Origin of the sequence: Arthrobacter sp. HS15c, from assembly GCF_040812005.1 — a bacterium.
In the GTDB taxonomy this organism is placed as follows: Bacteria; Actinomycetota; Actinomycetes; order Actinomycetales; family Micrococcaceae; genus Arthrobacter.
This window is the reverse complement of record NZ_JBFOHM010000005.1, coordinates 1-57671: the sequence shown is the minus strand read 5'-3', so window position 1 is coordinate 57671 and position 57671 is coordinate 1. Positions and strand designations below refer to the sequence as shown.

Annotated in this window: 48 protein-coding genes (1 of these 48 running past the window's edge); 25 read left to right on the top strand and 23 right to left on the bottom strand. The window is 66.6% G+C overall.

Going from position 1 to position 57671, the window contains the following annotated elements; all coding sequences use genetic code 11:
* On the top strand, positions 1–535 hold the 3' end of the coding sequence (locus ABV518_RS09110) for an MFS transporter (RefSeq protein ID WP_367766644.1). The gene continues 965 nt to the left of window position 1, outside the view; 535 of the gene's 1500 nt are visible here — the last part of the coding sequence; its start codon lies off the left edge, out of view; it ends in the stop codon at positions 533–535.
* Between the two features lie 116 nt (positions 536–651).
* Here ABV518_RS09110 and ABV518_RS09105 read toward each other — a convergent pair whose 3' ends face one another.
* Positions 652–1275, bottom strand: coding sequence for a TetR/AcrR family transcriptional regulator (locus tag ABV518_RS09105; RefSeq protein WP_367766643.1), 624 nt, complete (start codon positions 1273–1275; stop codon positions 652–654).
* A gap of 189 nt (positions 1276–1464) precedes the next feature.
* On the opposite strand from ABV518_RS09105, the gene ABV518_RS09100 reads away from it, so the two are divergent.
* On the top strand, positions 1465–2136 hold the full coding sequence (locus ABV518_RS09100) for a hypothetical protein (RefSeq protein WP_367766642.1): 672 nt from the start codon (positions 1465–1467) through the stop codon (positions 2134–2136).
* On the opposite strand, the gene ABV518_RS09095 is transcribed toward ABV518_RS09100, so the two are convergent.
* The 4 genes from ABV518_RS09095 to ABV518_RS09080 form a co-directional block, all read right to left on the bottom strand.
* The gene (locus tag ABV518_RS09095) at positions 2130–3884 is read right to left on the bottom strand and encodes a thiamine pyrophosphate-dependent enzyme (RefSeq protein ID WP_367766640.1); all 1755 of its coding nucleotides are present in this window, start codon (positions 3882–3884) and stop codon (positions 2130–2132) included. The genes ABV518_RS09100 and ABV518_RS09095 overlap by 7 nt on opposite strands.
* 54 nt (positions 3885–3938) lie before the next feature.
* The gene (locus tag ABV518_RS09090; protein WP_367766638.1) at positions 3939–5453 is read right to left on the bottom strand and encodes an amino acid permease; all 1515 of its coding nucleotides are present in this window, start codon (positions 5451–5453) and stop codon (positions 3939–3941) included.
* 70 nt (positions 5454–5523) lie between these two features.
* Positions 5524–6456, bottom strand: coding sequence for a glutaminase (locus ABV518_RS09085; RefSeq protein ID WP_367766637.1), 933 nt, complete (start codon positions 6454–6456; stop codon positions 5524–5526).
* On the bottom strand, positions 6453–8048 hold the full coding sequence (locus ABV518_RS09080; RefSeq protein ID WP_367766636.1) for a PucR family transcriptional regulator: 1596 nt from the start codon (positions 8046–8048) through the stop codon (positions 6453–6455). The genes ABV518_RS09085 and ABV518_RS09080 overlap by 4 nt, the downstream gene beginning before the upstream one ends.
* Positions 8049–8335: 287 nt before the next feature.
* On the opposite strand from ABV518_RS09080, the gene ABV518_RS09075 reads away from it, so the two are divergent.
* Entirely contained in the window at positions 8336–9334 is a 999-nt protein-coding gene (locus ABV518_RS09075; protein WP_367766635.1) for an aldo/keto reductase, read from the top strand.
* A gap of 243 nt (positions 9335–9577) precedes the next feature.
* Here the strand turns inward: ABV518_RS09075 and ABV518_RS09070 are convergent, their stop codons facing one another.
* Positions 9578–10321 carry a hypothetical protein gene (locus tag ABV518_RS09070; RefSeq protein ID WP_367766634.1) on the bottom strand — a complete coding sequence of 248 codons (744 nt, stop codon included), beginning with the start codon at positions 10319–10321 and terminating at the stop codon, positions 9578–9580.
* 553 nt (positions 10322–10874) lie between these two features.
* Here ABV518_RS09070 and ABV518_RS09065 point away from each other — a divergent pair.
* The 7 genes from ABV518_RS09065 (at position 10875) to ABV518_RS09035 (ending at position 18521) form a co-directional block, all read left to right on the top strand.
* Positions 10875–11990, top strand: a complete 1116-nt coding sequence (locus ABV518_RS09065; protein ID WP_367766633.1) for an ABC transporter substrate-binding protein — start codon at positions 10875–10877, stop codon at positions 11988–11990.
* A complete protein-coding gene (locus ABV518_RS09060) occupies positions 11987–12850 on the top strand; it encodes an ABC transporter permease (protein WP_367766632.1) in 864 nt (287 codons plus the stop codon). Before ABV518_RS09065 ends, ABV518_RS09060 begins: the two co-directional genes overlap by 4 nt.
* Complete coding sequence (locus ABV518_RS09055) at positions 12826–13617, top strand: ABC transporter ATP-binding protein (RefSeq protein WP_367766631.1); 792 nt, start codon at positions 12826–12828, stop codon at positions 13615–13617. The genes ABV518_RS09060 and ABV518_RS09055 overlap by 25 nt, the downstream gene beginning before the upstream one ends.
* A gap of 26 nt (positions 13618–13643) precedes the next feature.
* Positions 13644–15041, top strand: coding sequence for an LLM class flavin-dependent oxidoreductase (locus ABV518_RS09050; protein WP_367766630.1), 1398 nt, complete (start codon positions 13644–13646; stop codon positions 15039–15041).
* Positions 15041–16393 carry an LLM class flavin-dependent oxidoreductase gene (locus ABV518_RS09045; protein ID WP_367766628.1) on the top strand — a complete coding sequence of 451 codons (1353 nt, stop codon included), beginning with the start codon at positions 15041–15043 and terminating at the stop codon, positions 16391–16393. The genes ABV518_RS09050 and ABV518_RS09045 overlap by 1 nt, the downstream gene beginning before the upstream one ends.
* Positions 16390–17421, top strand: a complete 1032-nt coding sequence (locus ABV518_RS09040) for an aldo/keto reductase (protein ID WP_367766625.1) — start codon at positions 16390–16392, stop codon at positions 17419–17421. The genes ABV518_RS09045 and ABV518_RS09040 overlap by 4 nt, the downstream gene beginning before the upstream one ends.
* Before the next feature lie 173 nt (positions 17422–17594).
* A complete protein-coding gene (locus tag ABV518_RS09035) occupies positions 17595–18521 on the top strand; it encodes an aldo/keto reductase (RefSeq protein WP_367766623.1) in 927 nt (308 codons plus the stop codon).
* A gap of 15 nt (positions 18522–18536) precedes the next feature.
* Here the strand turns inward: ABV518_RS09035 and ABV518_RS09030 are convergent, their stop codons facing one another.
* Together ABV518_RS09030 and ABV518_RS09025 are read right to left on the bottom strand one after the other, a co-directional pair.
* Positions 18537–19526 (bottom strand): hypothetical protein, encoded by a 990-nt coding sequence (locus ABV518_RS09030; RefSeq protein WP_367766622.1) that lies wholly within the window; start codon positions 19524–19526, stop codon positions 18537–18539.
* A gap of 88 nt (positions 19527–19614) precedes the next feature.
* Positions 19615–20583 carry an alpha/beta hydrolase gene (locus ABV518_RS09025; RefSeq protein ID WP_367766621.1) on the bottom strand — a complete coding sequence of 323 codons (969 nt, stop codon included), beginning with the start codon at positions 20581–20583 and terminating at the stop codon, positions 19615–19617.
* Between the two features lie 256 nt (positions 20584–20839).
* On the opposite strand from ABV518_RS09025, the gene ABV518_RS09020 reads away from it, so the two are divergent.
* On the top strand, positions 20840–22039 hold the full coding sequence (locus ABV518_RS09020) for an aminotransferase class I/II-fold pyridoxal phosphate-dependent enzyme (protein ID WP_367766620.1): 1200 nt from the start codon (positions 20840–20842) through the stop codon (positions 22037–22039).
* A 48-nt stretch (positions 22040–22087) separates the two neighbouring features.
* Here ABV518_RS09020 and ABV518_RS09015 read toward each other — a convergent pair whose 3' ends face one another.
* On the bottom strand, positions 22088–22909 hold the full coding sequence (locus ABV518_RS09015; RefSeq protein WP_367767061.1) for a response regulator transcription factor: 822 nt from the start codon (positions 22907–22909) through the stop codon (positions 22088–22090).
* Between the two features lie 440 nt (positions 22910–23349).
* Here ABV518_RS09015 and ABV518_RS09010 point away from each other — a divergent pair, with 440 nt between their 5' ends.
* Complete coding sequence (locus ABV518_RS09010) at positions 23350–24339, top strand: hypothetical protein (protein WP_367766619.1); 990 nt, start codon at positions 23350–23352, stop codon at positions 24337–24339.
* Positions 24340–24429: 90 nt separating this feature from the next.
* Here the strand turns inward: ABV518_RS09010 and ABV518_RS09005 are convergent, their stop codons facing one another.
* Positions 24430–24594 carry a hypothetical protein gene (locus ABV518_RS09005; protein ID WP_367766618.1) on the bottom strand — a complete coding sequence of 55 codons (165 nt, stop codon included), beginning with the start codon at positions 24592–24594 and terminating at the stop codon, positions 24430–24432.
* A 5-nt stretch (positions 24595–24599) separates the two neighbouring features.
* Entirely contained in the window at positions 24600–25649 is a 1050-nt protein-coding gene (locus tag ABV518_RS09000) for a glycosyltransferase family 2 protein (protein WP_367766617.1), read from the bottom strand.
* Positions 25650–26162: 513 nt separating this feature from the next.
* On the opposite strand from ABV518_RS09000, the gene ABV518_RS08995 reads away from it, so the two are divergent.
* Positions 26163–27347 carry a rhamnogalacturonan acetylesterase gene (locus ABV518_RS08995; protein ID WP_367766616.1) on the top strand — a complete coding sequence of 395 codons (1185 nt, stop codon included), beginning with the start codon at positions 26163–26165 and terminating at the stop codon, positions 27345–27347.
* A 129-nt stretch (positions 27348–27476) separates the two neighbouring features.
* Positions 27477–27950 (top strand): sensor histidine kinase, encoded by a 474-nt coding sequence (locus ABV518_RS08990; RefSeq protein WP_367766615.1) that lies wholly within the window; start codon positions 27477–27479, stop codon positions 27948–27950.
* A 128-nt stretch (positions 27951–28078) separates the two neighbouring features.
* On the opposite strand, the gene ABV518_RS08985 is transcribed toward ABV518_RS08990, so the two are convergent.
* Positions 28079–28690 carry an NADPH-dependent FMN reductase gene (locus tag ABV518_RS08985; RefSeq protein ID WP_367766614.1) on the bottom strand — a complete coding sequence of 204 codons (612 nt, stop codon included), beginning with the start codon at positions 28688–28690 and terminating at the stop codon, positions 28079–28081.
* Between the two features lie 219 nt (positions 28691–28909).
* On the opposite strand from ABV518_RS08985, the gene ABV518_RS08980 reads away from it, so the two are divergent.
* The 4 genes from ABV518_RS08980 to ABV518_RS08965 all read left to right on the top strand — a co-directional run bounded on the left by ABV518_RS08980 (position 28910) and on the right by ABV518_RS08965 (position 33765).
* Positions 28910–29053 carry a hypothetical protein gene (locus tag ABV518_RS08980; RefSeq protein WP_165478345.1) on the top strand — a complete coding sequence of 48 codons (144 nt, stop codon included), beginning with the start codon at positions 28910–28912 and terminating at the stop codon, positions 29051–29053.
* Positions 29054–29220: 167 nt separating this feature from the next.
* The gene (locus ABV518_RS08975; protein WP_367766612.1) at positions 29221–31854 is read left to right on the top strand and encodes a Tat pathway signal sequence domain protein; all 2634 of its coding nucleotides are present in this window, start codon (positions 29221–29223) and stop codon (positions 31852–31854) included.
* A gap of 194 nt (positions 31855–32048) precedes the next feature.
* Positions 32049–32951 carry an SRPBCC family protein gene (locus tag ABV518_RS08970; protein ID WP_367766611.1) on the top strand — a complete coding sequence of 301 codons (903 nt, stop codon included), beginning with the start codon at positions 32049–32051 and terminating at the stop codon, positions 32949–32951.
* 118 nt (positions 32952–33069) lie between these two features.
* Positions 33070–33765, top strand: a complete 696-nt coding sequence (locus ABV518_RS08965) for an SRPBCC family protein (RefSeq protein ID WP_367766610.1) — start codon at positions 33070–33072, stop codon at positions 33763–33765.
* Positions 33766–33872: 107 nt separating this feature from the next.
* Here ABV518_RS08965 and ABV518_RS08960 read toward each other — a convergent pair whose 3' ends face one another.
* Together ABV518_RS08960 and ABV518_RS08955 are read right to left on the bottom strand one after the other, a co-directional pair.
* The gene (locus ABV518_RS08960; protein WP_367766609.1) at positions 33873–35864 is read right to left on the bottom strand and encodes a rhamnogalacturonan lyase; all 1992 of its coding nucleotides are present in this window, start codon (positions 35862–35864) and stop codon (positions 33873–33875) included.
* Between the two features lie 173 nt (positions 35865–36037).
* Positions 36038–36511, bottom strand: coding sequence for a winged helix-turn-helix transcriptional regulator (locus ABV518_RS08955; protein WP_367766608.1), 474 nt, complete (start codon positions 36509–36511; stop codon positions 36038–36040).
* A gap of 166 nt (positions 36512–36677) precedes the next feature.
* On the opposite strand from ABV518_RS08955, the gene ABV518_RS08950 reads away from it, so the two are divergent.
* From ABV518_RS08950 to ABV518_RS08940, 3 genes are all read left to right on the top strand, one after another.
* Positions 36678–37355 carry an FMN-dependent NADH-azoreductase gene (locus ABV518_RS08950; protein WP_367766607.1) on the top strand — a complete coding sequence of 226 codons (678 nt, stop codon included), beginning with the start codon at positions 36678–36680 and terminating at the stop codon, positions 37353–37355.
* 149 nt (positions 37356–37504) lie between these two features.
* Complete coding sequence (locus tag ABV518_RS08945; RefSeq protein WP_367766605.1) at positions 37505–37762, top strand: hypothetical protein; 258 nt, start codon at positions 37505–37507, stop codon at positions 37760–37762.
* A 74-nt stretch (positions 37763–37836) separates the two neighbouring features.
* Positions 37837–38478: an NADPH-dependent F420 reductase gene (locus ABV518_RS08940; RefSeq protein WP_367766604.1), complete on the top strand. Its 642-nt coding sequence runs from the start codon at positions 37837–37839 to the stop codon at positions 38476–38478.
* A 76-nt stretch (positions 38479–38554) separates the two neighbouring features.
* On the opposite strand, the gene ABV518_RS08935 is transcribed toward ABV518_RS08940, so the two are convergent.
* The 3 genes from ABV518_RS08935 to ABV518_RS08925 all read right to left on the bottom strand — a co-directional run bounded on the left by ABV518_RS08935 (position 38555) and on the right by ABV518_RS08925 (position 43877).
* Entirely contained in the window at positions 38555–39466 is a 912-nt protein-coding gene (locus tag ABV518_RS08935) for a hypothetical protein (RefSeq protein ID WP_367766602.1), read from the bottom strand.
* Positions 39467–39642: 176 nt separating this feature from the next.
* On the bottom strand, positions 39643–41820 hold the full coding sequence (gene yicI / locus ABV518_RS08930; protein WP_367766600.1) for an alpha-xylosidase: 2178 nt from the start codon (positions 41818–41820) through the stop codon (positions 39643–39645).
* Positions 41817–43877, bottom strand: a complete 2061-nt coding sequence (locus ABV518_RS08925; protein WP_367766599.1) for a beta-galactosidase — start codon at positions 43875–43877, stop codon at positions 41817–41819. The genes yicI and ABV518_RS08925 overlap by 4 nt, the downstream gene beginning before the upstream one ends.
* 25 nt (positions 43878–43902) lie before the next feature.
* On the opposite strand from ABV518_RS08925, the gene ABV518_RS08920 reads away from it, so the two are divergent.
* A complete protein-coding gene (locus ABV518_RS08920) occupies positions 43903–44958 on the top strand; it encodes a LacI family DNA-binding transcriptional regulator (RefSeq protein ID WP_367766598.1) in 1056 nt (351 codons plus the stop codon).
* 29 nt (positions 44959–44987) lie between these two features.
* On the opposite strand, the gene ABV518_RS08915 is transcribed toward ABV518_RS08920, so the two are convergent.
* The 3 genes from ABV518_RS08915 to ABV518_RS08905 are packed head-to-tail and all read right to left on the bottom strand — an operon-like array spanning position 44988 to position 48663.
* Positions 44988–45902, bottom strand: a complete 915-nt coding sequence (locus ABV518_RS08915; protein WP_367766596.1) for a carbohydrate ABC transporter permease — start codon at positions 45900–45902, stop codon at positions 44988–44990.
* A complete protein-coding gene (locus ABV518_RS08910; protein WP_367766595.1) occupies positions 45899–46942 on the bottom strand; it encodes an ABC transporter permease in 1044 nt (347 codons plus the stop codon). Before ABV518_RS08910 ends, ABV518_RS08915 begins: the two co-directional genes overlap by 4 nt.
* A gap of 14 nt (positions 46943–46956) precedes the next feature.
* On the bottom strand, positions 46957–48663 hold the full coding sequence (locus ABV518_RS08905) for an extracellular solute-binding protein (RefSeq protein ID WP_367766594.1): 1707 nt from the start codon (positions 48661–48663) through the stop codon (positions 46957–46959).
* Positions 48664–48873: 210 nt separating this feature from the next.
* On the opposite strand from ABV518_RS08905, the gene ABV518_RS08900 reads away from it, so the two are divergent.
* Both ABV518_RS08900 and ABV518_RS08895 read left to right on the top strand, forming a co-directional pair.
* Positions 48874–51699, top strand: coding sequence for a glycoside hydrolase family 3 C-terminal domain-containing protein (locus ABV518_RS08900; protein WP_367766593.1), 2826 nt, complete (start codon positions 48874–48876; stop codon positions 51697–51699).
* Positions 51700–51732: 33 nt separating this feature from the next.
* Positions 51733–52380: a LysE family translocator gene (locus ABV518_RS08895; RefSeq protein ID WP_367766592.1), complete on the top strand. Its 648-nt coding sequence runs from the start codon at positions 51733–51735 to the stop codon at positions 52378–52380.
* A 31-nt stretch (positions 52381–52411) separates the two neighbouring features.
* Here the strand turns inward: ABV518_RS08895 and ABV518_RS08890 are convergent, their stop codons facing one another.
* The gene (locus ABV518_RS08890) at positions 52412–53344 is read right to left on the bottom strand and encodes a threonine/serine dehydratase (protein ID WP_367766591.1); all 933 of its coding nucleotides are present in this window, start codon (positions 53342–53344) and stop codon (positions 52412–52414) included.
* 214 nt (positions 53345–53558) lie between these two features.
* Entirely contained in the window at positions 53559–54443 is an 885-nt protein-coding gene (locus ABV518_RS08885) for a helix-turn-helix transcriptional regulator (RefSeq protein ID WP_367766589.1), read from the bottom strand.
* Positions 54444–54585: 142 nt separating this feature from the next.
* On the opposite strand from ABV518_RS08885, the gene ABV518_RS08880 reads away from it, so the two are divergent.
* Entirely contained in the window at positions 54586–56058 is a 1473-nt protein-coding gene (locus ABV518_RS08880) for an MFS transporter (RefSeq protein ID WP_367766588.1), read from the top strand.
* Here the strand turns inward: ABV518_RS08880 and ABV518_RS08875 are convergent.
* On the bottom strand, positions 56055–57497 hold the full coding sequence (locus ABV518_RS08875; RefSeq protein WP_367766587.1) for a cation:dicarboxylase symporter family transporter: 1443 nt from the start codon (positions 57495–57497) through the stop codon (positions 56055–56057). The two genes, ABV518_RS08880 and ABV518_RS08875, sit on opposite strands and share 4 nt — an antisense overlap.
* Positions 57498–57671 lie beyond the last annotated feature (174 nt).

The following is a 57671-nucleotide window of genomic DNA, read 5'->3' as shown; positions in this document are numbered from 1 at the left end:
CATGGCCCTGGCGCTGCTCCCGACCGGCCTGCTGGTTGCCTCGAGCGCACCCTTCGCGGACCGGCTGATTGAGAGATTTGGCGCCCCGCGGCTGATCCTGACGGGACTGGCGGCGTTGACGCTCGGATACGTGCTGTTCCTTCGCGTGGGCACCTCGCCCAATTACGTGACCGACATCCTGCCGTCCGTCCTGCTGCTGGGCGTCGGTTTCGCCCTGGCCTTCCCGTCCATCAACGTCCAGGCCACCGCAGGCATCCGGGATTCCGAACAAGGCCTGGCCGCAGGCCTGATCCAGACCAGCACGCAGGTCGGTGCCGCCCTGGTACTGGCCGTCACCACGGCAATGGTGAGCGGCCACGGCAATGCGCACGACGCAGGTGCCGCCGTCGATGCTGCCGCGATGCTGGAACAGTACCGGCCGGGCCTGATCCTCAGCGCCGCGGTGGCCGTGGCTGCCCTCCTGGTTGCCGCGACGCCCAAGTTGTCGCTGCGCACGAGGCGACAGCAGGAGGTTGAAACCGGCGGGCGTCCGTAGGATTCCTCCGGGCATCATGCCGGGCTCCTTGGGGGTCCGCCCGTCAGGTGTCCTGCTTCCATGCTGGTCTCGCAGGTGGCCGCGATGGTGGCCAGCGGTTCCGTCTCCCCGCCCGGTCAGACCGGCCCTGTTGATGCGGTGATGAGCTGGGCGACCAGGGTTGCCCCTAGCCAGTGTTCGTAGCGGTCCGCCGACCAGCCGCGTTCCCCGACGAGCTCCCGGTAGATTTCCTCATTCGAGAAGCACCACAGGAGGTCGCTTGCGGTTGATTCGTCCATCCCGGGGGCGAGATCGGTACGCAGGCCGTGGATAAACCCGGCCAAGGTTCGGGCCCGGCTGTCCAGCACCTTGCGGTAGTCGGCGGCGACGTTCGGATCTGACGCCGCCGCCTGGCGGTGGATGGATATGACGTCGTAACTCGTCTCCATCTGCTGGCGCACCAGTTGCGCCCACAGCCCAAGGCGGCGAGACGCATCGGGTTCTGCGGTGGCCTGCGCCATCAGTTCCGGAATTTTCGAGTCCCGCATCATGGTTTGGCGCATGCCTTCGAGCAAGGCGCGCTTGTTCCCGAACGCCGCATAGATGGTTTGGGCGGCGACGCCGGCCTCCGTAGCAATGGAGTCAATGGTGGTGGCTGTCCATCCGTTGGCTGCCATCAGCGCCCGCGCGGCGGCAATAACGCGGTCCTTGGTTTCCTGGGCTTGGCGTTGCCGGTGCGTCAGGGGGCGGGGAGGCATCATGATTTCAGTATAGGCAAGCCGCATTCAGTGGAGTATAACTTGGTTCATTATAGTACAACTAACGCGAGGATGCGGATGATGTCGAACTCACCAGAAATGACGGGCGAACCAAGGATTCCTGCGACCGCCCACAAGCTCCGTTTCCTCTAAGGCAGGGCGCGCCGCATGACCGGTTGGTGCGGGATCGGGATGGTCATCGCCATCCTGGTGAATGGCCCCCTGTCGCAGGCGCTGCAAAGAATACCGAGCTACTGGGACGCGGAAGCGGGCGGGAGAATCGCTTCGTACCTGCAGGACGGAGCGAACGTCGATCACATGGTGGTCTTCTTCGCCCTGTCCAACTTGATCTTCCTGTTTGGGATCGGATTCTTCGCGGGATTGCGGCGGGTCAGCAATAATTCAGACCTCTCCGATTGGGTAAGCGGGGTGGTTTCCATCGGCTCAGGGGTCTTTCTCGCCGGGGGACTGCTGTCCGAGACGATGTCGACCGGGATCGCCGTGGTGCTGCGTTCAACCCCCGGCTACCAGCTCGACGTTAACGCAGCTCTTCTCCTGCAAGGCCTGTGGTCTACCGCGATCGCTCAGGGACAGGTGGCTTTGGGCGTCGTCGTAGTCACCATCAGCGTCAGCTCCCTGCTGGCAGGCGGTCTGCCCAGGTGGCTCGCCTGGTTTGGTGTCATCGCCGGCATCGTGACCATTCTGCGGCCAGTGCTCATCACCCAGATACCGCTGTTCATCATCTCCTTCCAGCCCATGTTCCTCTGGATCGCCGCACTCTCTGTGTTCCTCCTCAGGACAGCGGACGACGGCGGGACGCCCCGCCGTCGTCCGCTGCCCTTAAAGGATTACTCGGCTCAGTAAGCCTTGACGCGCTGTTCCACGATGAGATGGATGAGGGCGAAGACGCCGTCCTCATCGATGGCGGCCAGCGCGGCGTCCAGTGCGGCGGGAACGTCCTTGTCCTCCGTGACAGTGATCCCGAAACCGCCGAAAGCCCGGGCCATCAGGCCGAAGTCCGGATTCTTCAGCTGGGTTCCCGACACGCGTGCGGGATAGTGCCGCTCCTGGTGCGTGCGGATGGTGCCGTATTCCTGGTTGTCCATGACAATCACCAGAGGCGTGGCCCCGTACTGGGCCGCGGTGGCCAGTTCCTGGCCGTTCATGAGGAACTCCCCGTCCCCGGCGATGGTGACCACCCGGCGCCGGGGTTCGGCCAGCGATGCCGCGATGGCCGAGGGGACCGAGTAGCCCATGGAGCCGTTGCGGGCGCTGATCATGGAGGCGTAGCGGCGGGTGGGGAAATAGCGGTGGGCCCAGTTCGTGTGCTCCCCCGCGCCGAACGTCACCATTGAGTCCTGCGGCAGCCTCGGCACCAGGTTGGCCATCAAGGTGTCCATCCTTGCCTGCCCCGCAGCCGGCGCCGCCGGGGGCAGCGCGGCGAACCGCTCCTGTTCACCCCGCATCCGCTCAGTCCAGGCCTTCCACTCTTCCTTCAGGGGCAGGTCGATACCCACAAGGTCGCGGACGAAGGCTTCGGGCTTGGCAAGGATCTGCCGCGAAACGGGCCCCGACCGGCCACGGAGTGATGGGTCCACGGTGACCAGGAAGTTCTTTTTGTTCCAGTCCTGGCGGCAGACGAATCCGTCCGTAATCACGTCGCCGGGCACTGTCCCCACGAACACCAGCAGGTCGGTTTCCTCCAGGAGGTCGTAGGTGGGGCGGGGACGGCCGTAGCCAATGGGGCCCACATACGAGGGGGAATCGAAGGAGACGGTTCCCTGTGTCCTCCATTCAGCTGCCGCCGGGATGTGGTGCCGTTCCAGCCATCCCGTCAGCTGGCTGGCTGCTTCCTGCGTCCAGTCGTTGCCGCCGGTGACGAAGAGCGGCTTGCGTGACTCTGCCAGAGCGGCCTCCAGGGCGGCTGCGTCGGTGCTGCTCATGCCGCCGGCCGCCACCGGAATGGCGGGGTGCAGGGCCGGGTCAATCTGCTGCCGGATGATGTCCTCCGGCAGGCCCACCACCACCGGGCCCGGCCGCCCGCTCATGGCCGCAAACATCGCCTCGGCCACGATCTCGGACGCCCGCTCCGCATGGTCCAGGACCATCACCCGCTTCGCGCCGGTGTCGAACCAGGCCTTGATGTCGAACTCCTGGAACGCCTCGCGGTCGCGGTGCGCGAACGGGATCAGGCCGACGAACAGCAGCATGGGGGTGGAGTCCTGCCATGCGGTGTGCAGCCCCACATGCGCGTTGGCTGCGCCCGGGCCGCGGGTCACCATCGCGATGCCCGGGCGCTGGTTCATTTTGCCGTCGGCCTCGGCCATGTAGGCGGCGCCGCCCTCGTGCCGGCAGACGATCGTTTCAATCTCCGAGTGGTGCAGCCCGTCCAGGACGTCCAGGAAGCTCTCGCCGGGAACCACGTAGGTGCGCTCCACCCCGTGGGCCACCAGCGAATCAACAATGACGTGCCCGGCCGATTTCAGTGCCGGGCGGCCATCGGCTTTTGGCCCGTCCAGATGGCTCGCCTGCCGGGAGCCTTGATCGGAAATTACGACGGCGGCGGGCAGGTTCTCGGATGCGGTCAGGGTTGCTTCGGTTTCCGTTGTCATGGGCTTTCTTTGGCAGTTCGGACTGGTTGGCGTTCGTAGAGGATGTTGCGGGGTTTATCTGATGGGCGTCGGGTTGGCGATGACGGGTGCTGTGCCGGTGAAGCCTTCGCGGGTTTCGGCGATTTCGCGGATGCGGGTGCGGCAGGCGTACCAGCCGACCACCATGAGGGCGCAGGCGATGGCGGTGACGAGCATGGTCAGGGGTGAGTCGATGAAGACCATGACCAGGACGCTGGCCAGGAAGAGCAGGGAGAGGTAGCCGGTGTAGGGTGCGCCGAACATCCGGAAGGAGGGGCGTGTCAGCCAGCCTTTGTCGGCCCAGCGTTTGAGCTGGATCTGGCAGAGGACGATGGTGGCCCAGGTCATGACGATGCCGACGGAGGCGACGTTGAGGACGATCTCGAAGGCCTGGGCCGGGACGAGGTAGTTCAGCGGGACCCCGAGCAGGGACACGCCGGCGGTGATGGCAATGCCGCCGTAGGGGACGCCGGCCTTGTTCATTCGGGAGGCGAACTTGGGCGCGGAGCCGTTCACTGACATGGAGCGGAGGATCCGGCCGGTGGAGTACAGGCCGGCGTTCAGGGAGGAGAGGGCGGCGGTGAGGACCACGAGGTTCATGATGACGTCCACACCCTGGATGCCGATGGAGCCGAAGAACGTTACGAAGGGGCTGACGCCCTTTTCGTAGGAGGTGTAGGGCAGCAGCAGGGCGAGCAGGATGACGGAGCCGACGTAGAACACGGCGATGCGGAAGACCACGGAGTTGATGGCCTTGGGCATGATCTTTTCGGGGTTCTCGGTCTCGCCGGCGGCGGTGCCGACGAGCTCGATCGAGGCGTAGGCGAACAGGACGCCCTGCATGAGGATGATCATCGGCAGCAGGCCGTTGGGGAAGATCCCGCCGTTATCGGAGAGGAGGCTGATGCCGACCTGCTGGCCGTCCACGGGGGTGCCGAAGATGACGAAGTAGGTGCCCACGACCAGGAAGACGACCAGGGCTGCGACCTTGATCAGGGCGAACCAGAATTCCATCTCGCCGAAGACCTTGACGGAGACGAGGTTCAGGGCCAGGACCACGATCAGGGCGATCAGGGCCCAGGCCCACTGCGGGACGGCCGCCATCCAGGGGATGTAGTGGCCGAAGAAGTTCATGTAGAGCGCGGCGGCGGTGATGTCCACGATGGTGGTGGTGGCCCAGTTGATCCAGTAGAACCAGCCCGAGACGAACGCGGCCTTCTCGCCGAAGAATTCCCGGGCGTAGGAGACGAAGGAGCCCGAGGACGGGCGGTGCAGCACCAGTTCGCCGAGTGCCCGCAGGATCAGGAACGCGAAGAACCCGCACACCGCGTAGGCGATGACCAGCGACGGGCCGGCCGCGTTAAGCCGGCCACCGGCGCCGAGGAACAGGCCGGTGCCGATCGCACCGCCGATCGCGATCATCTGGATCTGCCGCGGTTTCAGGTTTTTGTGATAACCCTTGTCCTCCGCATGCAACGCCGACTCGCTGGCATGCGCATGGCCGCCGTCGGCTTGGTTTACTACAACCGCGTCATTGGGGTTGATGGGCATGGTTGATCCTTTCGATACGGAGAAGATCCTGCTGGATGGGGGAAGAAAGTTGTGGGCGTGGCCCGGAGGGTCAGAAAACGGACCAGCCGGTGCGGTCGGAAAGGTCGGCGAGGGCCGCGGTGCCGGCAAGGGAGTTCCCCTTGGCGTCCAGCCGAGGGCTCCAGACGCAAATGGCACAAACACCTGGAACGATGACCAGGATCCCGCCGCCCACGCCGCTCTTGCCGGGAAGGCCGACCCGGTAGGCGAACTCGCCCGCGGCGTCGTACATTCCGCACGTCAGCATGATGGAGCCGATGCGTTTCGCTTCGCTGCGGGACACCACGGTTCCGTGCGTTCCCTGGCCGTCCCGGGCAAGAAAGAGGCCGGCCTTGGCGAGTTCCACGCAGGTCATCATGATGGAGCACTGGCGGACGTAGTTTTCCACCACTGATTCCGCGGTCTGCGTCAGGTTGCCGAAGTCCTTCAGGAAATGCGCCAGGGCAAGGTTGCGGCTGCTGCCGGCGAGCTCGCTGGCAGCAGCGGCCTCATCGATGAAGGGCCCTGAGCTGCCCGCCTCGGCGGTGAGGAACCGCAACAGCCGGGTGGCGGCGTCGGGCGTTTCCTCCATCAGGTGGTCGGTGACCACCAGGGCGCCGGCATTGATGAACGGGTTCCTCGGAATGCCGTGCTCAGCTTCCATCTGGACCAGGGAGTTGAACGAGGTGCCGGAGGGCTCGCGCAGCACGCGGGACCACAGAGTTCCTGAGCTGTCCCCTCCAAGCGCCATGGCCAGGGTGAACACCTTGGAGATGCTCTGGATGGAGAACGGGACATCAGCATCGCCGGATCTGAACACCTCGCCGGAAGCGGTGGCAACGGCGATACCGAAGCTGTTGAAAGGTACGGCCGCCAGAAAAGGGATGCTGGCGGGGACAGAACCGCGTTCCCGCTGCGGCCTGTGGCTGCGAACGACGTCGTCCAGTATCGGGCCCAACGGAGGCGCCTTGAGTGCCGTGGTCATTTCCTGCCCAGTTCTTTATGGGTGCCGGCCCATTCCTCGATATGGAGCAACGCCACCAGTGCGTCCCGGGGGTTGCTGAAGTCCAGGCCTGTCGCCCGCGAGGCCTTGCTGATCCGGTAGTAGACGGTGTTCTTGTGCAGCCTCATCCGGCCGGCGCACTCGGCGACATCGAGCGAGGCTTCGAAGTACGCGTGCAGGGTGTCAGCGAGTTCGGAGTCCTGCCGCAGCAGCGCTGAAAGGCTGCGGTGGCGGAACGTTGAGGACTTGAAACCCAGAACCGCCTCACGGAAGAGGATCTCCGGCTCGAAGTCGTCCACGGTGGCCACAGAGGTTTCCGGCGACGTGCCAACGCAACTCAGCAGGGCCTCGGTCATCCGGGTGGTTGAGTGCAGGGATAACAGGTCCGGGACAACCGGCCCCACGGCGGCGAACGGGCTGATGCCCAGGTGCTTGCCGGCATCCCGGACAATGGACTCGGCCAGGCTCCGCAGCCCCGGTTCCGCAGACGTTGACTGCAGGCCAGGAACAATCACGGCGGTGTCACCCTTGAACTGGCCCACGACGGCGGACGCCTTGTAGGCGGCCGCGTGGATGGACGCCAGATTGGCGAGTTCGCCGTGCTTCAGTGCTGCGTCGTCGGCCTGGGCATCGGCAGCGGACATTCCTATCAGGATCAGTGCCGCCGGGCGCTCGGCAGGGATCTTCTCACTGTGTGCACTGGCCGCGGCTTCCGCGGAACCGGACAGGATCCGCACAATGCGGTCCTCACGCATGTGCACGGACTGCTGGTTGCGGTAACGGATCAGCTCGGCGGAAGCCCGCGCAGCAGATCCGTTCAGCACATAATCAACGTCCGGGCCGAAGCCCGCCCCGGTTTCCTGAAGCCAGATGTAGCCCATGATCCGGTCCCCGGCGAACAGCGTAATGGCCACCCGTTCCCGCAGCCCGTCCTGGGGGCGGGCCGGTACCCGCACCGGCAGCCGCGTCCTGTGCAGTTCGCGGTATGCGCCCAGGTCCTTGAGCAGCAGTTCGTATTTACGCGGACCGCGCCGGGCGAGGATGGAAGCCTTCCGAAGCTCGTCGATGTCGTTCGACACCGTGGAGTACGCCAGCACCTTGTTGGCGGCGTCTTCGATGAGCACGTGGCTGGAGGTGAGCCGGGCGGTGGTCTGGGCGATGGCAAACAGGTCCTCTTCCAGCAGCGTCAGCACTTCGCTCTGGTAGGTGCGCGGCTGGATGCGGTCCTTGGCGATGGACAGCAGCCGGTCCCAGTCCGAGCCCGGATCCACCAGGAGCAGGCCCGTGCCGGCATCGCGGAGCAGCTCTTCAGCTTCGGAGAACTCCTCACGCCGTCCCTTGACGGCGACCACCGGCGGAGGGTTCTTCATCAGCCGCCGCAGGGCGGGCAAAGCCGAGCGGCCGCGGACGCCGATCAGCAGCACAAAGGCCGCGCCGCCGTCGGACGTTTCATCATCCGCATCCACGATCAGGAACCGTTCGATCGCAGAGCCTGCCGGGGCAGGCCGGAGGATGAGGCTGGCGAAACCCAGGGGGAGATCCGAGAGGATATCGTCCACCGTTACCGCTGACATGGGCTTCCTTCTGCGTCGAGCTGGCCGGACGGCTCTGTCCGGTCACCTCATGCTATCGAGGCCGGCGACCCCAAAATATGGAAGCGAATCTAAAGGCAGTGGCAGGTTTTCGGTTCGCTGACCAAGCCTGCGGGATGTATAGCCCTGTATGGGCCCCAGAGCCGGCACAAAGGGTGTACTGACAGGCCCTCCCGCCGGTTCTCCTGCGCCGTTAGCGTTGCTGGGACGGGGCAACTCCTCTGAAGGGCTGACCGCCCCTCCGTTCTTTCGACACAGGAGCATGACATATGGACAAGCGCACCCTGGGCACAAGCGGCCTGGAAGTCTCCGCCATCGGGCTGGGCTGCATGAGCATGAGCGGCGGCTACAGCGACAGGCCTGACCGGCAGGAAATGATCGCGCTGATCCGTGCCGCCGTGGACCGCGGCGTCACCTTCTTCGATACCGCCGAGATCTACGGCCCCTACGCCAACGAGGAGCTGGTCGGCGAGGCGCTTGCGCCGTACCGGGACGAAGTGGTGATTGCCACCAAGTTCGGTTGGGACATCGACCCTGCCCAACGTAAGGCGAGCGGTAAGGTCACCAGCCGTCCTGACGTCATCAAGCACGTGGTGGACGGGTCACTCCAGCGGCTCGGCGTCGACGCCATCGACCTCTACTACCAGCACCGGGTTGACCCCGATGTCCCCATCGAGGACGTGGCGGGCGCGGTCAAGGAACTGATCGACGCCGGCAAGGTCAAGCACTTCGGCATGTCCGAGGCCGCCGCAGGAACCATCCGCCGGGCCCACGCGGTGCATCCTGTGACGGCCATCCAGAGCGAATACTCGCTGTGGTGGCGGCGCCCCGAGGAGGACGTCCTCGCCACCTGCGAGGAACTCGGCATCGGGTTTGTGCCTTTCAGCCCCCTCGGCAAAGGATTCCTCACTGGGACCATCGACACGTCCACCAGCTTTGAGGCCGGCAACGACATCCGCGCCACCATCCCCCGCTTCACTCCCGAAGCCAGGGAGAGCAACCGTGCTGTGGTGGACCTGCTTACCGGGATCGCGGAGCGCAAGGGCGCCACTCCGGCCCAGGTTGCCTTGGCCTGGCTCCTGGCCCAGAAGCCGTGGATCGTCCCGATCCCGGGCACCCGCAAGCTGCACCGGCTGGACGAAAACCTCGGCGCCGCCGACGTGACCCTCTCCGTGGATGAACTCACCGGGATCGAGGACGCAGCCGCCAGGATCCAGGTCCAGGGCGGCCGGTACAACGACGCCGGGGAACGGATGACCAACCTCTAGGCGGGGCAGGCTGCCGGGCAGGCGGGGAGGCCGTCCCGCCTGCGTACGGGAGTGACCTGATAGGAAGCCCCCGCGCGAGGTGAACTCCAGCGCGGGGGCTTCCAGGCTTCGGGTTTGGGGAACTTTCGAAGCCGAATTCAATGTACTGGTCCTCAGGGAACGCCCTGACCAATCCGGGCCGGTTCCGGGAAATCTTGAGTGAACCTTGAGCCGGCCGCCCGGTGCCTGCGTCACATGACCGAATCACCCGGCCGGCCGCAGTGACGTGATCATCCGCCGGATGTCCCGGTACTCATCCGTATCCGCGTACTTCCTGGCCTGCTCCAGGTATGTCAGGGATCCAGCCCCCGGCGTGACGTTGTTGTCCGGGTTGTAGTAGGCACCGAACATGGCAGCGGTGGGCGGCCGGTTGAAGAAGTGGAAGATGCACGACGCCGAGTCCCCGGTGGGTGCCGGGACCGACGTGATGCCGTAAGCCGCGGCGGGAGTGTCGGCCGGACCGGGCGCCGCGTCGTTCCCGCGGGTCTCGTAAACGAACCGCGGTGCCGCACCGCCCTGGGCCAGCAGAGGCAACTCCTCAGATTCCAGCACCGAGTACGGGTACCGGTCCAGGCACGTGGACCCGACGGCCATGTTGGTCCGAAGCGTGGCCAGCGGCCTGCCGGCCTGGTTGGTCACCTCCGCGAAGGCACCGCCGCCCTCGGGAAGCTCCCCCGCCGGATCCTTCACGCTCCACGCGGCGGGGTGATCGAACGTCACCTGCCCGTCCGCCGTGCGGTAGCTGGTCCAGGCAGCCGACGCCGGTGCGCTGGCACTCGGCGCGCCGGTCGCCGTCGGCATGGCGGTTGGGGTTCCCGTCGCGGACGTGACGGTGGGGCTGGGACTCGACGTCGTCGTCGGACCCGCCTGCGGGCCGCAGCCCGTGAAAAGCAAGGCCAGCACAATGGCTGTGGGGAAAACCGCGCCTGACGCGGCCGGACTGCGCATCACACCCTCCTTTGGGTCTGGGTTAGGTCCTTAAAGTGTGGAGCCGGCGAGCGCGCCAGGATCCGCCCGCGGGCCGATTGGCGCCGAACTGTTGCGGCGATAACAAAACACTCGCGCCCCTCCGGCAGGCCTTCCGGCAGATGAAGTTCCGATGAAGCCGCGTTGCGAAACATGGCGCCGAGTTGCCCGGTTTGGCCTTTTACTGCGCGGTCCGTGGCGCCATAAGTAGCCGCGTTTCGTCCCGTTTAGCTTCCGTTGCGGGGTGCTGGCCAAGGCGGTGGAGGCCGTGTTTAGGTGGTTCCACGGCGCAGGCCAGGCCGGTCCCGCAACAAACGCATCACGAACAGGAGGACTCCGATGCCGTACACATCCACCCGCACTACTGGCACCCACACCTCATGTTCCTGCTGTTGCCGCCGGCGCTGATCCGCCCTCGCTGACCGGCGTCAGCGCCCCATCTTTCCCCCACAAACCGTTCCCGGGCACACCCCGGGAGCCAGCACCGCCGTGCCCTCATCCCCATGCCGCTCCCCAACACCGAAGAAAGGCCACCATGTCCTTCGCTGCATCGTCCGTGCCTCCCTCCACCAAAGGGCCCTCCACTTTCTCCCGGCGCCGTGCCCTGGGCGCCCTGCTGGCGCTGCCCGCACTCGGCGTCCTGACAGCCTGCGGCGGGAGCGCCACCGCCGGCAACGCCCAGCCAACCCAGGCAACTTCCCCCCTGGCCACCACCGTTCCCGCCGGCACCACCATCACCGTAGGCGATCCCAGCGTGAAGGTGGCACTGGAACTGTCGGGCCTGATCAAGGAACTGGACTTCAAGGTGGAGTTCGCCAACATCTCCGGGGGCCCGCAGACCACTGAAGCGTTCCGGGCCAACGCCCTGGACGTTGGCTCGGTGGCGGACATCCCGCCGATCCACGCCACCTGGACGGGACTGGACGTGCGGATCATCGCCAGCGTCTTCCGGCAGGACGCCGTGAACCACCCGCTGTACGAGCTGGGCATCGCCCCCGGGGCAGGAATCTCCTCCCTGCAGGACCTGCGCGGCAAGAAGATCGCGTACAGCCCGGGCCAGGCCCAGGGCGCCCTGGTGCTGCGGATCCTGGAAAAGGCAGGGCTCGGCCAAGGCGACGTGAAGCTGGTGGAACTGCCCAGCACAGGCGACGTCTATTCCACTGCCCTCGCCAGCAAGCAGGTGGACGCCGCACCCATCGGCGGGGTCCAGATCAAGCGCTACCTCTCCAAGTACAAGGCCGACGGCGCCTCCACGCTGCGTCACGGCCTGCGCGACGATCCGGGCCACCTGTACTCCCCCGCCAAAGTCCTGGACGACCCCGCCAAGGCCGCGGCGCTCGCCGCATACGTCGAGGTGTGGGGCAAGGCCAAGCGCTGGATCGAGGACCACCCGGCGGAATGGCTCGAGGGCTACTACGTCAAGGACCAGGGCCTCTCCCGCGAGGACGGCCAGTACCTTATCGACGCCGCAGGGAAGGCTGACCTTCCGTTGTCCTGGACCGAAGCCATCGAACGTCACCAAAAGACCATCGACCTGCTGGCCAAGGAACAGAAGAAGCCCGAACTCGTGGCCAAGGACCTCTACGACACCCGCTACGAAGCCATCGCGGGCACGGCCTTCGCCGCGGCCGCAAAGGCAGGTGCAGCATGAGCGCCGCAGCAGTGGTGCAGCGCACCGCCGTCGCACCCCACCAGGACCCGGCACTCGCCGGCCGTGACGATGTACGGCCCACCGGCCGCAGGCTGGGACCCGGACGACGACGGCGGCTCGCCTGGCTGCTGGGCCCTTCGGCGCTGCTGCTGCTCTGGACAGCCGCCTCGGCAACAGGGCTGCTGGACCCCCGCATCCTTTCCGAACCCTGGATCGTGGTGGCCACCGCCGGTGAGCTGATCGCCGACGGCCGGCTCCAGGAGAACCTCGCCATTTCCGCCCAGCGCGCGGGCCTGGGTCTCTTCTTCGGCATCGTCGTCGGGGCGCTGCTGGCCCTCGTCTCCGGGCTCAGCCGGGCAGGCGAGGCTTTCATCGACGGGCCGGTGCAGATCAAACGCGCCATCCCCGGCCTCGCCCTGATCCCGCTCCTGATCCTGTGGTTCGGGATCGACGAGACCATGAAGGTCCTCACCATCACCCTCGGCGTTTTCGTCCCCATCTACCTGCAGACCCACGCCGGCCTCCGCGGCATCGACCTGCGCTACGTCGAACTGGCCCAGACCGTGGGACTGGGCCGGGCCGGCTTCATCCGCAAAGTGGTCCTCCCCGGCGCCCTTCCCGGCTTCTTCCTGGGCCTCCGGTTCGCGGTCACCGGCGCCTGGGTGTCTCTGGTGGTGGTGGAACAGATCAACTCCACCAGCGGCATCGGCTACATGATGGAGCTCGCCCGCACCTATGGCCAGACCAACATCATCGTCCTCGGGCTCGCCGTGTACGGCATTCTCGGCCTGCTCTCCGACGGCATTGTCCGCTTTATCGAACGAAAGGCTCTCTCATGGCAGCGCACCCTGGCGGGCTGACCGCCGTCGCACCCTCCGGCCGGAGCCGCACCGGCGCCCGCACCGCCCCGGAGGCACCCACCGTGTCTGTTCGCGGCCTGATCCGCGGCTTCGGGCCCAAGGGCGTCCTGAACGGCGTGGACCTGGACATCGCCCCCGGCGAGTTCGTGGCGCTGCTGGGTCCCAGCGGCTGCGGCAAAAGCACCCTCCTGCGGGCGCTCGCCGGGCTGGACCACGATGTCAAAGGCAGCGGCGTCATCAACGTCCCGGACCGGGTATCGGTGGTCTTTCAGGACTCCCGGCTCCTGCCCTGGGACACCGTCCTGGGCAACGTCACCCTGGGGCTGCGGGATCACGACGCCGACACCAAGGCCCGCAGGGCCCTCGCCGAAGTGGGGCTCGCCGGCCGGGAAAAGTCCTGGCCGCACGAGCTGTCCGGCGGTGAGCAGCAGCGGGTTGCACTGGCCCGTTCCCTGGTCCGCGAACCGCAGCTGCTGCTGGCCGACGAACCCTTCGGAGCCCTGGACGCGCTGACCCGCATCAGGATGCACGGCCTGCTCCGCGAGCTCGTGGCCGCACACCGGCCCGCCGTCCTGCTGGTCACCCACGACGTGGACGAAGCCATCGCCCTGGCCGACCGGATCGTGGTCCTGGACAGCGGCCTCGTGGCCACCGTCCGCACCGTGGCGCCGGAGATCGGCTCGGCCGTGGACGCCGCCGGGCACGAAGCCCTGCGCCGCGACCTTCTGACAGCCCTCGGCGTCGACGTCAACGTCGCCAGCCACTAATCAATTCATCCCCTTAGGAGCACCCCATGAGTTCCCAGAACCCCGATTCCACGACATCCGATTCCACCCAGCGCACCCTCCACCTCAATGCCTTCCTGATGAGCACCGGCCACCACGAGGCGTCGTGGCGGCTGCCCGAAAGCGATCCGCGTTCCAGCACCAATGTGGAGCACTACAAGCAGCTGGCCCGCACGGCCGAGCGCGGCAAGCTGGACTCCATCTTCTTCGCCGATTCGCCCGTCCTGTTTGGCGAGGTGGGCCGCCGCCCGGCCGGGAAGCTAGAGCCCACCGTCCTGCTGACCGCCATCGCCGGCGCCACGGAACACATCGGACTGATCGCCACGGCCTCCACCACCTACAACGAGCCGTACAACCTGGCCCGCCGCTTCGCGTCCGTGGACTGGGTCAGCGGCGGCCGCGCCGGGTGGAACGTGGTCACTACCGCCGGTCCCGACGCCGCCCGCAACTTCGGCGTGGACGACCAGCCTGCCCACGCCGTCCGGTACGAGCGTGCCGCCGAGTTCATCGAGGTGGCCCAGAAGCTCTGGGACAGCTGGGAGGACGACGCCGTGCTCGCGGACAAGGCCGACGGCGTGTGGGGCGACGCGGAGAAGATCCGCACCGTCGACCACGAAGGCAAACACTTCAAGGTCCGCGGCCCGCTCAACGTTCCCCGCTCCCCGCAGGGGCACCCGCTGATTGTGCAGGCCGGCTCCTCGGAGGACGGCAAGGACCTCGCCGCCCGGTATGCGGACGCCGTCTTCACCGCGCACCAGACCCTCGCGGACGCGCAGGACTTCTACCGGGACCTCAAAGCCCGGACCGCCGCCGCCGGACGTGATCCGGAGACCATCAAGATCCTGCCCGGCATCGTCCCGGTCATCGGGGCCACGGAGGAGGAAGCCCAGGCTCTGGAACGTGAACTGGACCGGTTGATCAAGCCCGAATACGCGCGGATCCAGCTGGCCAAGACGCTGCGCGTCGCCCCCGAGGACCTGCCCCTGGACCGCCAGCTGCCGGACAACCTGCCAAGCGAGGACGAGATCGAGGGCGCCAAGAGCCGCTACACGCTGATCGTCCAGCTCGCCCGCCGGGAAAAGCTCACCGTCCGGGAACTGATCGGGCGCCTGGGCGGCGGCCGCGGCCACCGGACCTTCACCGGCACGCCGGTCCAGGTGGCGGACGCGATCCAGGAATGGTTCGACGGCGGCGCCGCGGACGGCTTCAACATCATGCCGCCGGTGCTGCCCTCGGGGCTCGAGACCTTTGTGGACCAGGTGGTGCCCATCCTGCAGGAACGCGGCCTGTTCCGCACCGAATACACCGGCCGGACGCTGCGCGAGCACTACGGCCTGGAGCGCCCGGACAACCGTTTTGCCGGTGCGGCCGCGGCTGAACTGGCGTCGATCGGTTCGGCGTTCTAGTGGCGCGGCAGCTGAAGCTTAACCTCTTCATCTACCCGGGCGGCCACCACGAAGCCGCCTGGCGGCACCCGAAGTCACAGCCGGAGCGGGTCCTGGACATCCGGTTCTACCAGGAGCTGGCCCAGCGCGCGGAGCAGGCCAAGCTGGACGCGGTGTTCTTCGCGGACGGACCCGCGCTGGAGAGCAACGTGCAGTACGCCACGAGGTTCCGGCTGGAGCCCTTCACCTGGCTGTCGGCGATCGCCGTGGCCACCGAACGGATCGGCCTCATCGGCACGGCAAGCACCACGTACCTGGAGCCGTACAACGCGGCCCGGCTGTTCGCGTCACTGGACCATCTCAGCGGCGGCCGCGCCGGTTGGAACATCGTCACCACCGGCGCGGAACGGGCGGCCCGGAACTTCGGCCTGGCTGAGCACCCGCCGCACGCCGAGCGCTACAGCCGGGCGGACGAATTCGTCCGCGTGGTGGGCAAGCTCTGGGACAGCTGGGAGGACGGGGCGGTGGTGTCCGACGCCGGCACGGGGGTTTTCGCCGATACCTCACGGATCCATCCGATCGTGCATGAGGGCGAACACTTCCGCGTGGAAGGGCCGCTGAACACCCCGCGGTCCCCGCAGGGCCGCCCAGTCTACGTGCAGGCAGGTTCCTCCGCCGACGGCAAGGCGTTCGCGGCCCAGCATGCCGAAGCCGTGTTCACCGCGCACCAGACGCTGCAGAGCGCGCAGGTCTTCTATGCCGACATCAAGGCGCAGGCGTCCGGGGCGGGCCGCGATCCGGAGAAGTTCCTGGTGCTCCCGGGCATCAGCCCGTACCTGGGTTCCACGGAGGCGGAAGCACGTGCCCTGCGGCAGGAATTCGACGAGCTGACCCAGCCCGAATACGGGCTCGGCATCCTGCGCAAGCTGCTGGGCGTGGACCTCGACGGGCTCGCCCTGGATGAGACGTTCCCGGATGAGCTGCTGGCCGCCGCGGGCCGCGAGGGCAGCCGCAGCCAGCTGCTGCTGGACACCATCCGCCGGGAACGCCTCACCGTGCGCCAGGTACTGCACCGCTTCGCCGGCGCCCGCGGCCACTACGCGGTGGCGGGCACCCCGGTGCAGGTGGCGGACGAGATCCAGCGCTGGTTCGAAAACGGCGCCGCCGACGGGTTCAACATCATGCCGCCCTGGCTGCCCGGCGGGTTCGAAGCCTTCGCCGACGAGGTGGTCCCCATCCTGCAGTCCCGCGGCCTGTTCCGCACCGAATACACGGGCCGGACCCTCCGCGAACACTTCGGCCTGGACCGTCCCGAGAGCCAGTACGCCCAGCCTCATCAACACAGCCAGCAACTTCAAGGAGCACACGCATGACCGACTACCGCAGCCTCGGCGCCACCGGCCTCAAGGTCAGCCCGCTCACCCTGGGCACCATGATGTTCGGGGCCATCGGCAACCCGGACCACGACGACTCCATCCGGGTGATCCACCGGGCGCTCGATTCCGGCATCAACGTGGTGGATACGGCGGATGTCTACTCCCAGGGCGAGTCCGAAACCATCGTGGGCAAGGCCCTGAAGGGCCGACGCGACGAGGTAGTCCTGGCCACCAAGGTCCACGGGCGCCTCGGCGAGGACGTGAACCAGGCCGGCAATTCGCGCCGCTGGATCATCCGTGCCGTGGAGGACAGCCTGCGTAGGCTGCAGACCGACTGGATCGACCTCTACCAGGTGCACCGGCCGGAGCCGGACACGGACATCGACGAGACGCTGGGGGCGTTGTCCGACCTCGTCCGGGAGGGCAAGATCCGCTACATCGGCACGTCCACCTTCGAGCCCGGGCAGATCGTGGAGGCCCAGTATGTGGCCCGCGAGCGCCACCGGGAACGGCCGGTGGCGGAGCAGCCGCCGTACTCCATCCTGGCGCGCGGCGTGGAGCGGGAAGTCCTGCCGCTGGCCCAGCGCCACCGGCTGGGTGTGCTGCCGTGGAGCCCGCTGGCGGGAGGCTGGCTGTCCGGGCGGATCAGGCCCGACGGCGGCCACGTTCCGTCCAGCCGGGCTGCCCGCCAGCCCGCGCGGCATGACCCGTCGACGGCGGAGAACGCCCGCAAGACCCAGGCGGTGCTGGAGCTGACCGAGCTCGCGGACCAGGCCGGCCTGTCGCTGATCCATCTGGCTCTGGGGTTCGTCCTGGAACACCCGGCCATCAGCTCGGCGATTATCGGCCCACGGACGCTGGAGCAGCTGGAAGGGGCACTGGGCGCGGACAAGGTGAGCCTGTCCGCCGATGTGCTGGACCGGATCGACGAAATCGTCCCGCCCGGCACCACGCTGAACGCAGCGGACAGCGGCTACCAGCCGCCGTCGCTCTTGGATCCGCTGCTGCGGCGCCGCAGCCGCTGAGCCGGCGAATCCGGGGCTTGTTCGCACAACAGAACCTCCAACGGGCTGAGCTGCGAACGAGCCCCGGATGGCGGACGTCTCGATGTGTGGGCAGTCACACCATCACCGCCGCGAAGCAGGCAGAATACATGGTGAGAAAGCCTTTTCTGGACCTCGTACCCGAAGGAACCACCATGGAATACCGCACTCTCGGTCGCACCGGCCTGTCCGTCTCCGCCGTCTGCGTCGGCACCAGCTCCCTGGGCAGCCACCCGGCACCCCAGGGTACCGACACCGCAGTCGCCACCATCCGCCGGGTCCTTGAGGGCCCGTTCAACTTCATCGACACGTCCAACGAGTACGGGCAGACGAACAGTGAGCGCCGGATCGGCCAGGCATTGGCGGAGGGCGGCGGCCTGCCCGAGGGCGTAGTGGTGGCCACCAAGGTGGACCCCATCCGCGGCGTCAGCGACTTCTCCGGTGACCGCGTCCGCCGGTCCGTGGAGGAATCTCTCGAGCGGCTCGGCCTGGACCGGCTGCAGCTGGTGTACCTCCACGACCCCGAGAAGATCACCTTTGAGGAGGGCACCGCGGCGGGCGGCCCGCTGGAAGCCCTGATCGAGCTGCGCGACCAGGGCGTCATCGGGCACCTGGGCGTGGCAGGCGGACCGATCGACCTGGAACTGAAGTATCTGGCCACGGACGTGTTCGACGTCGTCATCAGCCACAACCGCTACACGCTCGTGGACCAGACCGCCGAGCCGCTCATCCAGGACGCGATGGAGCGCGGGGTGGCGTACGTCAATGCGGCGCCGTTCGGCGGCGGCATGCTGGTGAAGGGCCCGGACGCCGCCCCCAACTACTGCTACCGTCCGGCCAGCGAGGCCATCATTGCGCGGGTCAAGCAGATGGAGGCGATCTGCAAGGAGTACGGCGTGCCGCTGGCGGCCGCCGCGCTGCAGTTCTCCACCAGGGATCCGCGGGTCAGCTCCACCATCGTGGGTATGTCCGAACCCGGCCGGGTTGAGGAAACCGTCCGGCTCGCTGAGTGGGACATCCCGGAGGACTTCTGGACCCGGATCCTGCCGCTCGCCGCGGCCGGGACCGGCGAGCTGGGCTAAGCGGGGTGTAGCCGGCTACTGGCCGAACGTCGTGGTGGAGAGCCTGAACAGCGTCAGGACAAGCGACAGGCGCACGCGCCCGGCCGCAGTGAGGATGTCGAATCCGAGTGCCTGCGAGTAGTCGGCCGTGCGGCTCTGCACGCTGGAGTGGTGCAGGCCGACCTCGTCGGCGGCCGCCCGCAGGCTGTTGGTCGCCGCAATGGCCTCAAGGAGCACCAGCGCCTTGGGCTGGGCGAGGAGCAGCCGTTTCAGCGCCGTGAGGTCGGGGGTTTCAAGCTTGGAGGAATCGGCCTGCTCCGCAAAGACGAGGAGGCCGCCCAGGTCGTCGGCGAGCTGCCGCGGATTCCGGGGACCGGTCAGCCGCAGTGCGAGGAGCGCCGAGTCCCAGGACCTGTCGAGCGCGCCTGGCACCATGGCCAGGCCCACCCCCGAGCGGGACTCGGGCTGGGCATCGGCGGCCCGGAGCACAGCTGCCCGTACCGGCCCCACCCCTGTGTAGATGACAGCACTTGGTCCCGGCAGCACCGTTGCCGCGGGGACGGCCACCACGCGGTAGGCCGTGTCACGATCAAGATGGAGCATGGCGGCCGCATCCATCCGCCGGTCCAGCGGCGCGGCACTGTCTATGACCGTCGCGACAGCCCGGCGGGTGGCGGCCACCGGGCTGGTTCGGTCGAACGAGATCCCCAGCGCGATGGCCACCCGCTCAAGGATCATTTCATCGTTGGCGAAGGCCGGGCCGGAGCGCTCAATCCATACACGCCCGCCGTCACCGAAACCGTGCCCGGGCCATGCATCCGGCGCGCCCGGCGCAGTTTTCGTACCGGTGGCGTCGACGCGGAGGGTGTTCCCGTCCGTCACGTATCCTGCCGGGCAGCCGCTCAGCACTGCAGCGCCCATCAACAGGACGTGGGCGCTGGCGTGACCGTCAACGAGCGCATCAAAGTACGCGATCACTTTAAGGCCCTCGGAGGCCTCGGGGTCGAGCGCTTTGAGGCGCCACACCAGTCCCTGCATATTTGCCGCTCGTTGAGTTAGCTTCTGATCCGAAATACTACTCCGCCCGGCGGGGGCCGGGAGCGTGCCGGGAGTGTCAGGCGCCCAGGATCCGGCGAACCCATTTCGTCCGTACATCCCGGGCCTGGATGGACATGGCGGCCTGGGGCACAATCATGTCGAAGCCGTGGAATCCTCCTGCCCAGACATGGAGGTCCGCGACGCCTCCTGCGGCCCAGATTGCCGAGGCGTAGGCTACAACCTCGTCCCGGAATACCTCGGCCGTGGCTACGTCGATGAAGGCGGGCGGCAGGTTGGACAGGTCAGATGCCCGGGCCGGGGCTGCGTAGATGGACACCTCCGCCGTCTTGCGCCGGTCACCGAGCAACGCATCCCAGCCGGTGTCGTTGCTGGTGCGGTCCCACAGCCCGAAGCCGTCGATCTGGTGGCTGGAAACTGTTTCGTTGCGGTCGTCCAGCATGGGGCAGATCAGCACCTGCGCGGCCAGGGCCGGGCCACCCCTGTCCCTTGCCATCAGGGAAACACCCGCGGCGAGCCCACCGCCCGCACTGGCGCCGGCAATCATGAGGCGCTCCGGGTCGAAGCCGAGCTCCCCGGCATGCGCGGCTGTCCAGACGAGGCCTGCATAGCAGTCCTCCACGGGCGCCGGGTCCGGGTTCTCCGGGGCGAGACGGTACTCGACGGACACCGCGACGGCGTCCATGAGTTCCACCCATTCGATGAGCATGTCCGCCCCCAGGAAGCGGTCCCCGATGACCATGCCGCCGCCATGGGTGTGATAGATCCCCGGGCCGCCGGGAACGTGATCGATCCTGGTGAAGATCGAGACAACCAGGTCGGGGGCGCCGTCGGGGCCGGGGATGGTCCGCTCGACGTGCCTCACGGCGTGACCTGCAAGCTGCTCTTCGATGGGCGATGTGAGCGGCGCGCCCCGCATTCCGGAAATCATGTCCGGGGTCAGGGTGGGGTTGAGCAGATCCCCCAGCGCAGCAAGGGTTGAGCCCAACTCAACATCGAAGGGTGGGGCTTTGTGGATCGGTTTCATGGTGTCTCCTGGTGGCTGGTCACCGCGTTGTGACCTGAATTCAGCCTAGGTTTTCCCTCCCGCGATTCTAACCGCCATCAGCACCCAAAGGGCGGTGCTCAAACCGCCACTTGGCGGTCCAGCCCCTGACGTCAGACGGCCTTTACTGGAACCGGCGGGGCGGTCCACAATGGGTCCCACCACAGCCTCCACTGGCTCAGCAGCGCGCTGCCCGTCCGGCTGCCGTCCCACGGCCGCCCTATTCAGGAGTGGTGACATGGACCATCCGACAGCCAGCTCAGCGGTATCTGCCCGTGCAGCACGGCTGGCATCGATCCCGTCCTTCCAGCGGATTGACGCCTTCCTCAACGAATCCGACTACGCCCGCCGCCACCTCATGCCGGGCGCCTGTGATTTCACGCTCGGCAACCCGCACCAGATGCCGGCGGACCGCTACGTCACTGCGCTGCGGGACGCCCTGACGCCGCAGAATGATCAGTGGTTCGCCTACCAGTCCAACGGTGAGGCCGCCCGGGAGGCCGCCGCGGAATCGCTTCAGCGGCTGCTGGAGGTACCGTTCCGGCCGGCGGATATCTACCTCACCACCGGTGGCTTCGCCGCCATCGCCCTGGCACTGAAGACCGTGGCCGATCCGGGCGATGAGGTCATCTACAGCCTGCCGCCGTGGTTCCTGTACGAGCCGCTGGTCCTTGAAGCCGGACTGGTCCCAGTGAAGGTGAAAATTAACACCACCACGTTTGACCTGGACCTCGACGCCATCGAGGCTGCCATCACGGAGCGCACCCGCGTGGTCATCGTTAATTCGCCCAACAATCCCACCGGACGGATCTACCCGCCCGAACTGCTGCGCCGGTTGGCGGATTTGCTGGACGCGGCCTCGGACAGGATCGGGCGGCGAATCTACGTCGTCTCGGATGAACCCTATAACCGGATCGTGTTCGACGGCCTACGCTTCCACAGTCCGGCGGAGTTCTACCCTTACACGCTGCTGGCCTACTCGTACGGCAAGACCCATCTCTCTCCTGGCGAACGGGTTGGTTATCTGGCACTGCCACCCAGCATGCCCCGCGCGGAGGGGATGCACCACGCGATCACCAGCCTGCAGGTGGCCATGGGCTGGGTGTACCCGAACGGCCTGCTGCAGCATGCACTTCCAGAGCTGGAGAGGTTCTCCATCGACATCGGCCAATTACAGCGCCGCCGTGACCGCCTGGCCGACGCGCTCGGCAGTATGGGCTACCGGGTCCGGCGGCCGGAGGGAACGTTCTACCTCTACATCCCGACTCCGATTCCGGACGACGAGGCGTTCACGAACACACTCGCCCGCCGGGATGTCTTCGTTCTGCCGGGCGTACTGTTCGAGACGCCGGGCTTCTTCCGGATCTCTCTGACGGCCAACGAGGACATGATCGAACGCAGTATGCCCGCATTCGAAGAGGCCATGAAGAACAGCTAAAGGGGCCCCGGTCAGGAAAAGTTCTTCAAGGCTGCCGGCCGCGGCTTGCTAGGGTGCCAGCCGGTAGCCCACGCCACGCACGGTTTCAATCCAGTGCGGTGCCCGGGAACTGTCACCCAGGCGCTTGCGCAGGTTGCCCAGGTGGACCTCGACGGCGCGCTCCTCGCCCGCGGTGACGAACGAGCCGGTGCTGTACGGCTCGTTCCGCAGCCGGCGGACCAGGTCGGCTTTTGTCTGCACTACCCGGCCGTTCTCCATCAGCACCAGGAGGAGGTCAAACTGGGTGCGGGTCAGGTCCAGCGGGACGCTTTGGATGGCGGCCGAGCGGGATCCTTCGTGCAGCGTCAGGCCTTTGTGCTCAAAGTCGCACAGCACAGCGGTCCCGGAGTTCCTGGGCGGAGCGTCGCTGGCGGAGGCCAGGGCAGGCGCAAGTACAGGATGCTGCCCGGCCCGGGGCCGCGGCGGCGACTGTGTTCTTTCCCCGGAACCGGAATTCAGCGACCGCGGACGCCTCAGCATGGCAGCGATCCGGGCCCGCAGTTCCCGGGGCCGGAACGGCTTGGTCATGTAGTCGTCAGCGCCGGCTTCGAAGCCCATCAGCGCATCGGCCTCTTCCACCCGGCCCGTGACGATGATCAGGTAGGCGTCGCTGAACGTGCGGATCCGGCGCGAGGCCTCGATGCCGTCAAAGTCCGGCAGGCCCACGTCCATGGTGACTATGACAGGGTTGTGTTCCCGCACGGCCTCCACGCCCTCCAACCCCGAGGTCGTCTCGAACACAGCAAAACCGGACTGCTGGAGCACCTCTCTCAGAGATGTCCTGATGTCGTCGTCGTCTTCAACAACAACAGCAACGCCCCGCTCCACCATGTCTGCCCCCAATATGTCTCATGTGCCTGCTACCGCCAGCCCGCCATCCAAGCTATTTCATGCTCTATTCGGTGGCATAAACCACGCGGATGGGGTTTTTCAAGGGCTCAGAGGCAAAAGTTCTAATTATTGAGCCTACACACCCATATTGTCTTCGATTCCAAATTGGCAGTAAGTTGAGTAATTCTTGAGGTCCAACCAATATTGCGTATTTCTTGAGGTTTTGCTCCGCTCAAATTAACCGCGTTTGGGCTATTGCGTTCTGTGACTGAAGTGGCTGATGATCAACGTGTGCTCAATGGGGGCGCAAAGATGCTCACTGGGGAGCATGACGTAAGGGGCGTTGCATGGCTTCTTTTCGGTTACCTGTCTCATATTCCACCCGCCAACTGAAACCTTTGGCCATGCTGGTGGCGGCGGGCCTGGCTATGCTGGCCAGCATGCCCTCCGCACATGCCGCCGAAACCGCACCGCCGGACCCAGGCCCGGCCGGGAGCTTCGCTTGGAAGGGCTTCAACTGGGAAAAGCGCTTCTGGGGCGGGGCCCCGCAGTACAACAGGCTTTTTGACGCAGCCAACGTCAGCAACCCCGATGCGAACGGCTACGTCATTCTGAAGCTGACCAATCCCACGGGCGAGGCCCCGGTGGCCGCGGAATTCCAGTCCACCCGCCAGGGATTCGGCTATGGAACCTACAGCACCACTGTGGCGAAGAACCTCAGCATCCTGCAGAAGGAAGTGGTGTGGGGCTGCCTGTTCACCTACGACCCCCTCGCCGAGCCCGGCTACAACGAGATCGACCTTTGCGAGGCTTCGGCCTGGGGCGGCGGCGCGGCGTACGGCGAATCGTGGCCCGTCAGCCAGGGCCACGGGTACTGGTTCGACGCCACGAAACCTCCCGGCCAGGGAAACAACACCGTGAATTTCGATGTCACCGCCAGCCCCATCACCACCCACCGGATGGTGTGGGAACCGGGCAAGTTGACCTTCGAAACCTTCGCCGGTGAGGGCTTCACGGGCGCGCTCCTGAAGCGCACCGTCCTGCAGGGAACCACCGTTCCTGTACCCGCGAAGGAGCAGGTCCACTTCAACCTGTGGGTCACTGGCGGCGGGGGCGGGGATCCTGCCCACGTGAAGCCTGAGTCCGTGGTGGTCCGGGACTTCTCCTTCGTCCCCACGGCCACCACACCGCCGCCCGCGCCAGTTTCGGCCATCAAACTGTCCGCCACCACCAAAACCTCCGGCGTGAACACCACCACGCTGAAATGGATCGGCGCCACGGGCACCAGCGTGACGCTGTGGATCAACGGGGTCCAGAAGACCGTGCCCAACACGGGCTCCTACGTGAACAAGTTCAAGGGCGGCGCCACCACCACCTACAAGGTGTGCGACACCGCCGGATGCTCCAGCGTCCTCAGCGTGGTCACCTGACGCCTGCGGGCCCAAACACAAGTGCAGGGCGTCCGGATCCCCGGGTGCCCTGCACTTCAGTACTCTGATCAGCTCTGGCGGCGGAACCGCTTAGGCCTTGGCACCCCGGACCGGAACGATCCGCTTGACGGCAAGGCCCAGCGCGAGGAGCGCGAAGGCGGCCAGGGCCAGCCAGAACAGGTCTCCCGCGCCGGTCATGGCGAGGGTTCCGGAACCAATTCCGGCCGCGGCCGGGGCTGCTGGGTTGTCATACATAGTTGTTACCAGGCTTTCTTCTTGTTGAGGGCTGCATCCAGGTACGCCTTCGCGTGGACCACCTGCAAAAACAGGTCGATCACGAGCTCGTACATGGTGGCGGCAGCGAGCATGTATTTCCATCCCCGCAGCCGCACCGTGACCACACGTTCGATCACGAAGACACCGGTCACGGCCAGCCAAAACGGCTGAATGCTCAGCCCGGCCCCCGTGCCCAGTGCAAACGCCACCGTTCCGAAGTAAGCCAGCGTCACCAGGACACCCACCATGGCCATGACCTGCCGGCCCCAGTACGGGCGCGTGACCCGGGTCCAGCCGTACTGGACGCAGTTCTCCACCGCCCCGCGCTTCCACCGGAGCCGCTGCGCCCACAGTTCACGCCAGGTGGGCATCACCTCGGTCACCAGCGTGCAGTCCGCCGGCGATTTGATCCGGTACCGCAGGGTCAGCAGGGCAAACGACAGCTCGTTGTCCTCGGTCAGGACGGAGGTGTCATAGACCCCGCCGCGGCCATTCCCCGGCGGAAGCGACCCGTCCAGCCGGGCCTCGATGACGTCGCGCAGCGTCCGGGTCCGGAACAGCGCCGCGGTGCCCGTAACCACCAGGCACTTGCCCTTGAGCCGCCTCACGTCGCGGGCATACCGCGCGTACTCGTTGCGCTGCAGGTGCCCCACGAACCCGCCGCCGTGCCCGCCGCGGAATACACCGCCGACGGCGCCGAGCCTGGTATCGCGCTGCAGGTGGCCCACGGCCCGCTCGATGAAGTCGCAGGACAGCTGGGAGTCAGCGTCCTGGATGAGGATCATATCCTCGGGCTCGGCGTCAGGCAGGAGACCGCTGAGGGCGAAGTTCAGTGCGCCGGCCTTCTTGTCCGAATTGCCCTCTGTTCGAAGGACTTCTGCGCCCTCCGAATGGGCGATTTCTTCGGTGGAGTCGGTGCAATTGTCGGCCACCACAATCACCCGGTCCGGACGGCGGCTCTGCGATTTCAGGGACCTCAGGGTTTCGCCAATGCCCGCGGCCTCATTATGCGCGGGAATAAGGACAGTGATCATCGGAACGCAGGTGCGGAGGCAGCCGCAGCGGATGCCGGAAGATTCCGGCCCGATGCATGAAAAATTACATGGAATTGTGACGCAGCGCGCATTAACTAAATGATCCCTACAGGAATAGTCATCGAATTCTTATTTCCCTTGAGCCTTCCAGCGGCAACTCAATCCATCGGCAGAGAACGGGCAGCGAAGGCACAAGCTTTCGTAAAGATGAACTCAACTCAGCCGGGCCTCAATCAGCGGGCTGCTGAGAGGCCGCAGCGCGCATTGAGGTGCCGCGCCGCCGTCGCACTCCACTCCAAACCGCAACATCTCGCATCAAAACCGCACAGAAAACTACCAAAAGTGCTTGACCATGCATGTTGCACGCTGTTACAAATGTTGTAACGCAGCAGGGCCGATTCCAATGGCCGCGCACCCTTTCAAATGACAGGACCCGCCCTGCGCAGCGCTTTTGAAACGATACAAACCACGACGCCGTGGCCCCAGTTCCACGCGTCATCAAAGGAGATGAACGTGATCGGCAGTCCCATGTCACCCAGCACGTCCCGCAAACACCCCAAGACCCTGGCCGCCGGCCTGGCAGCCGCCGTGCTGGTGAGCTGCGCGGGGGTGAGCCTGGCTGCACCCGCGGCCAATGCAGAACCCGGCAACTACCGCTTCGACTTCGGCAACGGGCCGGTGGAGGACGGCTACATCGGAGTGAACGCGGCCGACGCCTACAGCCCGGAAACCCGGTACGGCTTCAACACTCCCGAAAACATGGTCAACGTGGGCGCCTCCGGCACCGGCGTTTCCAGCGATGCCGTGCGCTTCCTGCAGTTTGGCACCAAGAGCTCCAACACCTTCAACGTGGACCTGAAGGAAGGCCTGTACAAGGTGTCTGTCACCCTGGGCGACACCGCGCGGGCGAGCATCGCCGCCGAAGGCGTCTTCCAGGCGATGAACCTCACCGGCAACGGCGCCAGGGACTCCTTCGAGATCCCCGTGACCGACGGGCAGCTGAACCTGCTGGTGACCGAGGGGAAGGTTGGAACCGCCTTCACCCTCAGCGCGCTGGAGATCGAGAAGGTGGACCGCGATCCGGAGATGGACCCCACCATCTGGGTGGGCGGGGACTCCACCGTTGCCAGCTACTACCCGCTCGAGTCCAGCGTCCAGGGCGGCTGGGGCCAGATGCTGCCGCAGTACGTGGATCCGGAAGCCTTCGACGTCCGCAACATCGCCACCGGCGGGCAAATCGCGCGCGGCTTCCGCAACGACGGACAACTCGAAGCCATCCTGCAGTACATCAAGCCCGGGGATCTCTTCCTGCTGGAAATGGGCATCAACGACACCGCCGCAAAGAACGCCACCACGGAGGCCGAGTTCAAGGAGATCATGCGGGACATGGTCCGGCAGGTCGCGGCCACCGGTGCCACACCGGTGCTGGTCACGCCGCAGGGCCGCGCCACAGACTTCGTGGAGGGCGAGCACTCCTCCGTGAACCGCTGGTACAGGAACTCCACCGTGGCCCTTGCCGGCGAGGAGAACGTGCCGCTGGTGGATCTGAACGTCCTGGCATCCGCCTATTTCACCGAAATCGGCCCGGAAGCCACCCTGGCGCTCTTTATGACGGGCGATACGCTGCACCCCAACCGTGCCGGCGCGGCCGAACTGGCCCGGCTGGTTGCAGAAGATCTGGCCCGGCAGGGCCTCTGACGCCGGCGGAACTGCCCCGAATCTTCCGTGAAATTTGAGCCGATCTTGAGGTATCCCTTCGGTTCCCCTGCAGTTGGCGGTCCACGCTAGAAGCATCAGACCACCATCTGTGGGGAAGCAGGAAGAGTCATGGGGAACGAATCAGCTCTGGATGAGGTCACCGCCGTGGGAGGGGTGATCACGGACCAGCATCCGCTCGACTTCCACACCCTGGGGCTTGCCGGCTGCATCGACCGGCTCACCGCGCCCCTCCGGCAGCAAGGGACAGCAGTCCGCTGGGATACTCCGCACTGGGGCATCGAGATCCCGGCGGACTGCGCGTCCCTGCTGTACCAGTCGGCCCGCGAAGCGCTGAGCAACGCCCTCAAGTACTCCGACGCGTCCGAGCTCACTGTCCAGCTCGCCGCAGTGGACCACGGCATCCGCCTGGTGGTGTCCGACGACGGCGCGGGCTTTGACAGCAACCTCGCCATCAGCGGCCGGCACCACGGCTACGGCCTGCGGCTGATGTCGGTGGCCGTCCACGAGGCCGGAGGCTCCGTGGACATCTGCTCAAGCCCGGGCCGCGGCACCTGCGTGACGGTCACCCTGCCACTGGACTAGGACGGAGGTCCGCCGCGCTTTGGGGGGCGGCGGACCTCCGTACCGGCCCGGCGTCGTACCGGCTCCCGGCTGGTGTGCCGCCTGGCGCAGGCTCAGCGCCCCGGCCGGGGCACCGGCGAAACCGCGGCCTACCGCGACAGCTTCTCGGCGTCCGGTTCGAGATCGCCGATGTGGCCGGGCGCATTGGCCGCCGTGACCCGTTGGACGAACGCGCAGTACTCCTCCATGTAGTGGCGCAGGAACTTGGCCGTGGCTTCGTCCCTAACCTCGCCGCCCTCCCCGAACGCGGCCGGGTTGAACTTTACGTAGGCCTCCGGCGCGTTGAGCTGGGGAGCATCAAGGAAGCTCAGCACACTGCGCATGGAGGACTGCATCACCGCCGTCCCGATGCTGCCGGGCGAGGCGCCGATGATGCCGGTGGGCTTGCGCGCGAACGAGTTTGTCCCCCATGGCCGCGACCCCCAGTCGATGGCGTTCTTCAGGGCACCGGGGATGGAACGGTTGTATTCGGGGGACACAAAGAGGATGCCGTCCGAGGCTTCCACCGCTTCCTTCAGCGCCCGCCCGGCCGGCGGGAAATCGGCGTCGTAATCGTAGCTGTAAAGCGGCAGGTCCTTGATGGGGATCTCCGTGAACTCCAGGTCCGCCGGCGCCAGGCTGATCAGGGCCTTGGCGAGCGTGCGGTTGATGGAGCCGCGGGCCAGGCTGCCAACGAAATAGCCGATCTTGTGGGTTGCCATAACAAACATCCTTCCTAACAGCCGGCGGGAACCGGCTGGCCGACGGTGCTGCGGTTGGTCAATCACGTTCTGTAAGCACAGTGCGTCCCCCAGTCCAGCACAGAACAACCACCGCGGCCAGAGCCTCCGGAAGGTTCTTGACAGCCCGTCCGGGCAGGCGCTGAATGATGGATAAGGGCGGATCCACAGCAGGAACAGGGCAGCACAGGAGCAGCAGTCATGAACGACAAATTGGTAGCGGCGCAGCGCATCCACAGTGAAGCACCGGCCGAAGGGGACGAATTGGCGGACCCCACGGACATCCGGATGCATTCCCAGGAACCCGCCGAGGGCGCGGACACCGAGCCTGAGGCCGGCGCGTAGGGGCGCAGCATTAGCCACCCGGCCAACTCCGCCCACCCCTTAAATTTCCGGGGCGGGTCTTGCGGTACCGTGTTCAACCCGGCTAGGTTGAATCGATACAAGAAACCGCTTTCCCGCGCCGCACCCACGCGCGTGCCCGGCAGCGGTTCACAGCGGAATTGGACACGATGACTGTAAACACCACTGTCAGGTGGATCGACGGCGACCCTCCTTCGGAACTCAGCGGCGGAACCACCTGGGGCATGCCGTTCGCCCGCGGAACGGTGGCCGGCACGGATACCCTGGCCGTCCGCGACTCCGCCGGGCACCGGGTGGCCAGCCAGGCCTGGCCGCTGGCCACCTGGCCTGACGGCTCACTGAAGTGGGCAGGCATCGCCCTGCCGGCCACGGATTCCCCCTCCACGGAGTACCAGGTGACGTCCGACGGCGGCGCGGCACCTGCGGCGGACTTCCCGCCCGGGGTGACGGTCACGGAGGACGCCGACAGCGTCACGGTGTCCACGGGCGCGCTGGAGATGGTCATCCGCCGCGGCGGTTCCACACTGTTCAGCACCCTCTCCCGGGGAGGCACCACTGTGGCCCGCGAAGGCCGCCTGGTCAGCCTGCTCCAGAACGGCATGGCTGACGGCGCCGGCACCGTCAGCCGGGAGGCCTTCACCGGCGAGGTGGCCGCCGTCGTGCTTGAACAAAGCGGTCCCGTCCGCGCCGTGGTGCGGCTGGAAGGCACCCATCGGCCGGACTCACCGACGTGCGGTAAGCGGAACTGGCTGCCCTTTGTGGTCCGCTTTTACTTCTACGCGGGCGCGCGCAGCGTGCGGATCGTCCATTCCTTCATCTGGGACGGCGATGCCGAGCAGGATTTCCTGGCCGGGCTGGGCGTGCGCTTCAGCGTGCCCCTTGAAAGCGGGCTGCACGACCGGCACATCAGGATCGCGGGTGCGGACGGCGGCTTCCTGGCCGAAGCGGTGCGCGGGCTGACCGGGCTCCGCCGCGACCCCGGCGAGGAGGTCCGCCGCGCGCAGCTGGCCGGCGCACCCACGCCGCCGCTGGAGACCTGGAATGAGGAGGTTTCCCGCCGTCTGCACCTCATTCCCGCATGGAACGACTACACGCTCAGCCAGCTGAGCGCCGACGGTTTTGAGCTCCGCAAACGCACCGCGGCGGGCCACGCCTGGGTGGGCATTTCGGGCGGGACCCGGGCTGCCGGATTCTGCTCCCTGAGCGATACCCGCGGCGGGCTGGGCGTGGGCATCCGCAACTTCTGGCAGTCGCATCCGGGGCAGCTGGACATCCGGAACGCCGCCACGGATGAGGCCTCACTGACGGCTTGGCTCTACTCGCCGGAAGCCCAGCCCATGGACCTGCGGTTCTACCACGACGGCCTGGGCCAGGACACGTTCGAGGAGCAGCTCGAAGGCCTGGAGATCACGTACGAGGACTACGAGCCCGGGTTCGGCAACCCCACGGGCATTGCCCGCACACATGAGTTAACTCTGTTTGCCTACGGTTCCACGCCGGCAACGGAAAGCCTCGCCGCCGATGCGCGTGCGGCGTCCACGCCCGCCCTGCTGCAGGCTTCCCCGGAATACCTCCACTCAGCGCGCGTGTTTGGCGACTGGGCGCCGGTGGACCGCAGCGCCCCGGCGCGGGCCGAGCTCGAGGACCGGCTGGACTTCCTCTTCGACTTCTACGCCGGCCAGGTGGAGCAGCGCCGCTGGTACGGCTTCTGGAACTACGGCGACGTGATGCACACCTACGACTTCGACCGGCACGTCTGGCGGTACGACGTGGGCGGCTACGCCTGGGACAACTCCGAGCTCTCCCCCGACCTGTGGCTCTGGTATTCCTACCTGCGCTCCGGGCGGGCCGATGTGTTCCGCTTCGCCGAGGCCATGACGCGGCACACCGGCGAAGTGGACGTCTACCACCTGGGTCCATGGAAGGGCCTCGGCTCCCGCCACAACGTCCAGCACTGGGGCTGCAGCGCCAAGCAGCTGCGCATCAGCACCCCCGCCTACCGCCGGTTCTACTACTACCTGACGGCGGACGAACGGACCGGGGACCTGCTGGCCGAACTGGTGGACAGCGACCAGAACTTCCTGGGCCTGGACCCGGTCCGTAAAGTCAGGCCCGACTCCGACACCTACCGGCCGGACCGGAACGCCCTGGGCGTGGGGCTGGGCACGGACTGGGGTTCACTGGCCGCCACCTGGCTGACCGACTGGGAACGCACCGGCAACCCGCGCTCCCGCGACCGGCTGCTGGGCACCATGGCGGACATCGGCGCCCTGAAGTATGGCTTCCTCACGGGCGAGGCGCTCTACGACCTGGACAAGGGAAGGTTCGACGCCGGGCGGGAACGGATCCAGGTCTCCCACCTTTCGGCGGTGTTCGGGCTGGTGGAGATCTGCAGCGAACTGGTGGACCTCGTCCCGGACACGGGCTTCGAGGCCGCATGGCTGCAGTACTGCCGGCTGTTCCTGGCCACCGAGGAAGAGCAGACCGATGCCGTGGGCCAGCCGCTGCCCGGAATCTACCTCACGCAGGCCCACAGCAGACTCAGCGCGTACGCGGCGGCCCGGCTCGGTGACGCTGACCTGGCGGCCCGCGCCTGGGAGAGCTTCGCCGAGGGCGGCGAGCACCTCAACCACGAGTCTGCGTTCACGCTACGGACCATCGAGCCGCCGCACGTGCTGCTCCCGGTGGACGAGGCCCCGACCGTTTCCACCAACGACGCCTCCCAGTTCGGCCTGGCGGTGATCCAGAACCTGGCGCTGATCGGCGACCACCTCCCCCGCTGACCGGCGCACCCCGGCCAGCCCGCCGCCGTCGTCCGTTCACCCCACTGAGCCGCACTAAGTGTCGTTATGGGCCTCCTAACGACACTTAGTGCTACCTGGATGGGCTCTGGCCGTGAGCTGCTTCGAAAGGTATGGTAAGCATGCTGATGAATTTTGGATCTTCGTCAGCATCGGTTCCAATCGAAGGAGACGTTGTGAGCACGAAGGTGGAAAAACGCATTCTGGTGAACGTACCGGTGAGCACGGCCTACAACCAGTGGACCCAATTCGAAGAGTTCCCCCACTTCATGGGCGGCGTCAAGAGCGTCAAGCAGCTCAGCGATGACCGTCTGGAATGGGTGGCCGAGATCGCGGGTGTCCGCCGGCAGTGGACTGCCACAATCCTGGAACAGGTCCCGGACCGCCGGGTTGCGTGGGCTGCCACGGAGGGAGCCACCAACGCCGGCGCCGTGGAATTCGAAGACGTGGGGGGTGGCCAGACTTCGCTGCAGCTGACCCTTGAATACGAACCCGAAGGTTTTGTTGAGAAGGTGGGCGACCAGCTCCACGTCGTGGACCGCCAGGCAGAGGCCGACCTGAAGAAGTTCAAGGAATTCATTGAGGCCGAGGGCTACGCCAGCGGCGCCTGGCGCGGTTCTGTCAGCGACGGCGCTGCTGTGGGCAACCCGGGCGTGGAGGACGCGGCAGCATCCCGAGGCGACTCGGGCAAGGCAGGCTTCTCCGGCAAGATGGCAGCAGCGGCAGGAGTGGCCGCGGCCGCCGGGGCAGCTGCGGCCATGAGCGCGGGACCGAACAAAGATGAGGCTCGCGACGTCACCGCACCGGACGCTGTCCCGGCCCAGCCCGTCACCGTGACACCCATACCGGCAGAACCGGTTTCAACAGGCATGGCGGCGGATGCGTCAGGGGGCTCGCTCGCCGACCTCGGTGACGATCGGATCGGGCACGCCTTCGACCAGACCAACGGCCTGGTGGACACCGAGGGCGAGTCCGACGAAACCGCCGAAGGCGAGCAATACAGCGCCGGCGAACGCCGTGAAGAGGATAACCGCCCGGGCGGGCTTCCACCGGTCGGCGGAGGCCTCGGCCAGCACTGACGGTGCCTTCGCGGGACAATTCGCGGCTCTGGCTCAGGGCCCGCAACGGCGATATGTTAAGCCTACTGATGGATAGGACGGCACTTCATCAGATTCGGTTCCAGTCGAAGGAGACGTTGTGAGCACGAAAGTGGAGAAACGGATTGTTGTCGACGTACCGGTGAGTACCGCGTACAACCAGTGGACCCAGTTCGAGGACTTCCCGCATTTTATGGGCGGCGTCGAAAGTGTGACCCAACTCAGCGATGACCGGCTGAAATGGGTGGCACGCATCGCCGGAGTCCACCGGCAGTGGGAAGCCACGATCGTCGAGCAGGTCCCGGACCAAAGGGTGGCGTGGGCTTCCACCGAGGGCGCCACCAACTCCGGCACCGTGGAATTCTTCGACGCCGGCGGGAACAAGACCGAGCTGGCCCTCACCCTTGAATACCAGCCGGAGGGCATGGTGGAAAAGGTGGGCGACCTGCTGCACGTCGTGGCCCGGCAGGCGGAGCATGACCTGAAGAAGTTCAAGGAGTTCATCGAGCACGAGGGCCACGCCACCGGCGCCTGGCGGAATCCGGTCCCCGGAACTGCAGCAACTGACGGCGAACCCTCTGCTGCCAACGCGACGCCCGGCGGGGCCGCCGCGGCGGAACCCGAGTCGAACAGGTTCGCGCACCCGTTTGACCAGACCAACGGCCTGGTGGATTTTGAGGGTGAATCTGACGAAACGGCCGAGGGTGAGAACTACAGCGCCGCGGAGCGCAAGCATGAGGAAGACCGCAACAAGGGCTACCTCCCGCCGATGGGTGGAGGACTGGGCCAGCACTGAACCGGCCCTGGCCGCGAAAGGTTTCCCCGCCGTCGGACGTTTCCGATGCGAAAGCACCGCCCACTTCCTGATGGAGGCGGGCGGTGCTTTTGCGTTGACGGCTGCTGTTACTTGCCGGCGCCGACGTACGTGACGGCGGGCATCGCCGGGGTTTCCATGCCTTCGCCGATAAAGAAGCTCGGGTGCGGCGGCTGGTTGTAGGCGACGTTCTCACGTGCCACTGCCGTGCGGTACACCGGGTCGTGCATCAGCGTGCGGAGCCGGACCTCGGTGGGAGCCGTGGTGGTGTAGATCCGCAGTTCACTGCTGTCCGACGACGGGAAGGCCAGTTCCTCACGCCAGTCACCCAGCAGGTCCGCCTGCAGCGACGGATTGCCCTTCGTGTGGTTGTTGCTCCGGGCACCGGTAGCGGTCAGCAGCCGGTCGCTGGTTTCCGTCTCCCAGTTCCACTTGGAGATGGTGGGAACGCCCACGCCGGCCGTCGCGTCGAAGTCGTGGTCCACGATCTCGCGCAGCAGGTCACCGTCCCACCAGGCCAGGAAGTTGGCCGCCGGGATCTTCTCGGCGATCAGCTCGCCCTTGGCGGACATCAGCTGCCCGCGCGGGGAGTTCCAGGAGGCGTCGCCGCCCACAGCCCAGCCTTCAGCCCCGGCGTACCGGGGATCGATGTCGCCGGCGGCGCCGCGGCCGGTGTCCTTGATGGCCGGGATGCTCCAGAGAACTTCGCCGGTGGCGGCGTCGCGGAAGGTGGCTCCGCGGTTGCCGCTCTGGCTCATGCTTTCGTGCACGGCGAAGGTTTCCAGCCCAGGCCGGGACGGATCCAGGTCGCTTGTGTGGATCGCATCGCCGTGGCCGAGCTTGGTGTTGTAGAGGGGCGTGCCGTTGTCGTCGATGGTCATGGAGCCGAAGACGAACTCGTCCTTGCCGTCCTGGTCAACGTCGGCCACAGACAGGTTGTGGTTGCCCTGGCCCTTGTATTCGGCGCCCGCGACGTCGGAGTCGAACTTCCAGCGCTGCACCAGCTTGCCGTCCACGAGGTCGTAGGTGACCAGGACGGTGCGGGTGTAGTAGCCGCGGCTGAACATCATGGAGGGGTGTTCGCCATCAAGGTAGGCCACGCCGGCAAGGAAACGGTCCACGCGATTGCCGTAGCCGTCGCCCCAGGCGGCCACCGAGCCGCGCGGCGGGTCGTACGCGACGGTGTCCATGATGGTGCCGGTCTCGCCCTTGAAGACGGTGAGGAACTCGGGGCCTGAGAGCACGTAGCCCGCGCTGTTGCGGTAATCCGCGGCCGGGTCACCGATGACCGTTCCGGCGGCATCCGTCGTGCCGTCGGCTGTCTTCAACGACACTTCAGCCTTGCCGTCCCCGTCGAAGTCATAGGCCAGCACCTGGGTGTAATGCGCGCCGGCGCGGATGTTGCGGCCGAGGTCGATCCGCCACAGCTTGGTGCCGTCCATCCGGTAGGCGTCCACGTACACGTTGCCGGTGTAGCCGGACTGCGAGTTGTCCTTGGCGTTGGACGGGTTCCACAGCTGGATGATCTCGTATGTGCCGTCACCGTCCAGGTCAGCCACGCTGGCGTCGTTCGCGGTGTAGGTGTAGGCCTGTCCGGCGGGGGTAACCCCGTCCGCGGGCTTGTCCAGTTTGATGGCGAGGTAGTTCTGGGACAGCGGCGTGAACTCCTCGGTCAGCCGGTCCTGCCCGTTGCCGTTGCCAACGGTCTGGATCACGTATTTGGAGGCGGCCGTTCCTGCCGGGTCCACGTACATGGTGCTGTTCCGGATGGGATCCACGGTGAGCTGGACGCCGTCGCGGATTACATGGAAGCCGATACTGTCCTGGTCCAGGCCCAGCATCCGCCAACTGAGCGTGACGCCCTGGTCGGTGAGCACGGCCACGGGGGCGCGGTCCAGGTTTTCGACCTGGCGCTTGAGTTCACTGGTGCCGGCCTGGGTTGCCGCATTCTGGCTGGGGTCTGCCTGGGCCAGCGGGAGGCCGGTGAAGGCCAGGGCCGCTGCCGCCAGGGTTGCCGCGGCTGCCAGAGGCGCGGCCTTCCGGGGTTTGGTGTGAGGGGAACATTTCACGGGGTATGCCAAAAGAACATCTCCTTTGATGCTGGCGGCAGCTGAGCTTGCCGCACGATGCGTTTTTGTAACGTTTCATTTAGGTGCCGGCCGGGCCCTCCGGGATTTCCGGACGTCCGGCATGGGGTTAGAAAGCGCTTTCCGCCCTCAGGTCTATCAGGGCGTGACAAGATCAGTCAAGGCCTCTACGGTTCAATGTGGGAGAAATTGTTCCATTTAGTGGCGGGGATGGTGGCGACGGTTGCAGACGTGCCGGAGACGTCCGCCGCAAGTTGGTCGTGCTCAAGGCGAGCGAGTTCCACTGCCGGCATGGAGGCTTCCGCCCATTCCTTGAGCCCATAAACTACGCCAAGGAGCGCGCGGCCCAGCGGGGTCAGTTCGTAATCGGTGCGGACCGGAACGCTGGCTGTCAGGTGGCGCACCACCAACCCGTCCCGCTCCAGCGAACGAAGTGTGGAGGTCAGCATTTTCTGGCTGGCTCCCGGGATCCGGCGACGCAATTCGCTGTGCCGGCGCGGCCCTTCGGCGAGTTCGAGCAGAACCAGGGTGACCCACTTGCTGCTGATGGTTTCCAGGAGCTGGCGGGCTGGGCAATGCTCCAGCGCAGCATTGTAGGCGGCCTGCCTTCGCTGGTGTTTTTGTTCGGCCGTAAGGTTCATGTCCACGTCCCCCGTCGTGTTTTCGGCATGCAGCACCCAGATTAGCGCCGCAGCTCCGGCGTGGCACATTCAGGTGCCGTAGGCACTTCAAAGTGCCTTCTTACGCCAATGCTGTGCTACGGCGAGGATCGACTAAGCCATCCCGGCACTTTTCGAAAGGACCCCCATGCCCTCCATCCTCCACGTCAATGCTTCCCCCCGCGGCGACCACAGCAGCTCCCTGGAGCTTGCCCGCACCTTCATCGAGTCAGTCCGGAACGCCCCCGGCGGCGACGTTGACGTGCAGACCGTGAATCTGTTCGAGGCAGGTGTCCTCCCCCAGTTCGGCACCACGGCGGCCGCCGCCAAGATGGCGATCTTCACGGGACAGGGCCAGAGCCCGGAGCAGATCCAGGCATGGGAGGCCGCCCGGGCGGTCTTCGACCAGTTCGCAGCCGCGGACGCGTACGTCTTCAACATCCCGATGTGGAACTCCGGCATCCCTTACGTGCTCAAGCAGTGGATCGACGTCGTCACCCAGCCCGGCTGGAGCTTCGGCTTCGATCCCGAGACCGGCTACAGCGGACTCATGACCGGCAAACAAGCCGTGGCTATCCACACCAGCGGCGTCTACGCGCCGGGCGTTACCGCGGCCTTCGGCCGGGACTTCAGCAGCACCTTCTTCGCTGACTGGCTGGAGTTCGTGGGCATCGAGGCTGCCACGCATGTCCGCTTCGCGCCCACCGTAATGGGCGCGGAGCCGGAACAGGCGCGCCTGCTGGCTGTGTCAGAGCTCGACGGCGCCGCGCCGGGTTTCGCCGCACGGCTGGCCGCCGCCGGCGTGCTCCAGCCCGTGCCCTGCTGACTGCGGTCCACATACATTCCACAGTTCTGGCTGCCATGACTGGACAGGGTGGGCCGGACTGTCCTAGCGTCAAAGGACGGCCCGTCCCGCCGGCGGGCTCCAGCGCTGATGCAGTCCGGCGCCCGCGCAAACGCTGAAAGTGAGCAACCGTGCCTGCCACCCATTTTGACCGTTTCCTGGCTGAATCCGTGACGCCGCAGCGGGACTCTGGAACGGGACTGGGGCGCGATGAGCTCTACGGCCTCTACACAAGCTGGTGCCTGATCAACCACGTTGAACCTGAGGAACCGGCGTTCCTGTGGAAGGCGCTCAAAGACCATGGGATTGCTGCCGAACACAACAACCTGAACATGACCGGGCCCGCGGCTGCGGATTACATCATTTCCAGCGCCCCGGACCTCGTCTGACGTTTCAGGACATCGCCGGATTATTCCCGCCGAAGGCCTGAAATATCCCCGGTGGCACCGCTGTTGGCCCGGACATGACAACAATCGGAATCATCGGTGCAGGACACATTGGAAGCCAGGTTGCCAGGAAAGCGGTGGAGCTCGGCTATGACGTGGTCATCAGCAACTCACGCGGACCGGAGACCCTCACGGAGCTGGTAACGGAACTGGGCCCGAGAGCCCGGGCCGCCACCCCGGCCGAGGCCGCGGCGGCAGGCGATTTCGCCGTCGTCACCGTGCCGCTCAAAAACTACCGGGACATTCCCGTGGGGCCCTTGGCCGGCAAGATCGTCATCGACACCAACAACTACTACTGGGAACGGGACGGGCGCATCCCAGCCCTGGACAACGGCGACACCACCACCAGCGGCCTGCTGCAGGAACACCTGCCGGAGTCCAAGGTGGCCAAGGGCTTCAACCACATCATGGCCAGGGAAATCACCACCGACGGCACCCCGACCGGAACGGAAAACCGGCGTGCCCTCGCCACGGCCAGTGACTACCCCGAAGCCGCGGAGCTGGTGGCCCGGCTGTACGACGAGTTCGGCTTCGACACCGTCAACATCGGGCTGCTGGACGAGAGCTGGCGCGTGGAACGGGACCGCCCGGCCTACGTGATCCGGCAGAACGAAGCCGAGCTGAAGGAAAACCTTTCCAGGGCTTCCCGCACCATCTGACCCGAACCTGACTGGCAGGAGGCGTCGCGAAATCGGTTTTTGACGACGTCTGCTGCCAGTCAGTTGGGTTGGTGACCTACAGGCGTGCGGGGACCAGGACCACCTCGAATGGGGTCGGCGGCTGCATGAACTGCGCGTTCACGGCCGCGAGGGTGTTGCCGAAAAGGGCGGCAGTGGCCGGGATGTTGAACAGTGGACTCGTGATGACATCCTCTACGACACCCGACGAGAGGTTGTTGGCGAGGTCTATCCGGCTGATCTGGTTGGAGAAGTTTTGGACTGCCCAGAGACGCTGGCCCTGGACCAGGATTCCGTCAACGTTTGGAACGCTCACCCCTTCAACCAGGGCACTTTCGCCGGTGTCGGAGCTGACCGTGTAGATCTCGCCATTACCCGAGTGGGCGACAAAGAGCACCCTGCCGCCCTTGGCGGAGGCAATGCCGTTAAGGTTGAATTGGCTGCCCGTATCGGCCGCAGGACCGCTCAACGGTTTCTTCACGGCAGCCCCCACCTCGCCACCCTGGGTCACCGGAACGAAGTACAGCTCCGCGGCTGCAGAGTTCGTGAACCATGCCCCGTCCGGGGTGAGCGCGACGTCGTTGATGAAGCCGGGAGCCAGCGCCCGTTCGGCCACGGGCTGGCGCGTCACGGTGTTGTAGACATAGGCCTTTCCGGTGCCGCCGCCCGCTACGAACAGCAGGTTGGTCCCGGGATCGAACTTCATGCCCACGGCCATCCTGCCAGCAGGAGCCTCAATAATCCGCGCCGCGGTTCCCGTGCGGATGTCGCCCTGGAAGATGTCGCCGGTGGCCAGCTCACCGGCGTAGAAAGTGGTGCCCCTGCCGGCGGCGATCCCCTCGGCGGAGTTGGCACCGTCGAGGACAATAAAGCCCGACGGCGGCGCAGCGGCGGCAGGCAGGGCCGGGACGAGCAGTGCCATGAGAGCGAAAAACGCGATGGAGGTACGGCGTTGTACGGTTCGGCGCATGATGCTTCCTCAGTTGGACTGGTCCGCGCGGGGCAACAGGCGGCAGCTTCTGGCGGGAGGCTCCGCACGATGGTCCTGCCAGTTTAAGCACCGCCCGGTGCGCTGAACAGAGGCACCGGAAACCATCAGGAAGACGCCCGGGCCGCGTCTCAATGGGCGGCCCGGGCACCTGCGTTTCAGAGCGCGACGGCGACCGTCTGCCCGCCTGCCACCGTCACCTCAAACCGGGCAAAACCGCCGTCGGGCGTGGGAACTGCAACGGTCTTCCGCTGCCCTTCCCCGGCGGCGTAGGCATGGAACTCCACGTCCGTGGCCCAGTCGTACTCGGGCCGGTCCGTCACGGTTCCCATCGGCAGGACGGCCCCCTGCCGGACGTACACGGCAGCTTCGAGCACCGAAAATTCCTTGCGGTGCCACTGCGGTCCGGCCAGCTGCTCGCCGCTTTCCAGATGGGTCCAGGTTCCGGCCGGAAGGTAGAAGTCCACCGACCCGCCCGCGCCCATCACCGGCGCCACCAGCAGCTCGGATCCGAGCATGTACTGCCGGTCCAGATACGCGCAGGCGGGGTCCTCCGGGAACTCAAGGAACATGGGCCGCATCAGGGGTGAACCGGTCTGGTGCGCTTCCTCGGCCGAGGCCAGCAGGTACGGCATGAGCCGCATCTTCAGCCCGGTGAAGTGCCGGAGCACATCGGTGGATTCGTCGTCCACCAGCCACGGCACACGGTAGGAGTTGGAGCCGTGCAGCCGGGAATGGGAGGACAGCAGCCCGAACGCGATCCACCGCTTGAACAGCTCCGGATCCGGCGTCCCCTCGAACCCGCCGATGTCGTGGCTCCAGAAGGCGAAGCCTGAGGATGCAAGTGACAGGCCGCCGCGGAGGGACTCAGACATCGCGGAGAACGTGGACTCACAGTCGCCGCCCCAGTGTACGGGGAGCTGCTGCCCGCCGGCGGTGGCGGAGCGGGCGAAGAGCACGGCCTGGCCCTCGCCGAGCTCCTTGGTGAGCAGGTCGAACACGGTCCGGTTGTAGAGCTGCGAATAGTAGTTGTGCATCTTCTGCGGATCAGACCCGTCATGCCAGGCCACGTCCGTGGGGATCCGCTCGCCGAAGTCTGTCTTGAAGGAATCCACGCCCTGGTTCAGCAACGTGCGCAGCTTGTCCTGGTACCAGGTCACGGCGTCCGGGTTGGTGAAGTCCACCAGCCCCATCCCGGCCTGCCACATGTCCCACTGCCACACCGAACCGTCCGCCCGCTTGACCAGGTACCCCAGCTCTTCGCCTTCGCGGAACAGGTGCGAGCGCTGGGCAATGTAGGGGTTGATCCAGACGCACACCTTCAGGCCGCGGTCGTGCAGGCGCCGCAGCATGCCCCCGGGGTCCGGGAACGTGGCCGGATCCCAGACGAAGTCGCTCCAGTGGAAGGCGCGCATCCAGTGGCAGTCGAAGTGGAACACGGACAGCGGCAGCTTCCGTTCAGCCATGCCGTCGATGAAGGACATCACGGTCTTCTCGTCGTAGTCCGTGGTGAAGGACGTGGACAGCCACAGCCCGTAGGACCACGCCGGAACCCGGGCCGGCCGGCCCGTCAGTTCGGTGTAGCGGCGCAGGATGTCCTTGGGGGTGGGTCCATGGATCACGAAGTACTGGAGCCGCTGGCCCTCCACGCTGAACTGCGTGCGGGACACTGCCTCGGAGCCGATCTCATACGACACCCGCTCCGGATGGTTCACGAACACGCCGTAGCCCGCGTTGGTGATGAAGAACGGCACGTTCTTGTACGCGAGGTCGCTGGAGGTGCCGCCGTCCTCGTTCCAGATGTCGATGGACTGCCCGTTTTTCACCAGCGGGCCGAACCGCTCCCCCAAGCCGTACACGTTGGTCCCCACGCCGAGCGTCAGCTGTTCATGGACAAAGTGCCGGCCGTCCTCGTCGGTGATGACGCCGATGCTCCGCGGCACCGAGCTGGTCAACAGCTTGCCGTCCCCCAGAAAGTCCACGTTCCAGTCGCCCGTTGTGCTGATGCGCGCGGTGAGACCGCCGGACGTGAACGAGGCCGTGCCGCCGTCGTCCGTGATGCTGACGACCGCGCTGCCCTCCTTCAGCCCGAAGCGCGGGCCCTTGTTCACGCCGCCCTGGAAATGTTCGATGGTCACGCCGATGACATCCGGCAGCGGCGACTCGAAACTGATGGTCAGCTGCGGACAGTTCAGCGCGTCGCCGCGGGACCGGATCCTCTGCGTGGGCGCGTAGACCGTGAGCCTGTCCCCGTTAGATTCCACATCGGACACGTCCCGCGGGTGAAGGGCGGAGAGGCCCTTTTTGTGGAGCCAGTAGCCGTCCGTGAATTTCATGCCGTTCCTCTGTTTCGGTCGTTCTTCAAGTTGGAAAGTTCTGTGGGCACCGGTTCCTTGAGCACCAGCGCCCCGAAGGGTGGCAGGGTCAGCCGTTCACCGTGCGCTTCACCAGTGAGCAGGTCCACCGAGGCCCAGCCCGGCCGGACCTCCTGCGGTTCGCTGGAGTGGTTGAGCAGGAACATGTGTCCGCCGCGGCTGGCCGCCTCGACCTGGTCCGGCAGCAGCGCTGCCAGGGCATACGTGATCCCCGCCCGCTCCAGCGCATCCGCCAGGACCAGCTCCAGTGCCTCCGCGGGCAGGTCGGCGCCCACATACCAGGAGTGCCCGGCACCGGTGCGGTTGCGTACGACGGCGGGACGGCCTTCCAGCCGGCCCCCGCCGAAGTGCGCCATCACCTCCGCCGTGCCGGAGTTGAGTGCCAGGTCCTCCGCCCAGATCCGCGCCTGCCCGGTCGGGGCTTCGCCGAAAACGACGCCCACCGAGGAGGCGAGTGGAACCCACTCTTCGCCGTCGACCCCCAGCAGGTCCGCGAGCACCCCGGGGAAGCGGCCGGGTGCGAGGTGGCCGTTGCTGTCCGCCACTGCACTGAACGGTCCCACCACCAGGTGACCGCCGCGGCGGACGTACGCGCCCAGCCCGTCCGCGTTCTCCCTGGACAGCAGGAACAGGCTCGGTGCCAGGACGAGGTCAAACCTGCCCAGGTCCGCGGAGGGGTGGACCACTTCAACGGCCAGGCCTCTTCGGCGCAGCGGCCCGTAGTAGGCCTGGAGCTGGTCCAGGACCGCCAGCCGGTTGGTGGGGGTGTCCGCTGATTCGGCGGCCCACCAGCTGTCCCAGTCGAAGAGGACGGCGATGGTGGCTGCGCACGGCGTGCCGGCCAGTTCCCGGAGCGTCTGCAGGTCTTTGCCCAGGTCCGCCACCTCGCGGAACACGCGGGTGTTTTCACCGGCGAGCGGCACCACGGCGGAATGGAAGCGTTCGGCGCCGAAACGGGACTGGCGGAACTGGAAGAAGCAGACTCCGTCCGCGCCGCGGGCGATCGCGGAGAAGGCGTCAATCCGGAGTTCGCCGGGCTGCTTGGGCACGTTGTGCTCCCGCCAGTTCACCCCCGAGGTGGCGGACTCGATGAGTAGCCACGGGGTGCCGCCGGAGAGCCCGCGGCAGAGGTCGTGGGTCAGCGAGCCGAAGCGGTGCGAGTCCGGGTCCGCCGGGTCGGTGTACCAGTCGTTCGCCACCAGGTCCGTTTCCCGGGCGAAGGCGAAGTAGTCGGCCCCGCGGAAGAAGCCCATCAGGTTGGTGGTGACCGGGTTGGTGGTGTCGTGGCGGCGGATGATGTCCCGTTCCGCACGGTACAGGGAGAGCAGCTGGTCGGAGGTGAAGCGCTGGAAGTCCAGGGTCTGGCTCGGGTTGATCAGGTACGGCGCCTTCCGCGGCGGCAGGATCTCCGCCCAGCTGCCGTAGCCCTGGCTCCAGAAAGACGTACCCCACGCGCGGTTGAGTCCGTCCAGCGTGGTGTAGCGGCGGGTGAGCCAGCCGCGGAAGGCGAGCGCTGTTTCGTCGTCGTAGCTGACCTGTCCCAGCTCGTTGCCCACGTGCCACATCGCCACGGCGGGGTGGCCCGCGTACCGCCTGGCCAGCGACTCCGTGATGGCTGCGGCGGCCTGCCGGTACTTCGCCGACGACGGGTTGAACTGGTTGCGGGAGCCGTACCAGAGCGTGCGGCCGTCCGCGTCCACGGGCAGCGTTTCGGGGTATTCGTGCCCCAGCCAGGCCGGCGGCGACGCGGTGGGCGTGGCCAGGCAGACCCGGATCCCGCCGTGGTGCAGGAGGTCCAGGACCTGGTCCAGCCAGCCGAAGTTCCGGGCACCTTCCCGGGGCTCCAGCAGGGCCCAGCTGAAGACGCCCACGGTGACCAGGTTGATGCCGGCTTCCTGCATAAGCCGGATGTCCTCCGGCCAGCTTTCGGCAGGCCACTGCTCGGGGTTGTAGTCGGCGCCGAAAAGCAGTCCGGAACCATCCGTCAGGCTGGTCAGGCTGTGGCTGCTGGGATACATGGAAATCCTTGGTTAAATGGAAGGTATGGACAATCGAAGGCCTTCAACATCGGCGACCATCAATGACGTGGCCCGCGAGGCCGGAGTTTCCACCAGCACCGTGTCCTACGTGATGAGCGGGAAGCGGACCATATCGAAGGAAACCCGCGAAATTGTCGAAGCGGCCATGCGGCGGCTGAACTACAGCCCGCGTTCCAGCGCCCGAGCGCTGGCCTCGAGCCGGTCCAACGTGCTGGGGCTGGTGGTGCCCCTGCGCGCGGACGTGAACGTCGGCGTCGTGATGCAGTTCGTCACGGCCGTGGTCACCACTGCCCGGACGTTCAACCAGGATGTCCTGCTGCTGACCCAGGACGATTCCGGAAGCATCGAACGTGTGACGTCCCAGTCCATGGTGGACGGGCTCCTCATGATGGACATCGAGGCCCGAGATCCCCGTATCCCCGTGCTGGCCAAGCTGCAGAAACCGGCGGTGCTGATCGGCATGCCGGATGATCCGCGCGGCCTGAGCTGCGTGGACTTCGACTTCGCCGCCGCATCCCGGACCGCCGTCCGGCACCTGGCCGGACTGGGCCATCGCGGCATCGCGTTCATCGGCTCCCCGCCCGCGTCGCTGCGCCGGCACGCCACCTACGCGGACAGGGCCCTGAAAGGATTCCAGGATGCCTGCGCCGCGGACGACATCGCCCAGGTGTCCGTGTCCTGTGAGGCGAACTCCCCTGACCTGGCGAAGGCCCTGGCCAGGGTCTTCGACGGGCCGGAACCCATCACGGCGCTGCTGGTCCACAACGAGGGCCTGCTGCCGATGCTGCGGGAGAACCTGGCCGTCCGCGGCCTGGCCATCCCGGAGGACATCTCGGTGGCCGTGATTGCGCCGGCGGACGTTGCCATGGCCGCCGCCCACCCGTGGACCGCCGTCTCCATTCCCGCCATGGACATCGGCCGGGCGGCCGTGGAGATGGTGATGGACCGGCTCAGTCTGGACAAGCCGGCCGAGCTGCGGCTCATTGCGCCCACCCTGACGGACGGCGAGACCACCGCCCCTGCCCGGGCCGCCGTCGGACCTCCCGCCGCCAAGGGCTGACGGCACGCCAAGCGGTACCGGCACGCCGATCATCCCTTCACCGCGCCGATCATCACGCCCTTGGTGAAGTGCTTCTGCACAAACGGATACACCAGCAGGATGGGCACCATGGCCAGGACGATCACGGCCATCTGCAGTGCGGGAGACGCCGCGGCGCCGTCGCCGACGTTGATCTGGCCGGGCACCGTCACGCCCTGCAGCACGTAGGACCGCAGCACCACCTGAAGCGGGTTCATGGCGCTGTCGTTGATGTAGAGGACGGCGTTGAAGAACGCGTTCCAGTAGCCCACGCCGTAGAACAGGGCGATCACGGCTGTCACGGCCTTGGACATGGGCAGCACGATCTGGGTCAGCGTGCGCCATTCGCTGGCCCCGTCGATCCGGGCACTGTCCAGGATGCCCCGGTCAATGCCCATAAAGAATCCGCGCAGGATGATGATGTTGAACACCGAGATACAGCTGGGCAAAATCAGCGCCCAGTAGGTGTTGATCAGGCCCAGGCTGGACACCAGCAGGTAGGCCGGGATGATGCCGGCGCTGAAGAACATGGTGATCAGCAGGGTGAAGAGGATGGGGGTGTGGGCGAATGAGCCCGGCCGGGACAGCCCGTACGCGCAGAGCACGGACACCACCATGCTCAGCAGGGTGCCGGTGGCGGTCACACCCACGGATACCAGGACGGCCCGGGTGACCACCCCGCCGCTGAGGATCTGCTGGTACGCGGCCAGCGTGATCTCCCCGGGAACCAGCACCAGGCCGCCGGCGCGGGTGATGGTGGCCTGCGAGGAGATGCTGGTGAGCACGATTGTGTAGAGCGGCCCCAGGACGGCAAGGACGACGGCGGCGAGCACCACTGCCTTGACCGTCTTCGCCATGCGCCCGGGTTCTTCGTCCCAGGCCGGCCGTTCCGGCCGGAGCCGCGGATTGGTTGTTGTTGCGCTCATTTGGAATACACTCCGCTTTCGCCGAATATGTGGGCCACCTTGTTCGCGGCCAGGATCAGCGCCAGGCTGACCAGGCCCTTGATCAGTCCGGCCGCAGCCGCGTAGCTCCAGTCGCCGTTCTGCACGCCCGTGTAGTAGACAAACGTGTCCAGGACCTCGGAGGCGTCCGCACCCACGGCGTCACGCTGCAGGATCATCTGCTCGAAACCCACGGTCAGCGAGTCGCCAAGCCGCAGGATCAGCAGCAGCACAATGACGCTGCGCAGCCCGGGGAGGGTCACATGCCACATCCGCTTCCAGCGGCCGGCGCCGTCCACCGCCGCCGCCTCATACTGGGCGGGGTCGATCGCACTGAGGGCCGCGAGGAAAACGATGATGCCCCAGCCGGCGTCCTTCCAGATGGCCTGGGACGTGATGAGTAACAGGAACGTGTCCGGATTGGTCATCACGTCCACCGCCTGCCAGCCGTTGGCGCGCAGCGACTGGTTGAGCAGGCCGGCGCCGCCGAAGATCTGTTGGAAGACGGAGACCACCAGCACCCAGGAAAAGAAGTGCGGCAGGTACACCACGGCCTGGATTCCCGCCCGCAGCCGGGGGTTGACCAGCGAGTTCAGCAGCATGGCCAGGGCGATGGGAATGGGGAAGAAGAACACCAGCTGGAACGCGGTGATCACCAGCGTGTTCTTGACCGCGAGCCAGAACTCCGGATCGGCGATCACCCTGCTGAAGTTCTCCATGCCCACCCAGGGGCTGTCCGGGATGCCCACGTACGGCGAGTAATCCTGGAAGGCCACCACGTTGCCCAGCATGGGCAGGTAGGCGAAAATGCCCAGCAGGATCACGGCCGGCAGGGCCATGAACACCAGCGAACGGTCGCGGTTGAACCGTACCTTCAGGCTGGCCCGCGGGCGGACGCTGCCGGACGCCTGGTGATTTTTCGACGCCGGACGCGTTGCCGGCGTCGCGCTCCGGGATGAGGTCCCGGCGTCGGGATTCGAGGCCGCCGGGGCGGAGGCCCTGCGCTCGGTTCCGGTGGTCATGTTCCCCGCCGTCCCTAGGCCAGGAATCCGGCGTAGAACTCGCGGAGTTCGTCGCCGCCCTTGGTCTTCCAGGTGGCGATGGCGCTGTCCAGGTCGGACATGCCCTTGCGTCCGCGGATGATGTCCTTGGCCAGGTCCTCGAACGGCTTGCCGAGGGAGCCGAACTTGGCAGGCTCCTGGATCTGCATGCCGAAGAAGATGTCCTCCTGGACATTCGGTGCCTGGCGGGCTTCCCATTCGGACTGGGACTGGACCAGGCCGGGGTACTGGACCATGGAGTTCACGATCGGCGCATTGACGAGGAACGCGTAGGTGCTGGTGACTTCCTGGGTCCCCTTGGCTGTGGCCTGCGGGATACCTTGCGAGTCGCGGGTGTAGTGCACGCCTTCAACGCCGCTGTTGACCAGGACGTTCTCCTCGGTGCCGAAGGGGGCGGCCATGAAGTTCGCCAAAGCGAGCATCTCCTCCACCTTGGCCGGGTCCGTCTTCTTGATGAAGCTGAAGATCGCCGCAGGCTGGGCCCGGAACAGGGTGGGTTTGCCGCCGTCCGGGGCGAAGTAGTCCATGGGCTGCATGTTGAACTTGGGGTTGGACGGCAGGACGCGTGCCAGTGCCTCGTGCCAGCCGCCCATGCCGTCCGAGGTCATCAGCGTGGCGCCGGATTCGAAGCGCTGCTTGGCCTGCTGCGAGTTTCCCGCAACTGCGTCCGGGTGGACGGAGCCGTCGGCGAACAGCTTGGCGGTCCATTCCAGGGCGGCGCGGTACTCGTCGGTTTCGAACTTGTTCTGGAGCTTGCCGTCCACCTTCTTCCACTTGGGGACCACCCCGTGCATGAGCTGCGCACCCGTCCAGACGTCCTCGGAACCCCAGCGGTTCTTGGAAGCGTCCGTGAGTTCCTTCGCCACGCTCCGGTATTCGTCAGCGGACGTGGGCGGTTCGACGCCGAGTTCCTCGAAGAGGTCCGCACGATAGAAGATGGCGTCGGAGATCAGGGCTCCCGGGTAGGGCAGTCCATACAGTCCGCCCTCGAAACAGCCCATCTTCCAGGCCGCCGTGGGGATGTTGGCCAGGTTGGGGTACTTCTTGACCTTGTCGCCGGCCAGGAACGGTGAGAGGTCGGTGAAGATGCTGGTGGCGGCCTGGCCGAAGCGTGGCGGCATGTTCCAGGCGGGGATCACCGTCCAGTCCGGTACGTCCTTCGGCGAAGCAAGGACCGTCTGGACCTTGTCCGCGTAGGCGTTGCCGTCGTTGACCTGGAAATTGATGGTGGCGCCCAGCTTTTCATTGACGGCCTTGTAGTAGCTGTTATCCGGCAAGGCGGGCGGGACCGCCCACCACGCCGGGGTCATGGCGGTGTAGGTCCCGCCTGAGCCGGGCGTGCTGGCCACTGATTTGACCAGGGACTTCGGGATGGAAGTGAAGCCTGGCGTCGAACCGTTGACCGAGGGGATGTCCGGCTTGACCAGGTCCACCGGGATGTAGGACGGGACCAGTTTGGCCACGGTTTCGGCAAGACCCCCGGAGGTGGTGGCCTGCGGCGCAGACGCTCCGGTTCCGCAAGCCGTCAGCGCGGCGGGCGCAGCAGCAAGGAACACGGCGCCGCTGAGGATTCCCAGGAACGAACGTCGGTTGACACCGGTGGACCCGGCCTCGGCGAGCAGGGTGGAACCTGTTTTGTGGGGACGGCGGCCGCGTGACGGGTCCGCATGGTGACCAAGCATAATCAGCACTCCTTTGTGGTGGATCTTGCATCAGTGGTTTCGAAGGTTTGTCGAACCGCTTCGATTAAGATCAGGGTAGAGCATCGCCATTTGACCCGCAAGACTCAAACGTGTTGCGTGTCACAAAGAGCGGTGCCACACTGGACTTCGATGCATTTGTAGAAGCGCTTAAACAATCCCGCCGTACCATCACAGCCGATTGGACCCGCCGTGCCCCCTACCTCCCCAGCCACCGCCACCACGTCAAAGGCGCAAGGCCTCCTGGACTGCCTCTCCCGCGACCAGAAGATCGCCATGCTCCACCAGCACGCGCCCGCCGTCGAATCCCTGGGCCTCGCCCGGTTCCACACCGGAGCGGAGGCGGCCCACGGTGTGGCGTGGCTGGGGCCGGCCACAGTATTTCCGCAGCCCGTGGGCCTGGCCGCCAGCTGGGATGCGGACCTGATCCGCCGGGTGGGGACCGCCGTCGGGCGTGAAGTCCGGGGCAAGAAGGCGGATGACGCCAGCGTGAGCACCAATGTCTGGGCTCCTGTGGTGAACCCGCTGCGGCACCCGCTGTGGGGGCGCAACGAGGAGGGATTCTCGGAGGATCCGCACCTCACAGCTGCCCTGGCCGGGGCCTACTGTGCGGGGCTGAAGGGCGAGGATGAACGGTTCTGGCTGACGGTGCCCACGCTGAAGCACTTCCTGGCCTACAACAACGAGGCTGACCGGAACGTTTCCAACAGCCAGCTGCGGGCCCGCGTGCTCCACGAATACGAGCTTCCGGCCTACCGCGGACCCATCGAGGACGGCGTTGCCGGCGCTGTGATGCTTTCCTACAACCTGGTCAACGGCCGGCCGGCCCACGTCTCGGACCTCGTAGCCCGCGAGCTGCGGCAGTGGCGGAACGGGGAGGACATCGCCATCGTCACCGATGCCGGCGCGCCGTCCTCGCTGTACACCGCGGAGAAGTATTTCGACGACGGCGCGTCCGCCTATGCGGCTGCCCTCCGCGCCGGCGTGGACAGTTTCACCGAGGACAGCGACAACCCCGAGCCGTCGCTCAGGCACCTGCACGAGGCCCTGGACCGCGGGCTGATCACCGACGCGGGCATCGACCGCGCCGTGCTCCGGCTGCTCACGCTGCGGGAGCGGACCGGCGAATTCGAGCCCGACGGCGGCCCGTACGGCTCGCTCGGGCCTGGACTCGTGGGCGATCCGGCCCATGTGGCGCTGGCCCGGGAAGCGGCCCGGAAGTCGGTGGTGCTGCTTCGGAACGGACCGGCGGCCGGCACAGACAGTCCGCTGCTTCCGCTGGGTTCGGCGCCCGGAAAGGTGGCGGTGATCGGCGCCCTCGGCTCCACGGTCCTGAGCGACTGGTACAGCGGCACCCTGCAGGACGAGGTCAGCATTTTCGAAGGCCTTTCGGCGCGGTACGGCGACGTAGTGGCGGAAGCCGGCGTGGACGTGGTCTCACTCCGGTGCGTCCGGACCGGCACGTACCTCGGCGCCGGGGACCCTGGAACGGCCCTCACCGCCGGCGCTGCCGTGCCCGGGCCGGCAGAGACGTTCCTCCTCAAGGACTGGGGCGGCGGCGAATGCACCCTGCAGTCCCCCCGCACTGGCAGGTTTGTGGCCGCCGATGGCTACTACCTGGCCGCATCGGCGGACAGGGTGGGCGGCTGGGTGGTGCAGGAAACATTCCGCCTGCACCCCGCAGTGGACGGGACCGTGTCCCTCCAGCACATCGGTACCGGGAAGTGGGTCCGGATTGAGGCGCACACCGGAAGCGCCGCGCTGTCCGCGGCAACCGAAGAAACGGCTGACCGCTTCGCGCTGCGGACCGTCCGGTCCGGCCAGCAGGCCGCCCGGGACGCTGCCGCCGCGGCCGATGTCGCCGTCGTGGTGGTGGGCAATGATCCGCACCTGGGCGGCAGGGAAACCATCGACCGTTCCACCCTGGCCCTCCCCGAGCCCGAGCAGGAACTCATCCGCCTGGTCCGGGAAGCGAACCCGCGGACCGTCCTGGTGATCGCTTCCTCCTACCCTTACGCCCTGGGACCGCTGGCGGACACTCCCGCCATTGTGTGGACTTCTCACGCCGGCCAGGAGCTGGGGAGCGGCCTGGCGGACATCCTCAGCGGCGATTTCGAACCCACCGGACGGCTGGCCCAGACCTGGTGGCAGCGGGACGCCGACCTTCCCGACATCCTGGACTACGACCTCATCTCCTCGCAGGGCACGTACCTGTACAGCCAGGCGGAGCCGCTGTACGCACTCGGGCACGGCCTCGGGTACAGCACGGTCGGCTACGAATCCGTGACGCTGGCGGGTGAAGGGACAGCGGAGATCGGGATCGAGGTGGTGGTGCGCAACACCGGCACCAGGACCGCGTACGAACTCGTCCAGGTCTACGCGGCATCCCCCGGCCACCGTTTCGAGTTCCCGCGGCGGCTCCTGGTGGCGCACCGCCGGGTGGAGCTGGAACCCGGCGAGCGCAGGACCGTACGCATTCCGGTGCCGCTGGACCGGCTGGCCACGTTCAGTGTCACGGCCGGACGGATGCTGGTGGAGCCGGGAACGTACGAGCTGATGGCGGGTCCCTCGGCCAACAGCCTGCCGTTGGGCGTCGATTTGGAGGTGGCCGGCGGGGGCAGCGGCCCGCACCCCCGCGGCGCCTGGATCCGCGCCGAGCTGTTCGACGAATGCACTAACCTCGCGCTGGTGCCGGAAACGCCGTTGGCGGGTACCGCCGTCGCGCCCTTTTCAGCGCAGGAAAGCGCGACGGCGGTCTACCGCGGCTGGGAGGGCGGCAGGCCTGGGCGCGTGGCGCTCCGGCTCACGGCAGGCGCCGGCGCCGGCAGGGTGGCAGTCCAGTTGCCGGGACGCGGCGGCACGTGGACTGATGCCGCAGAGGCTGCCGTTGACCCCCGGTTCGACGGCGAACTGCTGCTCGAGCTGGCCGGCAGTGGCATGGCTGGCGGCAGCGGCCTGGAGGCCGTGCGGATCGTCCTGGCCGGTCCGCTGACGGTGAGCGGGCTGCGGGTGGACTGACCAAACCGGCGGGCCGCGGCTTATCCTTGCACGGTGGATCTCCTTCAGGCTCTCCTCTCGTTCGCCGTCGTCGCCGGTCTGCTGACCCTGGTCCCGGGCATCGACACCGCGCTGGTGCTCCGGTCCTCCATCTCCAGGTCGCGGAGTTTCGCGTTTGCCACCGCGCTGGGGATCAACACGGGCACCATGGTGTGGGGAATCGCCGCAGCCGTGGGCGTCTCGGCGCTCCTGGCGGCGTCGGAACTCGCCTACCGCGCGCTCACCCTTGCGGGCGCTGGGTACATGATCTGGCTCGGCGCGTCCCTGTTGTGGAAGAGCCGCGCCACGGCTCCTGCGGCGGGCTTGGCCGACGTACCCGGACCGGCGCTCCCGGGCCGCCAGCTGTTCCGGGGCTGGCTCACGGGAACCGGGAGCAACCTGCTCAACCCCAAAGTGGGGGTCTTCTACATTGCCACGATCCCGCAATTCATCCCGGCCGGTACCCCACCGCTGCTCATGGGAGTTTTGCTGGCCGGAGTCCACTGCGTGCTCGGCCTGGCCTGGTCAACGTTCCTGATCTACGGTGTGGGACTGGCCTCCAGATGGCTCAAGGGGGCCGGCAGCGTGAAGATCATCGACCGCATCACGGGCACGGTCCTGGTGGGCTTCGGTCTCAGGCTCGCGCTCGAGCCAAGCCACTAGGCCCGCCGCCAGGCCACTTTATGAGGGCCGCCTAGAGCGTGGCCGGATCGGTGTTGGCGCCGCAGAGGATGACCGCGACGCGCTCCCCTGCCGCCGGCACGTAGGCGCCGGCGTGCAGGGCGGCAAATGCCGCGGCGGCACCGTGTTCCACCACCAGGCGGTACTCATCCCAGAGCCGGCGGCGCGCGGCGACGATGTCGGCGTCGGACACCAGGACACTTTCGACGCCGGTCCTGACCGCCACCGCGAAGCCGATCCCGCCGATGCTGCGGGCTCCGAGGGAATCGGCGGCGACGCCGGACACCGCCACATCAACGGGATGCCCCGCCGCGAGCGCGGCGTGCAGCGTGGGTGCGGTTTCCGGTTCGACGGCCAGCACCTTGGCGCGGCCTTCCACGGCCGCGGCGATTCCGGCCATCAGCCCGCCGCCGCCCACCGCCACCAGCACGGTGTCCACGCCGCCCAGCTGGTCCAGCAGTTCGGATCCCACGGTGCCGGCGCCTGCCGCGATCTCGGGCTGGTCGTAGGCGTGGCAGTACACGGCGCCGGTTTGCTCGGCATGGGCAATGGCGGCCTCGTAGGCCACGGCGTATTCGGCACCGCCCTGGACAACCGTGGCACCGATGGCTTCGAGCTTCCGGACCTTGAAGGCGGGCGCAGACTCCGGCACAAACACAGTTGCCGGAACACCCAGCTGGGCGGCGGCATAGGCGTTGGCCAGCCCGGCGTTTCCACCGGAAGCCACCACCACGCCCACCTCGGGACGCAGCTCGCCGCGTTCCTTGCTGGCGAGGATCCGGTTGAGGGCGCCGCGGGCCTTGAAGGTTCCGGTGTGCTGCATGAACTCGCATTTGAACCAGACCGGCCCTGCGAAAGTTCCCGGGTCCGCTTCGAGGACCGGCGTCAGCCGGGTGAGGCCTTTGATCCGGGCAGCGGCCTGGTCGACGTCGGCGCGGGTAATCATGAAAGGGCTCCTGAGTGTGGCTGTTGGGGCACTCCAGCCTAGCGAAACCATCGATTGCTCCACTAACGCCGTTTTCAGCCCTCAAAAGGGCGTTACCGGAGCAGTCGTTAGACCTCGTCGTCAGTACCGGGTGTCTCCGTGCTGCACGAAGTGCGCGAACGGGGCCGTGGATTGGTGGAGTACGGGACTGAAGTAGTGACTGATCTGCGCAGGCTCAGACTGCCTGGCCAAGTTCGTCTCCTTCCCGGGCAAGGGACAGGGAGGGGCGCTGCAGCCGGCCGAGTGCTGCCGCAGCGCCCGAGCCTGGGTCTGCGGTGTATGTGAGGATGCGGTGGCCGGAATCGTCCGGCATTGTCAGGACCTCGAACCCCAGCTCCAGGGCGCCGAGCTGCGGGTGGTTCAATGTCTTGTTCCCTGACATGCAGTTCTCCACGGGGTGTTCGGCCCACATTGTCGCGAAATCCGGACTTTTGAGGGTCAGTTCGCCAACGAGTGCGGCGAGCCCGGTGTCGTCAGCGAACCGTCCGGAGAGCAGCCGCAGGGAGGCGACGGCGCGGCCGGCCTCTGCCCGCCACTGCGGATAGAGGCTGCGGGTTGCATCATCCAGGAAGAGCATCCGGGTCAGGTTCGGCCGTTCGGCCGGTGTGTCGGGGGCGTCAAAGGCCAGGTGGGAGGCAACCAGCCGGTGGCCGGCCTGGTTCCAGGCGAGGACTTCGGTGCGTTTGCCCAACACAACAGACGGAACCCGCATGGACTCGACCAGGCGCTTCGTTCCTGGCCGCGCATGGTCGGGCCGGTTCCGGGAGGCTTTGGGGTTACGGGGTTTGTTTCCGGAGAGGTCGGCGAGGTGTTTTCTTTCGACCTCGGTCAGGGCCAGCGCCCGGGCGAGGGAGTCAATGACGGAGTCTGAGGCGTTGATGTGCTGGCCCTGTTCGAGCCTGGCGTAGTAGGTCACGCTCATACCGGCCAGCATGGCAACCTCTTCCCGCCGCAGCCCGGGCACGCGGCGGGTCCCGTAGTCCATCAGCCCGACGTCGGCCGGGGTCAGCGCGTTCCGTCGTTTGCGGAGGAAGTCGCCCATGGCTCCTGGTTGATTCATACCTGTGAGTATTCACGAACATTCCCGAAGGTGGGTAGCACTGCCAGTGCTACCCCCAACACGGCGTGGCTGTTCCTGTCCGGCGTCGGCAGGGTGGAGTGGAAAACCTTCCCATGCAGTTCAGTGATTGGATCCTTCCGCGATGACAACACAGCACACCACGCCCCTCCCGCAACCCGCACCACCAGAACCGGCCACACCGGCAGTTCAGCACGGTTCCCTCCGGATGACCGGACGGCAGCGGCTGACCATGGTGCTGCTGTTGACGGCCAGCTTCACCCTCGCGGTGGACTTCTCCATCCTGAACGTCGCGCTGCCGCGGATCGGCGCCGACGTGGGGTTCTCCCTGGAGCACCTGCAGTGGATCGCGACGTCCTTCGCGCTGTGCGCGGCAGGGTTTACCTTGTTCTTCGGCCGGGTCGCTGACCTGTTCGGCCGCAAGCGGCTCTTCATCGCCGGCATGGCACTGCTCGGGATCGGCTCACTGGCAGGCGGGCTCGCCACCGACCCAGGGCTGCTGCTCGCCGCCCGCGCCGCCCAGGGCCTCGCCACCGCGGCCGTCACCCCGGCTGCGCTGTCGCTGCTCACCACGTCCTTCCCGGAGGGGCCGCTGCGGGACAAAGCACTGGGCCTGAACGGGTCGCTGATGGCCGCAGGGTTCACAGCCGGCGCGGTCCTGGGCGGGCTCCTGACCGATCTGCTGTCCTGGCGGTGGGCGTTCTTCATCAACATTCCCATCGCCGTCTTCGTCCTGCTCCTCGCTCCGAAGCTCCTCACCGAATCCGCCCGTGGAAACAAAACCAAGCTCGATCTCCCGGGCGCCTTCACCGTCACTCTCGCCCTGCTTTTGCTGGTCTTTGGCCTCACCACCGCCGGTGAAAAGGGCTGGGCCGAGCCGCTCGCCTGGGCACCGCTGGCAGCGGGCTTGCTCCTTTTCGTTGTGTTCTTCTTTATCGAGAAAAACACCGTACACGCGCTCGTGCCTGTGACCATCCTTCGGCGGAACAACATCGCCTGGGGCAACATCGCCGGGATCCTGGCGTTCGCCACCGAAACGTCCCTCGTGTTCGTGCTGACCCTCTACCTCCAGCAGGTCCTCGGCTACACACCGCTCGAGGCCGGACTTGCCTTCGCGGTTCTCGGCGCCGGCACCGTCGCCGGCGGGATCGTCGCTCCGAAACTGATCGGCAGAATCGGCACCAAGAACACCATCATCACCGGCCTCACAGTCCAGGCCGCCGCCACTGGGTCCCTGCTCTTTATCAACACAGACCAGGCCTCACTGAGCATCGTGCTGATCGCCACGTTCATCGGTGGCGTCGCGAACCTCGCAGCCATCGTCGGGTTCATGGTCACTGCCACCACGGGGCTCCACGACACCGAACAGGGCCTCGCCACCGGGCTGACCACCATGAGCCAGCAGATCGGAATCACCATGGGAATTCCGGTGATGAGCACCATCATCGCCGCATCCCTGCTCCAGTCCGGTGACGCCGGACCGGAGCAGGTACTGGGTGCAGTGCTGCCTGCAATCGGAATCAACGCCGCCCTCTGCCTCGCAACAGCAGCAACCGTCTTGGTCTTCCTTCGCCGCCGGTTGAACACCGGCTCCTAGCGGACCCCGGCAGTGGCGGGAAGGGAAGGTGCTCCGCTGCCTGGTTCCATGCCCGCCGCCGGAATGGCCGCCGTCGTGCTTTCAGGTGCTGCACCTCCGGCAGGTTCCCCCTCGGGCAGCTCGCCACGGAAGGCGCGGAGCATGGCTTCGCGGTCGAACTGGCCTTCCCATTTGGCCACCACGAATGTGGCCACACAGTTGCCCAGGAGGTTGACGGAAACACGCATGGAATCCATGAGCCGGTCCGCGCCGAGCAGCAGCGCAACGCCGGCCACCGGGAAGATCCCCAGGGCACCGGCGGTGGCGGAGAGCGCAAGGAAGGCGGAGCCGGGGACACCGGCCATGCCTTTGGAGGTGAGCATCAGGATGCCCAGGGCGGCGAGCTGCTGGCCGAGGTCCAGGTGGTGCCCGAACGCCTGCGCCAGGAAGAGCAGGGAGATGGAAAGGTAGAGCGCGGCGCCGTCGAGGTTGAACGAGTAGCCGGTGGGAACCACCAGTCCGGTGGTGGCGCGGGAGCAGCCGGCGTTGGTCAGCTTGGTCATGATACGGGGCAGGACCGATTCGGTGGAGGCCGTGCCCAGGGCCAGGAGGAATTCCTCCCGGGAGTACTTGATGAACTGCCAGAGGGGAACGCGCGGATAGACCCAGGCCACCACGAACAGCAGTCCGATGAAGACGATGGCGGCGCCGTAGCAGGCGGCGATCAGGAGTGCGTAGGTGCTCAGCGACCCCAGGCCGTACTGGCCGATGATGAACGCCATGGCGCCAAAGGCGCCGATGGGAGCAACCCGCATGACCCAGGCCATGATCTTGAAGAAGAGCTCAAGGACCGTCTCCAGCAGGCTGATCACGGGCATGCACCGTTCACGGCCCACCACCACGATCGCGGCTCCGAAGAACACCGAGAAGCAGAGCACCTGCAGCAGGCTGTTGCTGGCGAAGGCTCCCACGACACTGGTCGGGATGACGCCCAGCAGGAACTGGCCGGCGTCTTTGGGCGGCGCAGTTCCTGTCTTGGCGTTGACCGCATCCTGGGACAGCGTGCCCGGGTCGATGTTGAGCCCGGCGCCCGGCTGGACGATGTTGCCGACGATCAGGCCGAACACCAGGGCGAACAGTGTTGCTGCCGTGAAGTAGACGAGTGCCTTGACCCCGACCCTGCCGACCGCCTTGACGTCGCCCACCGCCGAGATGCCTGTGACGATGACCAGGAAAATCAGCGGCGCGATGATCATCTTGATGAGCTGGATGAAACCGTCGCCCAGCGGCCGCAGGCCGGAACCGATATCCGGCCAGAAGTGTCCTATCCCGATTCCCAAACACACGGCGATGAGGATCTGGAAGAACAGGGACGTGTAGAGCGGCTTCTTCGTCCGGGCCGGGGCTGCGGGCGCCGGGGCGCCGGAAGCGGCGTCCGCAGGGGCGGAGGGGAGGATCATGGCGTTGCCTATCAACGAAGGAAACGGCGGGAGGCCGTTTGGGTCACAGGCAACGCTGATATGTAGGTCCGGCTGTCAAGAGGCAGTGGTGAGCGGCTCCTGGCTTTTGGTCCAGGGGCCGCCTCACTCAGGTGGCCGGCCGGTCGGTGGTGAAGGTGTTGGCGAGTCGTTTTC

Bases quoted from the DNA above. Each gene is read 5' to 3' on its own strand.
- ABV518_RS09050 (WP_367766630.1), top strand. From the start codon at position 13,644: ATGAGTTCCCAGAACCCCGATTCCACGACATCCGATTCCACCCAGCGC.
- ABV518_RS08905 (WP_367766594.1), bottom strand. From the start codon at position 48,663: ATGCTTGGTCACCATGCGGACCCGTCACGCGGCCGCCGTCCCCACAAA.
- ABV518_RS08980 (WP_165478345.1), top strand. From the start codon at position 28,910: ATGAACGACAAATTGGTAGCGGCGCAGCGCATCCACAGTGAAGCACCG.
- ABV518_RS08990 (WP_367766615.1), top strand. From the start codon at position 27,477: ATGGGGAACGAATCAGCTCTGGATGAGGTCACCGCCGTGGGAGGGGTG.
- ABV518_RS09060 (WP_367766632.1), top strand. From the start codon at position 11,987: ATGAGCGCCGCAGCAGTGGTGCAGCGCACCGCCGTCGCACCCCACCAG.
- ABV518_RS08880 (WP_367766588.1), top strand. From the start codon at position 54,586: ATGACAACACAGCACACCACGCCCCTCCCGCAACCCGCACCACCAGAA.
- ABV518_RS08975 (WP_367766612.1), top strand. From the start codon at position 29,221: ATGACTGTAAACACCACTGTCAGGTGGATCGACGGCGACCCTCCTTCG.
- ABV518_RS09095 (WP_367766640.1), bottom strand. From the start codon at position 3,884: ATGACAACGGAAACCGAAGCAACCCTGACCGCATCCGAGAACCTGCCC.
- ABV518_RS09105 (WP_367766643.1), bottom strand. From the start codon at position 1,275: ATGATGCCTCCCCGCCCCCTGACGCACCGGCAACGCCAAGCCCAGGAA.
- ABV518_RS09000 (WP_367766617.1), bottom strand. From the start codon at position 25,649: ATGATCACTGTCCTTATTCCCGCGCATAATGAGGCCGCGGGCATTGGC.
- ABV518_RS09040 (WP_367766625.1), top strand. From the start codon at position 16,390: ATGACCGACTACCGCAGCCTCGGCGCCACCGGCCTCAAGGTCAGCCCG.
- ABV518_RS08940 (WP_367766604.1), top strand. From the start codon at position 37,837: ATGACAACAATCGGAATCATCGGTGCAGGACACATTGGAAGCCAGGTT.
- ABV518_RS08915 (WP_367766596.1), bottom strand. From the start codon at position 45,902: ATGAGCGCAACAACAACCAATCCGCGGCTCCGGCCGGAACGGCCGGCC.
- ABV518_RS09055 (WP_367766631.1), top strand. From the start codon at position 12,826: ATGGCAGCGCACCCTGGCGGGCTGACCGCCGTCGCACCCTCCGGCCGG.
- ABV518_RS08920 (WP_367766598.1), top strand. From the start codon at position 43,903: ATGGACAATCGAAGGCCTTCAACATCGGCGACCATCAATGACGTGGCC.
- ABV518_RS09085 (WP_367766637.1), bottom strand. From the start codon at position 6,456: ATGACCACGGCACTCAAGGCGCCTCCGTTGGGCCCGATACTGGACGAC.
- ABV518_RS09065 (WP_367766633.1), top strand. From the start codon at position 10,875: ATGTCCTTCGCTGCATCGTCCGTGCCTCCCTCCACCAAAGGGCCCTCC.
- yicI (WP_367766600.1), bottom strand. From the start codon at position 41,820: ATGAAATTCACGGACGGCTACTGGCTCCACAAAAAGGGCCTCTCCGCC.
- ABV518_RS09025 (WP_367766621.1), bottom strand. From the start codon at position 20,583: ATGAAACCGATCCACAAAGCCCCACCCTTCGATGTTGAGTTGGGCTCA.
- ABV518_RS09075 (WP_367766635.1), top strand. From the start codon at position 8,336: ATGGACAAGCGCACCCTGGGCACAAGCGGCCTGGAAGTCTCCGCCATC.
- ABV518_RS09090 (WP_367766638.1), bottom strand. From the start codon at position 5,453: ATGCCCATCAACCCCAATGACGCGGTTGTAGTAAACCAAGCCGACGGC.
- ABV518_RS08890 (WP_367766591.1), bottom strand. From the start codon at position 53,344: ATGATTACCCGCGCCGACGTCGACCAGGCCGCTGCCCGGATCAAAGGC.
- ABV518_RS09080 (WP_367766636.1), bottom strand. From the start codon at position 8,048: ATGTCAGCGGTAACGGTGGACGATATCCTCTCGGATCTCCCCCTGGGT.
- ABV518_RS09070 (WP_367766634.1), bottom strand. From the start codon at position 10,321: ATGCGCAGTCCGGCCGCGTCAGGCGCGGTTTTCCCCACAGCCATTGTG.
- ABV518_RS08955 (WP_367766608.1), bottom strand. From the start codon at position 36,511: ATGAACCTTACGGCCGAACAAAAACACCAGCGAAGGCAGGCCGCCTAC.
- ABV518_RS08875 (WP_367766587.1), bottom strand. From the start codon at position 57,497: ATGATCCTCCCCTCCGCCCCTGCGGACGCCGCTTCCGGCGCCCCGGCG.
- ABV518_RS08935 (WP_367766602.1), bottom strand. From the start codon at position 39,466: ATGCGCCGAACCGTACAACGCCGTACCTCCATCGCGTTTTTCGCTCTC.
- ABV518_RS09035 (WP_367766623.1), top strand. From the start codon at position 17,595: ATGGAATACCGCACTCTCGGTCGCACCGGCCTGTCCGTCTCCGCCGTC.
- ABV518_RS09005 (WP_367766618.1), bottom strand. From the start codon at position 24,594: ATGTATGACAACCCAGCAGCCCCGGCCGCGGCCGGAATTGGTTCCGGA.
- ABV518_RS08885 (WP_367766589.1), bottom strand. From the start codon at position 54,443: ATGAATCAACCAGGAGCCATGGGCGACTTCCTCCGCAAACGACGGAAC.
- ABV518_RS09010 (WP_367766619.1), top strand. From the start codon at position 23,350: ATGCCCTCCGCACATGCCGCCGAAACCGCACCGCCGGACCCAGGCCCG.
- ABV518_RS08985 (WP_367766614.1), bottom strand. From the start codon at position 28,690: ATGGCAACCCACAAGATCGGCTATTTCGTTGGCAGCCTGGCCCGCGGC.
- ABV518_RS08910 (WP_367766595.1), bottom strand. From the start codon at position 46,942: ATGACCACCGGAACCGAGCGCAGGGCCTCCGCCCCGGCGGCCTCGAAT.
- ABV518_RS09015 (WP_367767061.1), bottom strand. From the start codon at position 22,909: ATGGTGGAGCGGGGCGTTGCTGTTGTTGTTGAAGACGACGACGACATC.
- ABV518_RS08925 (WP_367766599.1), bottom strand. From the start codon at position 43,877: ATGTATCCCAGCAGCCACAGCCTGACCAGCCTGACGGATGGTTCCGGA.
- ABV518_RS08950 (WP_367766607.1), top strand. From the start codon at position 36,678: ATGCCCTCCATCCTCCACGTCAATGCTTCCCCCCGCGGCGACCACAGC.
- ABV518_RS09020 (WP_367766620.1), top strand. From the start codon at position 20,840: ATGGACCATCCGACAGCCAGCTCAGCGGTATCTGCCCGTGCAGCACGG.
- ABV518_RS09100 (WP_367766642.1), top strand. From the start codon at position 1,465: ATGGTCATCGCCATCCTGGTGAATGGCCCCCTGTCGCAGGCGCTGCAA.